49 protein-coding genes are annotated in these 48,388 nt (G+C 56.8%); 31 read left to right on the top strand and 18 right to left on the bottom strand.

Going from position 1 to position 48,388, the window contains the following annotated elements; translation table 11 throughout:
• Positions 1 to 117 precede the first annotated feature (117 nt).
• Positions 118 to 2,676, bottom strand: coding sequence for a peptidoglycan glycosyltransferase/peptidoglycan DD-transpeptidase MrcA (gene mrcA, locus AC1RKG_RS23865; protein WP_128865277.1), 2,559 nt, complete (start codon positions 2,674 to 2,676; stop codon positions 118 to 120).
• A 122-nt stretch (positions 2,677 to 2,798) separates the two neighbouring features.
• Between mrcA and pilM the strand changes: the two genes are divergently transcribed.
• The 13 genes from pilM to trpS all read left to right on the top strand — a co-directional run bounded on the left by pilM (position 2,799) and on the right by trpS (position 13,046).
• Positions 2,799 to 3,641, top strand: coding sequence for a type IV pilus biogenesis protein PilM (gene pilM / locus AC1RKG_RS23860; protein WP_493183795.1), 843 nt, complete (start codon positions 2,799 to 2,801; stop codon positions 3,639 to 3,641).
• A 3-nt stretch (positions 3,642 to 3,644) separates the two neighbouring features.
• Positions 3,645 to 4,181, top strand: coding sequence for a PilN domain-containing protein (locus tag AC1RKG_RS23855; RefSeq protein ID WP_493183794.1), 537 nt, complete (start codon positions 3,645 to 3,647; stop codon positions 4,179 to 4,181).
• Complete coding sequence (locus AC1RKG_RS23850) at positions 4,174 to 4,692, top strand: hypothetical protein (RefSeq protein ID WP_493183793.1); 519 nt, start codon at positions 4,174 to 4,176, stop codon at positions 4,690 to 4,692. Before AC1RKG_RS23855 ends, AC1RKG_RS23850 begins: the two co-directional genes overlap by 8 nt.
• A complete protein-coding gene (locus tag AC1RKG_RS23845) occupies positions 4,685 to 5,041 on the top strand; it encodes a HofP DNA utilization family protein (protein ID WP_116691646.1) in 357 nt (118 codons plus the stop codon). The genes AC1RKG_RS23850 and AC1RKG_RS23845 overlap by 8 nt, the downstream gene beginning before the upstream one ends.
• Positions 5,038 to 6,279: a DNA uptake porin HofQ gene (gene hofQ, locus AC1RKG_RS23840; protein WP_130016886.1), complete on the top strand. Its 1,242-nt coding sequence runs from the start codon at positions 5,038 to 5,040 to the stop codon at positions 6,277 to 6,279. Before AC1RKG_RS23845 ends, hofQ begins: the two co-directional genes overlap by 4 nt.
• 6 nt (positions 6,280 to 6,285) lie before the next feature.
• On the top strand, positions 6,286 to 6,516 hold the full coding sequence (locus AC1RKG_RS23835; protein ID WP_020837331.1) for a hypothetical protein: 231 nt from the start codon (positions 6,286 to 6,288) through the stop codon (positions 6,514 to 6,516).
• A gap of 113 nt (positions 6,517 to 6,629) precedes the next feature.
• The gene (gene aroK, locus AC1RKG_RS23830; protein WP_004391482.1) at positions 6,630 to 7,151 is read left to right on the top strand and encodes a shikimate kinase AroK; all 522 of its coding nucleotides are present in this window, start codon (positions 6,630 to 6,632) and stop codon (positions 7,149 to 7,151) included.
• A 93-nt stretch (positions 7,152 to 7,244) separates the two neighbouring features.
• Entirely contained in the window at positions 7,245 to 8,342 is a 1,098-nt protein-coding gene (gene aroB, locus AC1RKG_RS23825; RefSeq protein ID WP_020837329.1) for a 3-dehydroquinate synthase, read from the top strand.
• 158 nt (positions 8,343 to 8,500) lie between these two features.
• Positions 8,501 to 9,523, top strand: coding sequence for an SPOR domain-containing protein (locus AC1RKG_RS23820; protein WP_493183792.1), 1,023 nt, complete (start codon positions 8,501 to 8,503; stop codon positions 9,521 to 9,523).
• 278 nt (positions 9,524 to 9,801) lie between these two features.
• Complete coding sequence (gene dam, locus AC1RKG_RS23815; protein WP_128865271.1) at positions 9,802 to 10,614, top strand: adenine-specific DNA-methyltransferase; 813 nt, start codon at positions 9,802 to 9,804, stop codon at positions 10,612 to 10,614.
• Between the two features lie 56 nt (positions 10,615 to 10,670).
• Positions 10,671 to 11,348 carry a ribulose-phosphate 3-epimerase gene (rpe, locus tag AC1RKG_RS23810; protein WP_020837326.1) on the top strand — a complete coding sequence of 226 codons (678 nt, stop codon included), beginning with the start codon at positions 10,671 to 10,673 and terminating at the stop codon, positions 11,346 to 11,348.
• On the top strand, positions 11,341 to 12,039 hold the full coding sequence (locus AC1RKG_RS23805; RefSeq protein ID WP_046372482.1) for a phosphoglycolate phosphatase: 699 nt from the start codon (positions 11,341 to 11,343) through the stop codon (positions 12,037 to 12,039). Before rpe ends, AC1RKG_RS23805 begins: the two co-directional genes overlap by 8 nt.
• Positions 12,040 to 12,041: 2 nt before the next feature.
• On the top strand, positions 12,042 to 13,046 hold the full coding sequence (trpS, locus tag AC1RKG_RS23800; protein WP_142816260.1) for a tryptophan--tRNA ligase: 1,005 nt from the start codon (positions 12,042 to 12,044) through the stop codon (positions 13,044 to 13,046).
• A 50-nt stretch (positions 13,047 to 13,096) separates the two neighbouring features.
• Here the strand turns inward: trpS and cysG are convergent, their stop codons facing one another.
• The 4 genes from cysG to nirB are packed head-to-tail and all read right to left on the bottom strand — an operon-like array spanning position 13,097 to position 18,253.
• Positions 13,097 to 14,500, bottom strand: a complete 1,404-nt coding sequence (gene cysG / locus AC1RKG_RS23795; protein WP_493183791.1) for a siroheme synthase CysG — start codon at positions 14,498 to 14,500, stop codon at positions 13,097 to 13,099.
• A gap of 49 nt (positions 14,501 to 14,549) precedes the next feature.
• Entirely contained in the window at positions 14,550 to 15,350 is an 801-nt protein-coding gene (gene nirC / locus AC1RKG_RS23790; RefSeq protein WP_493183790.1) for a nitrite transporter NirC, read from the bottom strand.
• A gap of 30 nt (positions 15,351 to 15,380) precedes the next feature.
• Positions 15,381 to 15,707 (bottom strand): nitrite reductase small subunit NirD, encoded by a 327-nt coding sequence (gene nirD / locus AC1RKG_RS23785; protein ID WP_020837321.1) that lies wholly within the window; start codon positions 15,705 to 15,707, stop codon positions 15,381 to 15,383.
• The gene (nirB, locus tag AC1RKG_RS23780) at positions 15,704 to 18,253 is read right to left on the bottom strand and encodes a nitrite reductase large subunit NirB (RefSeq protein WP_493183789.1); all 2,550 of its coding nucleotides are present in this window, start codon (positions 18,251 to 18,253) and stop codon (positions 15,704 to 15,706) included. The genes nirD and nirB overlap by 4 nt, the downstream gene beginning before the upstream one ends.
• A 303-nt stretch (positions 18,254 to 18,556) precedes the next feature.
• Here nirB and AC1RKG_RS23775 point away from each other — a divergent pair, with 303 nt between their 5' ends.
• Positions 18,557 to 19,825 (top strand): cytosine deaminase, encoded by a 1,269-nt coding sequence (locus AC1RKG_RS23775; RefSeq protein ID WP_493183797.1) that lies wholly within the window; start codon positions 18,557 to 18,559, stop codon positions 19,823 to 19,825.
• Between the two features lie 61 nt (positions 19,826 to 19,886).
• On the opposite strand, the gene tsgA is transcribed toward AC1RKG_RS23775, so the two are convergent.
• The 4 genes from tsgA to AC1RKG_RS23755 all read right to left on the bottom strand — a co-directional run bounded on the left by tsgA (position 19,887) and on the right by AC1RKG_RS23755 (position 23,981).
• On the bottom strand, positions 19,887 to 21,071 hold the full coding sequence (gene tsgA, locus AC1RKG_RS23770) for an MFS transporter TsgA (protein WP_020837315.1): 1,185 nt from the start codon (positions 21,069 to 21,071) through the stop codon (positions 19,887 to 19,889).
• A 193-nt stretch (positions 21,072 to 21,264) separates the two neighbouring features.
• On the bottom strand, positions 21,265 to 22,242 hold the full coding sequence (locus tag AC1RKG_RS23765) for a LacI family DNA-binding transcriptional regulator (RefSeq protein WP_041415734.1): 978 nt from the start codon (positions 22,240 to 22,242) through the stop codon (positions 21,265 to 21,267).
• Between the two features lie 96 nt (positions 22,243 to 22,338).
• Positions 22,339 to 23,646: a 6-phospho-beta-glucosidase gene (locus AC1RKG_RS23760; protein ID WP_046372486.1), complete on the bottom strand. Its 1,308-nt coding sequence runs from the start codon at positions 23,644 to 23,646 to the stop codon at positions 22,339 to 22,341.
• Complete coding sequence (locus AC1RKG_RS23755; protein ID WP_041415733.1) at positions 23,643 to 23,981, bottom strand: PTS lactose/cellobiose transporter subunit IIA; 339 nt, start codon at positions 23,979 to 23,981, stop codon at positions 23,643 to 23,645. The genes AC1RKG_RS23760 and AC1RKG_RS23755 overlap by 4 nt, the downstream gene beginning before the upstream one ends.
• 357 nt (positions 23,982 to 24,338) lie before the next feature.
• On the opposite strand from AC1RKG_RS23755, the gene ppiA reads away from it, so the two are divergent.
• The 3 genes from ppiA (at position 24,339) to btsR (ending at position 27,480) form a co-directional block, all read left to right on the top strand.
• Positions 24,339 to 24,908 (top strand): peptidylprolyl isomerase A, encoded by a 570-nt coding sequence (gene ppiA / locus AC1RKG_RS23750; RefSeq protein ID WP_020837308.1) that lies wholly within the window; start codon positions 24,339 to 24,341, stop codon positions 24,906 to 24,908.
• 161 nt (positions 24,909 to 25,069) lie between these two features.
• Positions 25,070 to 26,755 (top strand): sensor histidine kinase, encoded by a 1,686-nt coding sequence (locus AC1RKG_RS23745; RefSeq protein ID WP_046372487.1) that lies wholly within the window; start codon positions 25,070 to 25,072, stop codon positions 26,753 to 26,755.
• Positions 26,755 to 27,480: a two-component system response regulator BtsR gene (gene btsR / locus AC1RKG_RS23740; RefSeq protein WP_020837306.1), complete on the top strand. Its 726-nt coding sequence runs from the start codon at positions 26,755 to 26,757 to the stop codon at positions 27,478 to 27,480. Before AC1RKG_RS23745 ends, btsR begins: the two co-directional genes overlap by 1 nt.
• Here btsR and AC1RKG_RS23735 read toward each other — a convergent pair whose 3' ends face one another.
• Genes AC1RKG_RS23735 through AC1RKG_RS23725 form a run of 3 tightly spaced genes read right to left on the bottom strand, consistent with a single transcriptional unit; the run spans position 27,481 to position 28,054 of the window.
• Complete coding sequence (locus AC1RKG_RS23735; RefSeq protein WP_493183788.1) at positions 27,481 to 27,609, bottom strand: type II toxin-antitoxin system RelE/ParE family toxin; 129 nt, start codon at positions 27,607 to 27,609, stop codon at positions 27,481 to 27,483.
• Positions 27,555 to 27,728 carry a type II toxin-antitoxin system RelE/ParE family toxin gene (locus AC1RKG_RS23730; RefSeq protein ID WP_493183796.1) on the bottom strand — a complete coding sequence of 58 codons (174 nt, stop codon included), beginning with the start codon at positions 27,726 to 27,728 and terminating at the stop codon, positions 27,555 to 27,557. Before AC1RKG_RS23730 ends, AC1RKG_RS23735 begins: the two co-directional genes overlap by 55 nt.
• A gap of 56 nt (positions 27,729 to 27,784) precedes the next feature.
• Positions 27,785 to 28,054, bottom strand: coding sequence for a hypothetical protein (locus AC1RKG_RS23725; protein WP_020837302.1), 270 nt, complete (start codon positions 28,052 to 28,054; stop codon positions 27,785 to 27,787).
• Positions 28,055 to 28,279: 225 nt separating this feature from the next.
• On the opposite strand from AC1RKG_RS23725, the gene AC1RKG_RS23720 reads away from it, so the two are divergent.
• The 3 genes from AC1RKG_RS23720 to argD all read left to right on the top strand — a co-directional run bounded on the left by AC1RKG_RS23720 (position 28,280) and on the right by argD (position 31,841).
• Positions 28,280 to 29,806 carry a helicase HerA-like domain-containing protein gene (locus AC1RKG_RS23720; protein WP_493183787.1) on the top strand — a complete coding sequence of 509 codons (1,527 nt, stop codon included), beginning with the start codon at positions 28,280 to 28,282 and terminating at the stop codon, positions 29,804 to 29,806.
• 110 nt (positions 29,807 to 29,916) lie between these two features.
• Positions 29,917 to 30,492, top strand: a complete 576-nt coding sequence (locus tag AC1RKG_RS23715) for an aminodeoxychorismate synthase component II (protein WP_187962006.1) — start codon at positions 29,917 to 29,919, stop codon at positions 30,490 to 30,492.
• A gap of 131 nt (positions 30,493 to 30,623) precedes the next feature.
• Positions 30,624 to 31,841, top strand: a complete 1,218-nt coding sequence (argD, locus tag AC1RKG_RS23710; protein WP_187962005.1) for a bifunctional acetylornithine/succinyldiaminopimelate transaminase — start codon at positions 30,624 to 30,626, stop codon at positions 31,839 to 31,841.
• Positions 31,842 to 31,865: 24 nt separating this feature from the next.
• Here argD and AC1RKG_RS23705 read toward each other — a convergent pair whose 3' ends face one another.
• Together AC1RKG_RS23705 and crp are read right to left on the bottom strand one after the other, a co-directional pair.
• On the bottom strand, positions 31,866 to 33,941 hold the full coding sequence (locus AC1RKG_RS23705) for a YccS/YhfK family putative transporter (protein WP_041415732.1): 2,076 nt from the start codon (positions 33,939 to 33,941) through the stop codon (positions 31,866 to 31,868).
• Positions 33,942 to 33,995: 54 nt separating this feature from the next.
• Positions 33,996 to 34,628: a cAMP-activated global transcriptional regulator CRP gene (gene crp, locus AC1RKG_RS23700; protein ID WP_004718520.1), complete on the bottom strand. Its 633-nt coding sequence runs from the start codon at positions 34,626 to 34,628 to the stop codon at positions 33,996 to 33,998.
• A 379-nt stretch (positions 34,629 to 35,007) separates the two neighbouring features.
• Between crp and AC1RKG_RS23695 the strand changes: the two genes are divergently transcribed.
• Complete coding sequence (locus AC1RKG_RS23695; protein WP_020837287.1) at positions 35,008 to 35,415, top strand: OsmC family protein; 408 nt, start codon at positions 35,008 to 35,010, stop codon at positions 35,413 to 35,415.
• Positions 35,416 to 35,451: 36 nt separating this feature from the next.
• On the opposite strand, the gene AC1RKG_RS23690 is transcribed toward AC1RKG_RS23695, so the two are convergent.
• The 3 genes from AC1RKG_RS23690 to AC1RKG_RS23680 form a co-directional block, all read right to left on the bottom strand.
• Complete coding sequence (locus tag AC1RKG_RS23690; protein WP_020837286.1) at positions 35,452 to 36,321, bottom strand: phosphoribulokinase; 870 nt, start codon at positions 36,319 to 36,321, stop codon at positions 35,452 to 35,454.
• Between the two features lie 151 nt (positions 36,322 to 36,472).
• On the bottom strand, positions 36,473 to 36,706 hold the full coding sequence (locus tag AC1RKG_RS23685; RefSeq protein ID WP_020837285.1) for a YheU family protein: 234 nt from the start codon (positions 36,704 to 36,706) through the stop codon (positions 36,473 to 36,475).
• Entirely contained in the window at positions 36,703 to 37,683 is a 981-nt protein-coding gene (locus AC1RKG_RS23680; RefSeq protein WP_130016880.1) for a hydrolase, read from the bottom strand. The genes AC1RKG_RS23685 and AC1RKG_RS23680 overlap by 4 nt, the downstream gene beginning before the upstream one ends.
• A gap of 119 nt (positions 37,684 to 37,802) precedes the next feature.
• On the opposite strand from AC1RKG_RS23680, the gene AC1RKG_RS23675 reads away from it, so the two are divergent.
• From AC1RKG_RS23675 to tauD, 6 genes are all read left to right on the top strand, one after another.
• Positions 37,803 to 38,405, top strand: coding sequence for a LysE family translocator (locus AC1RKG_RS23675; RefSeq protein ID WP_020837282.1), 603 nt, complete (start codon positions 37,803 to 37,805; stop codon positions 38,403 to 38,405).
• Between the two features lie 10 nt (positions 38,406 to 38,415).
• Entirely contained in the window at positions 38,416 to 39,198 is a 783-nt protein-coding gene (locus AC1RKG_RS23670; RefSeq protein ID WP_413510873.1) for a PhzF family phenazine biosynthesis protein, read from the top strand.
• 226 nt (positions 39,199 to 39,424) lie between these two features.
• Complete coding sequence (gene tauA / locus AC1RKG_RS23665) at positions 39,425 to 40,420, top strand: taurine ABC transporter substrate-binding protein (protein ID WP_400827719.1); 996 nt, start codon at positions 39,425 to 39,427, stop codon at positions 40,418 to 40,420.
• 9 nt (positions 40,421 to 40,429) lie between these two features.
• Complete coding sequence (gene tauB, locus AC1RKG_RS23660; RefSeq protein WP_020837273.1) at positions 40,430 to 41,197, top strand: taurine ABC transporter ATP-binding subunit; 768 nt, start codon at positions 40,430 to 40,432, stop codon at positions 41,195 to 41,197.
• Positions 41,194 to 42,030 (top strand): taurine ABC transporter permease TauC, encoded by an 837-nt coding sequence (gene tauC / locus AC1RKG_RS23655; RefSeq protein ID WP_020837272.1) that lies wholly within the window; start codon positions 41,194 to 41,196, stop codon positions 42,028 to 42,030. Before tauB ends, tauC begins: the two co-directional genes overlap by 4 nt.
• Complete coding sequence (gene tauD / locus AC1RKG_RS23650; RefSeq protein ID WP_020837270.1) at positions 42,027 to 42,875, top strand: taurine dioxygenase; 849 nt, start codon at positions 42,027 to 42,029, stop codon at positions 42,873 to 42,875. The genes tauC and tauD overlap by 4 nt, the downstream gene beginning before the upstream one ends.
• Positions 42,876 to 42,906: 31 nt before the next feature.
• On the opposite strand, the gene AC1RKG_RS23645 is transcribed toward tauD, so the two are convergent.
• The gene (locus AC1RKG_RS23645; RefSeq protein ID WP_493183786.1) at positions 42,907 to 44,820 is read right to left on the bottom strand and encodes an ABC transporter ATP-binding protein; all 1,914 of its coding nucleotides are present in this window, start codon (positions 44,818 to 44,820) and stop codon (positions 42,907 to 42,909) included.
• A gap of 133 nt (positions 44,821 to 44,953) precedes the next feature.
• Here AC1RKG_RS23645 and kefG point away from each other — a divergent pair, with 133 nt between their 5' ends.
• The 4 genes from kefG (at position 44,954) to slyD (ending at position 48,252) form a co-directional block, all read left to right on the top strand.
• Positions 44,954 to 45,505 carry a glutathione-regulated potassium-efflux system ancillary protein KefG gene (gene kefG, locus AC1RKG_RS23640; protein ID WP_041415731.1) on the top strand — a complete coding sequence of 184 codons (552 nt, stop codon included), beginning with the start codon at positions 44,954 to 44,956 and terminating at the stop codon, positions 45,503 to 45,505.
• A 2-nt stretch (positions 45,506 to 45,507) separates the two neighbouring features.
• Complete coding sequence (gene kefB, locus AC1RKG_RS23635; RefSeq protein WP_493183785.1) at positions 45,508 to 47,316, top strand: glutathione-regulated potassium-efflux system protein KefB; 1,809 nt, start codon at positions 45,508 to 45,510, stop codon at positions 47,314 to 47,316.
• A 14-nt stretch (positions 47,317 to 47,330) separates the two neighbouring features.
• Entirely contained in the window at positions 47,331 to 47,534 is a 204-nt protein-coding gene (locus AC1RKG_RS23630) for a YheV family putative zinc ribbon protein (RefSeq protein WP_004951224.1), read from the top strand.
• A gap of 121 nt (positions 47,535 to 47,655) precedes the next feature.
• Positions 47,656 to 48,252 carry a peptidylprolyl isomerase gene (gene slyD, locus AC1RKG_RS23625; RefSeq protein WP_020837261.1) on the top strand — a complete coding sequence of 199 codons (597 nt, stop codon included), beginning with the start codon at positions 47,656 to 47,658 and terminating at the stop codon, positions 48,250 to 48,252.
• Positions 48,253 to 48,388: the final 136 nt, after the last annotated feature.

Below are 48,388 nucleotides of genomic sequence, written 5' to 3'. Positions count from 1 at the left end.
GTGCGTTTAACATACTGGTTCATCACATTTTCCTCTGTGCGTGAGTAAAATGTGTCAACGCTATTCAGGACGGGTCATAGATAAAAAAAGGGCCAGATTTCTCTGGCCTTTTTTTTGTTAGAACAGCTCGTGGCTCTCGCCGCCAGGATCCGTCAACGTCGTGCCGGTATCTCGCGATGGGTAGTCCGTTGGCTGAGTCCCTTCGATGAAGTACTCGGAGCGACTGCCGCCGCCGCCGCCAGAAAGCTTGCCGCTGCTCTTGTCGATGGTGACGCTGATGATGCCCGGTGGTGGAGTGACCTTCTGCTCCGGAATGCCTTCCAGCGCGGTTTTCATAAAGTCGTCCCATGCCGGCTGTGCACTCTTCGCACCGCCCTCGCCGCCGGAAATCTGATCCGGTATCGCGCCTGAAGCCGTAGCACGGCCAAGATCACGGCGATGGTCATCAAAGCCAATCCATACCGAGGTCACGGTATCCGGGCCATAACCGGAGAACCAGGCATCTTTCGAGCTGTTGGTGGTACCGGTTTTGCCGCCGATATCACGACGCTTCAGGTCACGGCCCGCACGCCATGCGGTGCCCATCCAGCCCGGTTCGCCGAAAATGTTACTGTTCAGCGCGTCGTGCATCAGGAACGCCAGCGGGGTGCTGATCACGTGTGGCGCATACTGCTGATCGCCATCCTGGAGCACCTGAGCCGGAGTCACCTGCTCCAGTTGCGGCATCGGCACGCTGCCATTCTTGCCTTCCTGCGACGTAGCGACATTTTCAATATTGTCTTCAGAAAGTACGGCGGAACGGTGGGTATCACCGTAGATCACCGGCAGATTACAGCTGCTGCAGACAATCTTCGGCTTGGTTTCGAACACCGTGTTGCCGCTATCGTCTTCAATCTTGGTGATAAAGTACGGATCCACCAGGTAACCGCCGTTAGCCAGAACCGCATAGCCGCGCACCAGTTGCATAGGGGTGAACGACGCGGAGCCTAACGCCAGTGATTCGGTGTGCACGATGTTCTGCGCCGGGAAGCCGAAACGCTGCAGGTATTCTGCCGCATAGTCGACGCCCATCGCACGCATCGCACGTACCATTACCACGTTTTTAGACTGCCCCAGCCCCTGACGCAGGCGAATCGGCCCATCGTAGGTTGGCGGTGAGTTCTTCGGTCGCCAGTCAGTACCGGCGCCCGGATCCCAACGGGTGATCGGCAGGTCATTCAGAATGGTTGCCAGGGTGAGGCCCTTGTCCATCGCGGCGGTGTACAGGAAAGGTTTGATATTGGAACCGACCTGACGCAGCGCCTGGGTAACGCGGTTGAACTTGCTCTGGTTGAAGTCGAACCCGCCGACCAGCGCCTTCACGGCCCCGTCATTCGGATTGATCGACACCAGGGCCGAGTTGACGTCCGGCACCTGTGACAGCCACCAATTTTCGCCCACCTTACGTACCCAGACTTGCTGACCGGCCTGCACTACGTCGGTGACGCGTTTCGGCGTTGGGCCCTGCTGAGTATCTGATTTGTAAGGACGCGCCCAACGCATGGTCGCCATCGGTAGCGCAATGTGGCTGCCGTCAGCCATCATGGCCGTCGCTTCTTCGGCGTTGGCCGAGACAATCACCGCCGGAGACAGCGGGCCGTAGTTCGGTAGATTCTTCAACGAATCGACGATCTGTTTTTGATCCCACGCCGCTTCACCGACTTTCCACAGCACGTTGGACGGGCCGCGGTAACCGTGGCGCATATCGTAGGCCAGCACGTTGTTGCGTACCGACTCCTGCGCCGCCAGCTGCAGCTTTTTGGTGATGGTGGTGTAGACCTTGTAACCGTCGGTATAGGCGTTGTCGCCATAACGCTTGATCATCTCCTGACGCACCATCTCGGAGAGATACGGGGCGGAGAAGCTGATTTCCGGTGCATGGTAGTTGGCCACCAGTTCTTCGCTACGGGCCTGATCGTACTGCGCCTGAGTGATGTAATGCTCATCCATCATGCGCGACAGCACCACGTTGCGGCGCGCGACGGCGCGATCGTGGGAGTAAAGCGGGTTGAAGGTAGACGGTGCTTTCGGCAAGCCGGCGATGGTCGCCATTTCGCTTAAGGTGAGCTGGCTAACGTCTTTACCGAAATAAACCTGAGCCGCGGCACCCACGCCATAGGCGCGATACCCCAGATAGATTTTGTTCAGATACAGCTCGAGAATTTCGTCTTTGCTCAGCATCTGTTCGATGCGAATCGCCAGGAAAGCTTCCTTGATTTTTCGCATCAGGGTGCGTTCCGGGCTTAAGAAGAAGTTTCTCGCCAACTGCTGGGTAATGGTACTCGCCCCCTGGGACGCATGGCCGGAGACCAGCGCAATAGAGGCGGCACGGAAGATACCGACCGGGTCGACGCCATGATGCTCATAGAAGCGGCTGTCTTCGGTGGCGATAAACGCATGCACCATAACCGGTGGAATTTGGTTCAGCTTCAGCGGAATACGGCGTTTCTCACCGTATTGGGCGATCAGTTCGCCGTCGGCGCTGTAAACCTGCATCGGTATTTGCAGCCGCACATCTTTCAGCGTCGCAACGTCAGGCAACTGTGGCTCGACATATTTGTACAAGCCAAAGATCGAGGCTGCCCCCAACACGATGCAACACACTGCAAGGATTAGTAAATACTTTACGAACTTCACCTGAGATTTCCCATTTTCATGTCATTTGGGCAGTTTATAAACAACCGCGCGGTAGTATAAAGGCAAGCCTGCAACATGGATATGTTCTTTTATCATCTGACGATATGGAGGTCGGGCGAAATATGTTCACTCAAGCATGGCAGGTGGGGCTGGATATACAAAGTCACTGCATTCGCGCCCTGGCGGTACAGCGCCGCCGCAACGGTTGGCAACTGCGTCACTGGTGGCAACAAAGGCTACCGCAACCGGTGTTGCGAGAAGGCTGCCTCGAACACCCCGAGCTGCTGATTCAGGCGCTGCGACAATGGCGAATTCAGTTACCAAGACATATTTCCTTACGCATTGCTTTGCCCGCGCAGCGGGTTTTACAGCAGCAGATGCCGCTGCCGGACGCCAGGCTGAAAGAGCCGGCTCGCGGTGAATACATCACCAGTCAGGGATTAAAACAGTTCCCGCTGGACAGCCAGTCGCTGGCTCTGGATTACCGTCCATCACCGGCAGACGCTGCCACTTTGCTGCTTACCGCTGCGCGACAGCAGGAGCTGGAACAGTGGCTGCATTGCTTGCACCAAGCCAATTTACAGCCGCAGGCGGTGGATATTACCCCTTGCGCGCTTCGCACGATGGCGACAGCGGCAGGCGTGTCGACCGAAACCGGTTTGCTGCATCGCCTCGAGCTGGAGTGGTTATGGGTTGCATCACCTTCTAGGTCCTTTGCCTATGGGGTTGTCCCAATGGTGGAGGCCACAGAGGCGGGTCAGGCGCTGGCGGCAATGCATGCTGTCTGCCAGCCACTTGCTACGCAGCAAATTTACTATAGCAGCGTGCTGGATGAGCTGCCTCCACCAGGATGTTTGTCCTGGTCTCCATTTAGCGCTTTTAGTCAGCTGCGTCCACCGCAGCCCCTTATACCGGCGGCATTTGTATTAGCCGGGGGTTTGGCGCTGCGCACAGAGGACAACTAGCTGATGTATCAGGTTAATCTTTTGCCCTGGCGCACTCGAGCTCAGCGTCGGCGCGCCACTTTCTGGTTGCGCCTGTTGGTGTTGCAACTGGCGCTGGCTGCGGCGGTGCTGACGGGGGTTTTGGGGTTGTTAAACCGTCAGCAGGATCAAGAGTATCTGGCACTTTTGACGCTGGTCCGGCAGCAGACGGAATTGACGGAACGTTTTCAGCAACGGCAACGGGCAATGGCTCGCCTGGCAAGCTTAACCGCGCAGGTGGAGCAACAGGGCATAAATGGGGTGCGCAACCGACGTTACCTTCAATTGCTGCAACAGCTGTCGCCCCTGTTGCCCGCAGCGTTGTGGCTTATCGCATTGGATACTAATGCACAAAATATCCGTCTGCGGGGCCTGAGCCGCCGTTATGAGGCGGTGACTCAGTTTGAACAACGGCTAGTTGCGTTGCCGTTGTTGCAGCACGGCCGCCTGACTGAGGTGGTGCAGCGTCAGGATGGTTTGTTTTCATTTACCCTGACGGCACAGTGGGGGCGGGATGAATAAGCCTCTACCGCGCTGGCTAACGAGATGCTTGCACCTGCCGGGGTGGAAGCTGTTGCTGATGCAGTGGCTGGCGTTGAGCGGCCCGATCCTGCTGTTCGGCCTTCTGCTGCTACAGGACAAATGGCAGCAACTGGGGCAGACCCAGGTGGAGCGGCAACGCCTAACGCAACAAATGTCTCCGCTGTGGGCACAATTGGCCCGGATGCCGACAATGGAGGCTCTCAATCAACAACTGCAACAGATTAAGCCCTCACCGGTGGCTAATGCAGCGTTGCTGGACGTATTGCAGCAAGTGGGGGCCGGGCTGCAACGCTGGCAGCAGCAGGAAAATGCCTCGCGGCAAGCCCTACGGCTGCATCTTGAGTACGGCAGCTTATTAAGGCTGCTGGAAAAATTGCCTACCAGGCTACGCATCGATCAGATGACTGTTGAAACGCAGACGGAGGGGATGTCGGTGCATTTCACTTTCCAGGATGTGGCTGAGGCTGTGCGGGTTGCCCCCTATGAATAAAAACCTTGGATTCTGGCTGTTGTTGCTACCGATGGCGCTGCTGGCGCAGCCACGGGATCCTTTTCGACCGCTGCCTTCCCCCGACTGTCCTGCTGCGGCAGAGTCGCCGGTGAATTGGCGCTTAAAAGGTACCCTCGGACACGAGAGGCTGCGTTTTGCCTGGATAGTTACGCCGGGCGGAAAGTGGTTGCGAGTCAAACCCAGCCAAACGCTACTGGCTGGGCGTTGGCAGGTTGAGCAGATACTGGAGCGGCAAGTGACGTTAAGCGCGGTTCAGAGTAATCCGGCCTGTTCGGTTGCCGAGGATAGGGTGGTGTTGGCGTTGGGAAAGCATAAGGAAGAAAAATGAAAGGATGTCGTTGGCTTGCAGCTTTGCTGTGGGGGAGTGCGTTCGCAAGCATAGCACAGGAGCCTGACCCCATTTCTCTGGAGTTTCAGGATGCGCCTGTGGCTGTGGTATTGCAGGCGCTGGCGGATCATCAGCAGCTTAATGTTGTCACCGCCGCAGGCGTGGGGGGAAACCTGACGCTGCGGTTGGATAAGGTACCCTGGCGGCAGGCGCTGGCCGTGATTTTACGCATGGGGAAACTGACTATGACGCTGGAGGGCAACGTGATGATGGTGTTTCCCGAACCAAGCGAACAGGAAAAGCAACGACAACAGCTGGCTTTAGCGCAAAAACAGCCATTACACAGCGTGACCCTGCCGCTGAATCATGCCGATGCGACGGAGATTGCTGAAAATCTGAATGCTCAGGACGGTACCTTGTTGAGTGAGCGGGGCAGCCTGGTGGCGGACAAACGCACCAATGCCGTGCTGCTCCGCGATACCGCACCGATAGTGGCGTTATTGACGCAGCGGATCGCGGAGATGGATGTGCCATTGGCGCAGGTGCAGTTAGCGGCGCATATCGTCACTATTAACAGCGAAAGCTTGCGGGAGCTTGGTGTGCGTTGGGGGCTGGCGCCGGACGAGCGGCCAGCAAAGTCATGGCAATTGGATGGCTTCAACGTGGCGTTGCCGTTGGAGCGTAGCGCCGTCAGCGCCGGTTTTCATCTGGCACGAATCGGTGGCCGTTTGCTCGATCTGGAACTGATGGCGCTGGAACAGGAGAACCGGGTGGAAATTATCGCCAGCCCACGCCTGCTGACCGCCAATCTGCAGACCGCCAGTATCAAGCAAGGGACGGAAATTCCCTATGAGGTGAACAGCGGTGCCAGCGGGGCGACATCGATAGAATTTAAAGAGGCGGTGCTGGGCATGGAGGTGACGCCAAAAATTTTGCCAAATGGCCGTATTACCCTGACGTTGCAAATCAGTCAGAACATGCCGGGGCGCTCCATCAGCCGCGCGGCAGGCGAGACGCTGGCGATAGATAAGCAGGAGATCAAAACCCAGGTGACGGTGAAAGATGGCGAAACCATTGTTTTGGGCGGCGTATTTCAGCGCCATAGCGCCCAGGGGGCAGATAAGGTGCCAGGTATTGGCGATGTGCCACTGCTGGGATCTTTGTTCAAACAGAGCAGCAAGCAGCATAAACGGCGTGAGCTGGTGATATTCATTACTCCGACATTGATTAAGGCCTGAGCGGCAATGTGTCAGGTTCGTGGGAAATCACCTAAAGTTGATGAGCAGATGCACTTTTTTATCGCCTTGGGGGCATCTGCGTTTGACGCTGCGACCGATTTAGCTTACAAGGGTTACCGAATTGAGCACCGAGGTTTTTTTGTTAGCGCCAAGACGCCGTTAAAAACGTATGGTTTCCCTCCTGCGGCGTGGATTGCGATTTATTCGGTTGCCAAACTACCAAGAGTGTTGAGATAATTTTCCGTCTGATCTCGCACTATCGTTCATGAGGTTTCAGTTTAGGTCCCGCCGCTGATTTGATTGGCGGGGCGGGTTAACATTAACGAATTGTCTTAGTAATACCGAAAAACATGGCAGAGAAACGCAATATCTTTCTGGTTGGGCCTATGGGTGCCGGCAAAAGCACTATTGGCCGTCAGTTAGCTCAGCAACTCAATATGGAGTTTTTCGACTCCGATCAAGAAATTGAGCGACGTACCGGAGCTGACGTGGGCTGGGTATTCGACGTGGAAGGTGAAGAAGGTTTCCGCGATCGTGAAGAAAAAGTCATTAATGAACTGACGGAAAAGCAAGGCATCGTGCTGGCTACCGGCGGCGGTTCGGTTAAATCGCGTGAAACGCGTAACCGTCTGTCGGCGCGTGGCGTAGTGGTGTACCTGGAAACCACTATCGAGAAGCAATTGGCCCGAACCCAGCGCGACAAAAAGCGTCCGCTGCTGCAGGTTGATTCTCCTCCGCGTGAAGTGCTTGAAGCGCTGGCGAAAGAGCGCAATCCGTTATACGAAGAAATTGCAGATGTCACCATCCGCACCGACGATCAAAGCGCCAAAGTGGTTGCCAACCAGATTATCAACATGCTGGAAAGCAACTGATTGCGGTTTCCGTGTTCGCCACGGCAAATGCGGAAAGACTGATTGTGTTCCCCGCAGTAGCGGGGATAAACCACACTGAGAACTGAGCGCGACATGGAGAGAATTACCGTAACGCTTGGGGAGCGCAGCTACCCGATTACCATAGCCGCCGGATTGTTCAACGATCCGGCTTCTTTTATGCCGCTGAAGGCGGGTGAGCAGGTTATGCTGGTCACCAACCAAACCCTGGCGCCACTCTATCTGGACCACGTCCGGAAGGTGCTGGAACAGGCTGGCGTCATGGTGGATCAGGTGATTTTACCTGATGGCGAACAGTACAAATCTCTTGCCGTGCTCGAGCAGGTGTTCTCGGCGCTGTTGGAAAAACCGCACGGTCGCGATACCACGCTGATTGCCCTTGGCGGCGGCGTGGTAGGCGATCTAACCGGTTTTGCCGCCGCGTGTTATCAGCGCGGAGTCCGCTTTATTCAGGTCCCTACCACTCTGCTGTCGCAGGTGGACTCTTCCGTTGGCGGTAAAACCGCCGTCAATCATCCGCTCGGTAAAAACATGATCGGTGCCTTCTATCAACCCGCTTCAGTCGTGGTTGATCTGGATTGCCTGAAAACCTTGCCGGCGCGTGAGCTCTCCTCTGGTTTGGCTGAAGTGATCAAGTACGGGATTATTCTCGATCGCGATTTCTTTGTCTGGCTGGAAAACAATATTGATGCTCTGGTGGCGTTGGACATGCAGGCTTTGGCCTATTGCATCCGCCGTTGCTGTGAACTTAAGGCTGAGGTCGTTGCCGCTGACGAACGCGAAAGCGGTCTGCGTGCGCTGCTGAATTTGGGCCATACTTACGGCCATGCTATCGAAGCCGAAATGGGCTATGGTGTATGGTTGCACGGTGAGGCCGTCGCTGCCGGCATGGTGATGGCGGCAGAAACCGCGCACCGTCTCGGTCAGTTCTCCGCCGAAGATATTGAACGTATCAAAGCACTGTTATTACGCGCTGGCTTGCCGGTGTGTGGTCCGCAGGAAATGGCACCGGAATCTTATTTGCCACATATGATGCGCGATAAGAAAGTACTGGCCGGTGAACTGCGTCTGGTACTGCCGACGGCCATTGGCCAGGCGGAAGTCCGCGGCGGAGTTGGGCATGAAATGGTGCTTGCTTCCATCGCAGCTTGCCTTCCTGCAGGGAATGCCTAAGTAAATCGGACGAAGTAACAGTGGCTTAGCCGCCGTTTACATCTATATTAATTATGTGCAAAGCAGGCATGGCGTCGCTTTGACATCATCGGGTTAATCTGCCCGTGCCACGGTAGATCTACAGTGGTGGGCTTTTGCCTCTAGTTGGAGGGTTTCAGATGGATGAGTTTAAACCGGAAGACGATCTCAGACCTGATAGCAGCGATCGTCGTCCTGCACGTTCGCGCAAACCGGCTCCGGGACCGCGTTTTGCCGTTTCGCGTCAGCATTTAATGATTGGTATCGGTATTTTGGTGCTGTTATTGCTGATTGTCGGCATTGGCTCGGCGCTGAAAGCGCCAACCAAGCATGAAGCGGCCCAGGAAGGCGCGCAAAATGGCGCGGCCAAAGACATTAACCTGTCCGGTTCTTCGTCGCTGACGGCCGGTAATTCCGGCGTTCCGGGTGGTACTACCGACACCAATGACAATAACGGTGTGAGCAGCAGTTCGCAGCCGCAAACCGTCAGCGTTCCACCGATCGCCAGCACCCCGACGGAAGCGCAACCGCAGCAGCCGCAGGGCGGCGCGCAGCAACGGGTCGATTTGCCGGGCAATATGTCGGACGCGCTGTCGGCCCAGCAGGGGCAGATTGATACCGCGACGCAGGGCATGACGGGGCCGGCTTCGACCCTGCCGACGGCTCCTGCGACTCTGATGAACGGCGCAACGGCGAAAGAAACCGTACGTCCGGTTCAGGGAACGGCGCCACAGCAACACAAAATGCCGGCAAAAACCGTCAGCAAGCCGACGGCTACGACCTCGCAGCACAAAGCGCCAACCACGGTGTATACACCGGCGCCTACCTCTTCCGCCAAAGCGGGAGCGGCAAGTGCCAAGGCGGGAGCCGTAAGCGGTAACGCGGGTTCGCTGCAATCTGCACCGGCAGGCCATTACACTCTGCAACTGAGCAGTGCCTCGCGTTCCGATACGCTCAATGCCTACGCCAAGCAGCAGAAACTGCAGCATTATTTGGTGTACGCAACCCAGCGTGACGGTAAACCTTGGTATGTGCTGGTGAGTGGCAACTATGCCTCTTCGGCAGAAGCGAAGCGCGCAATCGCGACGCTGCCGGCGGATGTTCAGGCGAAAAAACCATGGGTTCGACCTGTACGCCAGGTACAGCAAGAACTGAAAAAGTAACCCGGTAGATTTCAAGCTGCAGTCAGACGGCAAGAGCAGGGGTTTCAGACATTAAGGGGCGCAGCATGCTGCGCCCATGTTAATCGGGGTGCGCCAGTTAACCCGCGACAGATGACTGAAGTTGCCTGGAAACAGGCACAAATAACCGTGCGTGGCCAACGATGCTGCGGCTTGAAGTATGAAGGGTATCAATCACTTAAATTTGTGCGCTGATGTGCTGTCTGAAACAGAGTACAATCCGCCGCTCTGAATTGTATAATAAGTAGCTAATTGACGGCATGAAGAAAAACCGCGCTTTTTTAAAATGGGCTGGTGGAAAATACCCGCTGGTGGACGAGATTCGTCGTCATCTGCCAGCAGGCGACTGCTTAATCGAGCCCTTCGTGGGTGCGGGTTCAGTCTTTCTGAACACGGAATACGATGCCTATATTCTCGCCGACATCAACAGCGATCTTATTAACCTGTATAACATCGTTAAGCTGCGTACGGATGACTTCGTGCGTGATGCCCGCCTTCTTTTCACCGATGAATTCAATAAGTCGGATCAGTTTTACCTGCTGCGCGAACAGTTCAATACTAGTGCCGATCCTTATCGCCGCGCGCTGCTGTTTCTTTATCTGAACCGCCACTGCTATAACGGCCTGTGCCGATATAACCTGCGTGGCGAGTTCAACGTTCCCTTTGGACGTTACAAGAAACCGTACTTCCCGGAAGAAGAGCTGTACTGGTTCGCCGAAAAATCCCGCAACGCCACTTTTGTCTGCGAGCATTACCGGGATACCATGGCAAAAGCCGAGCGTGGTACCGTGGTGTATTGCGATCCGCCGTATGCGCCATTATCGGCGACGGCGAATTTTACCGCCTACCACACCAACAGCTTCAGCATGGCCGATCAACAAAGCCTGGCGTTGATGGCGCATCAGCTTTCGGTTGAAAGCCAGGTGCCGGTATTGATTTCCAACCACGATACCGAACTGACGCGTGACTGGTATCAGCACGCCTCGCTGTTTGTTGTGAAAGCGCGTCGCACCATCAGCCGCAATATTCTCGGCCGCAGCAAAGTGAATGAACTTTTGGCGCTTTATCGTTAAACCGGGGTTACGCCCCGGCGTATAACAAATTCGAACCCTACGTTTGGAGATAGCGGATGAAAAAATTTTTGATTGCCCCGTCCATTTTGTCGGCAGATTTTGCTCGCCTGGGTGAAGACACGGCCAACGTGCTGGCCGCAGGTGCCGACGTAGTGCACTTCGACGTGATGGATAACCACTACGTTCCCAATCTGACCATCGGGCCGATGGTTTGTCAGGCGCTGCGTAACTACGGCATCACCGCACCGATTGACGTGCATCTGATGGTGAAGCCGGTAGACCGCATAGTGCCGGACTTCGCCGCAGCGGGTGCCAGTTACATCTCTTTCCATCCGGAAGCCTCCGAACACGTCGATCGCACCATTCAATTGATTAAAGAGCACGGCTGTAAAGCCGGCTTGGTATTCAACCCGGCGACGCCGCTGAGCTATCTCGATTACGTGATGGACAAAATCGACGTGATCCTGCTGATGTCGGTCAACCCTGGCTTTGGCGGCCAGTCGTTTATCCACGGCACTTTGGATAAGCTGCGCCAGGTGCGCAAGCTGATCGATGAAAGCGGTCGCGATATCCGTTTGGAAGTGGATGGCGGCGTGAAAGTCGACAACATCGCCGAAATCGCCGCAGCCGGTGCAGACATGTTTGTCGCCGGTTCAGCCATCTTCGGCAAGCCGGACTATCGCCGGGTGATTGATGATATGCGTAGCGAACTGGCGAAGGTGACGCATGGCTGATTTTAGTGCCATCCGCGCTCTGGCCTTTGATCTCGATGGCACGCTGGTAGACAGCGCGCCGGGATTGGCGGCCGCTATTGATATGGCGCTGGCGGAAATGGGTTTGCCACAGGCCGGCGAAGACCGGGTCAGCACCTGGATTGGCAATGGCGCAGACGTGCTGGTACAACGCGCGCTGCGCTGGGCTGAGGTGGAAGCCACCCCGGAACACTGCCAACAACTGCGCGAACGTTTTGATCACTTCTATGCGCAAACCGTGGACAGCGGCAGCCGTCTGTTTCCGCAGGTGAAGGAAACGCTGGCCCAATTAGCTGCGCAAGGGTATCCCATGGCGCTGGTGACCAACAAACCGACGCCGTTTGTCGCACCACTGTTGGCCGCATTGGGCATTCTCGATGACTTTTCGCTGATTATCGGCGGCGATGACGTGGTGGAAAAGAAACCGCACCCGGCACCGCTGTATCTGGTCCTCGGCAAGTTGGGTCTGCGCACCAACGAGTTGCTGTTTGTGGGCGATTCCCGCAACGATATTCAGGCGGCGCAGGCGGCTGGCTGCCCTAGCGCCGCGCTGACCTACGGTTATAACTACGGCGAGGCAATTGCCCTGAGCCATCCCGACCGCGTGTTGGAGCGCTTTGCCGATTTGTTGCCCGCTCTTGGGCTGTCATCTTTAGAGAATCAGGAAATTTAAACATGAGTAAGCCCATCGTATTTAGCGGCGCACAGCCGTCCGGTGAACTGACCATTGGCAACTACATGGGTGCCCTGCGTCAGTGGGAGAAAATGCAGGACGATTATGACTGCATCTACTGCATCGTTGATTTGCATGCGATCACCGTACGTCAGGACGCAGAAAAACTGCGCAAAGCTACGCTGGACACGCTGGCGCTGTATCTGGCCTGCGGCATCGACCCGCAAAAGAGCACCATCTTCGTACAGTCTCACGTGCCGGAGCATACGCAACTGAGCTGGGTGTTGAACTGCTATACCTATTTCGGCGAACTGAGCCGCATGACCCAGTTCAAAGACAAATCCGCACGCTATGCGGAAAACATCAACGCCGGCCTGTTCAGCTACCCGGTGCTGATGGCGGCGGATATCCTGCTGTACCAGACCAACCAGGTTCCGGTCGGTGAAGACCAGAAGCAACATCTGGAACTGAGCCGTGACATTGGTCAGCGTTTCAATGCGCTGTACGGTGAGGTGTTCAAAGTCCCTGAGCCGTTTATTCCCAAGTCCGGCGCTCGCGTGATGTCGCTGCAAGAGCCGACCAAGAAAATGTCCAAGTCGGACGATAACCGCAACAACGTGATTGGCCTGCTGGAAGATCCGAAAGCGGTGAGCAAGAAAATCAAACGTGCGATGACTGACTCCGAAGAGCCGCCGGTAGTGCGTTACGACGTGGCGAACAAGGCAGGGGTATCAAACCTGCTGGATATTCTCGCCGGTGTGACCGGCAAGAGCATCGCTCAGTTGGAAGCCGAGTTTGAAGGCCAGATGTACGGCCATCTGAAAGGTGCGGTAGCCGAAGCGGTATCAGGCATGCTGGGTGAGCTGCAGGAGCGTTACCACCGTTTCCGCAATGACGAGGCCTTGCTGCAGCAGGTGATGCGTGACGGTGCGGCCAAGGCTCGTGCGCGTGCACAGGAAACGTTGGCCAAGGTTTACCAGGCGGTTGGCTTCGTGTCGCCACAGTGATCCTCGCCATAAAAGAAAAGCGGCCATTGGCCGCTTTTTTTACGTCTGAATCAAGCCATTTGCGCCAGTGGCTGTGGTGATTCCTGGCTGGAGAACCAGTTCAGCTTGCTGCGCAGGCTCACCACGCTGCCGACGATGATCAAACTTGGGCTGGCAGCTCGCATGGCCAGGGTTCCCAGCTGGTTCAGTTCCCCTTCGATCACCCTTTGACGACAAGAGGTGCCGTTTTCTACCAGCGCCACCGGGGTGGAGGCCGGCATACCGTGCGCGATCAGTTGGCGTTGGATCTCTGCCGCCTGCGTCAGGCCCATGTAAAACACCAACGTTTGCTGCCCGGCGGCCAGCGTTGACCAGTTTAACCCGCCATCGCGCTTGGCGTGCCCCGTCACCAGGCGTACGCTTTGCGCATGGTCGCGATGGGTGAGGGGAATACCGCTGTAGGCTGAGCAACCGGAAGCCGCGGTAATGCCCGGCACCACCGAGAACGGAATATTGGCGTCGGCCAACGTTTCCAGCTCTTCACCGCCGCGGCCAAAGATGAATGGGTCACCGCCTTTCAGTCGTACCACGCGCTTACCTTGTTGCGCCTGCTCGAGCAGGATTTGGTTAATCTGATCTTGCGGCACGCAATGGTTGCCGGCACGTTTGCCGACGAAAATGCGCTCGGCATCGCGACGCACCAGCGTCATGACCTCATCGGAGACCAGGCGGTCATAAACCACCACGTCAGCCTGCTGGATCTGCTGCAGGCCTTTCAGGGTCAACAGGCCAGCGTCACCCGGTCCGGCACCCACCAGTACCACTTCACCGAATTGTTGCTGTTGATGGCTAAACAGCTCCTCGATCTGCCGATCCGCCAGCGGTTGGTCATCATTGGCCAAAGACTGCGCCAGGCGGTCGTGGGCAAACAGTTTTTCCCAAAAACGACGGCGTGCGCCGATGTCAGAGAAGTGCTTTTTCACCCGTTGACGCAATGAGCCGCCCAGTTGCGCCAGCTTGCCAAGGTGCTGAGGCAGCATGGCCTCCAGTTTTTCTCGCAGCAGCCGCGCCAGCACCGGCGCTTTACCGCCGGAAGACACCGCGACCATAATCGGCGAGCGATCGATAATCGATGGCATGATAAAGCTGGCGCGCTTGGGATCATCCACGACGTTGCAGAACACCCGTTGCTGGTTGGCGCATTGATACACCAACGCGTTGACTTCCACTCGATCGGTGGCGGCGATCACCAGCCACTTTTCCGCCAGCAACGCCGCGCTGAACTCGCCTTCTGCCAGCGTGATGCGGCCAAGCGCGGCCCATTCGTGAAATTGCGGGCTGAAGCTGCAGGCGTTGACGGTCAACGCCGCGCCGGCATCCAGCAGCAAACGGGCTTTGCGTTCGGCAATCTCGCCGCCACCGACCAGCAGGCAGGCTTTGTGTTGCAGTTGGCAGAAAATCGGCAGGTAATCCATCGGCAATCCTCGGGGCAATCAGCAGTGGGGCGCAAAGCGCCCCGGAATATTATGCGGCTTGACGCGTTACGGCTTTTTCAGCCTGCGGCCGTTCGGCACGTGGTGTGGCGTACCAGTAGCCCAGGCCCATCAGCACCGAGCCGGACAGGATATTACCCAGCGTCACCCACAGCAGGTTATGGCCGATGCCACTCAGGGTATAGGCTTCGCTGTGATGGCCGAACCAGGACAGGGCGAACAGCGTCATATTGGCAACCGAGTGTTCATAGCCGGAAGCGATAAAGGCCAGCAGACACCACCAGATGGCGATGAACTTGGCGGCACCTTCCACGCGGATCGCCATCCAAATCGCCAGGCAGACCAGCCAGTTACACAGCACGCCCTTGAAGAACAGCACTTCCGCCGGTGCGGTGGTTTTTGCCAACGCCGCGGTGTGTACCAGACTGGTGTCCACCGGCAACAGGCTGCCGCCGCCGTAATAGTACATCAGCGCCACCAGCACCGAGCCCAACAGGTTGCCTAACCAGGTCTGCGGCAAGACCGCCCACATTTGGCCCTGCGTGATGGTGCCGGCCTTGACGCCGAGCGTCAGGAACATGGTGTGGCCGGTGAACAGTTCGGAACCGGCGATGATCACCAGCGTCAGCGCGATGCCGAAGGTGGCCCCCATCACCAGCGGACGCAGGGAGGGATCGACCAGATTGCCGAGGGTGAAGATCAAAATGATGCCGAGGCCGACGTAGGCCCCGGCCATTGCCGAGCTGATCCAAAAGCCCTGCGGGCTGTGTTTTGCCAGCCGGACGATGCGCGCCGCATTGGCGGCGCATTTGTTGATGGTATCGGTGAACATGCTGCTTCCCCTGAGGTTAAAGTAGAAATATCAGGCCGCGACCTGCACCATGCCGTCCAAAACCCGGCTGGCGAAATGCGCGACGGAGCGGCTGTCATCTTCCAGACAGTAACCGTCGTGCAGGCGGAAATGTTGTTTTTTTAACGGGCTGGCGACCCACAGCTCACCCTGATGTTCGGCGATCAGCCCGCGTGATAACACGCTGGCCTGGGCGAAGGGATCAATATTGCTGATGGCAAAGACCTGATCGTCGGCGTAGGGGCGGAAGATGGCCACCTGTTGGTCGCCAATCAGGGCACACACGCCGGTACCTGGCAGGATATCGCTGATAGGGCAAAGGGTTGTCCACTGGCTCATGCGTTGTTCTCCTCGGTTTCCAACAGGGTGACGGGAATGCGTTCATCCGGACGGGCCGGGCGGTGCTGCTCGCGTTCGGCGACCACCTGGACGTTCGGATCGCGCTGGCTACTGTTGATAAAGTGGGCGAAGCGGACCTGAGATTCGGGGTGCTCAACGGTTTCTTTCCACTCGCAGATCACCGCATCGCGCAGGCGGGCGATTTCGGCTTCCAGTTGAGCGTTGATGCCCAGTTTGTCGTCAATGATCACTTTGCGCAGGTAATCGATGCCGCCTTCCAGGCTTTCCAGCCATACCGAGGTACGCTGCAGCTTATCGGCGGTGCGGATATAGAACATCATAAAGCGATCGAGGTAGTGCTCCAGCGTTTCGCTGTCGAGGTCAGCCGCCAGCAGATCGGCATGGCGCGGTTTCATGCCGCCGTTGCCGCAGACGTACAGGTTCCAGCCGTTTTCGGTGGCGATAATACCGACGTCCTTGCCCTGCGCCTCGGCGCATTCACGGGTGCAACCGGAAACGCCAAACTTCATTTTGTGCGGGGTGCGAATGCCTTTGTAGCGGTGTTCCAGCTTGACGCCAAACCCGACGCTGTCGCCGACGCCATAGCGGCACCAGGTGCTGCCAACGCAGGTTTTCGACATGCGCAGCGCCTTGGCGTAGGCGTGGCCGGTTTCAAAACCGGCGGCAATCAGTTTGCTCCAAATAGCCGGCAGGTCGTCTTTTTGCGCGCCGAACATGCCGATGCGCTGAGAGCCGGTCATCTTGGTGTACAGATTGTATTCCTTGGCGATCTGGCCGACCGCCATCAAACCGTCCGGCGTGATTTCACCGCCGGCGGAGCGTGGGATCACCGAATAAGTGCCGTCTTTCTGGATATTGCCGAGGAAGTTGTCGTTGGTGTCCTGCAGCGGCGTATGTTGCGGTTTGAGCACGTACTCATTCCAGCAGGAGGCCAGCAGTGAGCCAACGGTAGGTTTACACACTTCGCAGCCGTAACCCTTGCCGTATTTGGCCAGCAGTTCGTCGAAGGATTTGATGCCTTCGACGCGGATCAGGTGGTAGAGCTCCTGGCGTGAATAAGCAAAGTGCTCGCACAGGTGATGGTTGACTTCGATGCCCTGTTTGGTCAGTTCGGCATTCAGCACCTGGGTGATCAGAGGAATACAGCCACCGCAGCCGGTACCGGCCTTGGTTTCAGACTTGATGGCGGCGACTGTGTGGCAGCCCATGCTGACCGCCTTGATGATATCGCCTTTGCTGACGTCGAAACAGGAGCAGATTTGCGCGGTTTCCGGCAGCGACTCGACGCCAATCGCCGGCTTGCTGCCTGCGTGCGACGGCAGGATCAGACCGTCCGGGTTTTCCGGCAGTTCGATGGCGTTTAACGCCAGCTGCAGCAGGTTGCCGTAGTCACTGGTGTCGCCCACCAGCACTGCGCCGAGCAGGGTCTTGTTGTCTGCGCTGACGACGATACGTTTATAAATTTCTTTGCTTTCATCCAGATAAACGTAGCTGCGCGCCCCTTCGGTGCGGCCATGGGCATCACCGATGCCGCCGACGTCTACACCCAGCAATTTCAGCTTGGCGCTCATGTCTGCGCCCAGGAAGGTGTTTTCGCGCCCCAGCAGATGGTCAGCCGTTACCTGTGCCATTTTATAGCCCGGTGCAACCAGGCCGAAGGTGCGATCGCGCCATGAGGCGCATTCGCCGATGGCGTAAACGTCCGGATCTGAGGTTTGGCAACTGTCGTTAATCACGATACCGCCCCGGCGTGCGGTGGCTAGCCCACACTGATGGGCCAGTTTGTCCTGGGCACGGATACCGGTGGAGAAGACGATAAAGTCGACTTCCAGTGCGGTGCCGTCGGCGAACTGCATGGTTTTGCGCGCCTGCTCCCCGCCGTTGATGATTTCCTGGGTATTTTTGCCGGTATGAACTTTGACGCCCATGCGTTCGATTTTACGACGTAGCTGATCGCCGCCCATCGGATCTAGCTGTTCTGCCATCAGCACCGGCGCAAACTCAATGACGTGGGTTTCTACGCCCAGGCTTTTCAGCGCGCCTGCGGCCTCCAGACCGAGCAGGCCGCCGCCGACTACGGCACCGCGTTTGCTGCGGCGTGCGCAGGCTTCGATGGCGTTGAGATCTTCAATGGTGCGGTAGACGAAACAGTCCTGGCTGTCTGAACCCTTGATCGGTGGGATCCACGGGTAAGAGCCGGTGGCCATGATCAGCTTGTCGTAGTACACCGTGCGGCCGGTGTTGGAGTGAATAACTTTTTCACTGCGGTTGATGGTGATGGCCCGCTCGCCGACCAGCACTTTTACGCCCTGTTTTTCGTAAAAGCCTTCGCGAACCAGCGAGAGCTCTTCGGCGGTGTGGTGGGAGAAATAAGAAGACAGGTGCACGCGGTCGTAGGCGATGCGCGGTTCTTCACAAAATACGGTGATGTCGAACTGGTCTTTGTCTGCTTTTTCCAACAGATCTTCGATAAACCGGTGGCCGACCATGCCGTTACCGATGACAGCAAGTTTGACTCTGCTCATTATTGCCTCAAAATTCTGATTTCCTAGCGTTACCTTATTCCTCCCTACGGGCAATTTATTGATGCAAATCAATCGCCCCTCCATATACCTCTTATGTGGTATATGGATGATTTTTATCGATATTTGATAAGTTGCGGTTTTTATTCACCTTTAGCTGAAACGAGCCAGTTAATGCGAATTCTACTTATTTGGGAGTAAGGGGTGGGGTAATAACCGCAAGGGCGCTTTGTCAGTCTGATCCGCTGCCAGTATGATGAATAAAACAGGCTGGAACAGCAGAGGTGAAGCGTGGCCAAGAGTCCATTGAAGTTTATCGATAACCTGCGTTTAAGCGGGCATGAAGGGCTGTGGCAACTGGCCATTGAACAGGGGCGCATCGCTCATATCGTGCCGCAGCCGGAAGGGCAGGAGTGGCGCAACGACGTGCTGGATGCGCAGGGCGGGCTGGCGCAGCCGGCATTTGTCGAGCCGCATATCCATCTGGATACCACCCAAACCGCCGGGCAACCGGCCTGGAACCAGTCAGGTACCCTGTTTGAAGGCATTGAACGCTGGGCGGAACGCAAGGCACTGCTGACCCATGAGGACGTCAAGCAACGCGCCTGGCAGACGCTGAAATGGCAGATCGCCAACGGCGTGCAGTACGTGCGTACCCATGTTGACGTCTCGGACCCGACCCTGACGGCGCTACGTGCGATGCTGGAAGTGAAGCAGGAAGTGGCCCCCTGGGTTACGCTGCAAATCGTCGCCTTCCCGCAGGAGGGCATCATGTCTTATCCCAACGGCGAAGCCCTGTTGGAAGAGGCGCTGCGGTTGGGTGCCGACGTGGTAGGGGCCATCCCGCACTTTGAATTCACCCGGGAATACGGCGTGGAGTCGCTGCATAAGGCGTTTGCTCTGGCGCAGAAATACGATCGGCTGGTGGATGTCCACTGCGATGAGATTGACGACGAACAGTCGCGATTTGTCGAGACCGTGGCGGCGCTGGCGCTGAAGCTGGACATGGATGCCAAAGTGACCGCCAGCCATACCACGGCGATGCACTCTTACAATGGCGCTTATGCTTCACGGCTGTTCCGCCTGCTGAAAATGTCAGGCATCAACTTTGTTGCTAACCCGCTGGTGAATATCCACCTGCAGGGGCGCTTCGACAGCTACCCGAAGCGGCGCGGCATCACCCGGGTGAAAGAGATGCTGGAGGCGAATATCAACGTCTGCTTTGGTCATGACGATGTGTTCGACCCCTGGTACCCGCTGGGGACCGCCAACATGCTGCAGGTGCTGCATATGGGGCTGCATGTGTGCCAACTGATGGGATACGGCCAGATCGACGACGGGCTGAAACTGATCACCAGCCACAGTGCCCGGACGTTGAACCTGACCGATTACGGCCTGGCGGCAGGGAACAGTGCCAACCTGGTGATTCTGCCGGCGGAAAGCGGTTTTGACGCGGTGCGTCGACAGACGCCGGTGCGCTATTCGATACGGCAGGGGGCGGTGATTGCCGAGACTCAGCCAGCCGAAACCACGCTGTATCTGGCACAGGATGAGAAGGTGGATTTCCGGCGTTAAGGCACCGGTTTCAGCATAAAAAAAGGGCGCCAAGGCGCCCTTTTTACATCACGTCGGCAGGTTAGTGCGTCACGTGACCGTGGCTGCGGTGCTTGGTCACGAAACCGAGCAGCAGACACATGACGAATACCGCCAGGTACAGGCCGTTAGCGGTAGTCAGCGCTGCATGCGCGCCGCCTTTCGCTACGATCGGGCCGGTGACCACGAAGGTCAGCATGGTGCCGATGGTGCCGCAGGTCAGGATGAAGTTAACCAGTTTCGGTGAAGAAACCTTGGTCTGCAGTGAGCCCAGAGTGATCAACGTGGTGTAGATCGCACTGGAGACGAAGCCCAGAGCCATAATGTAGTAGCCCAGGTGTTCCGGATTGTCGGTGCTGACGAACATGTACATCGCACCGGTCGCCAAAGCGGCCAGAATGGTGACGATGCGCTGCAAATCGAAGAAGCGCAGAATAAAGCTGAACACCCACATGCCCACCATGTATGAGGTCCAGAAATCGCTCACCAGTTTACCGGCCTGGCTGATATCCATACCGAATGACTTGGTGGCGTATTCCGGCACCCACTGGATGAAACCAAGCTGGCCGAGGATGTAGCACAGTGCGGCGATCGACAGGAACAGCACGCCGATACCCCATTTTTCTTTTGCTACCGGCTGGCCGGCGTCGGCGCCTTTGTTGCCCAGCACCGGGAACTCGGAGAACAGGGTCAGCACAAAGATACCTACATACAGCAAGCCGATGCAGGCGTACACCCAGTACCAGCCGATCTGACGAGCCAGCAGCATTGCGGCAACAATCGGGAAGATCATCCCGGCCATGCTGAAGAAGGAGTCAGTGAACAGCAGGCGCGAACCGCGTTGGCGGCCGGCGTACATATGGGTGATCAAGAAGGTGCCTATCGACATGGTGATACCGCTGACCACGCCAAGGACGAACATGCACAACGAGAACATGGTCAGGCTTTTGCCGACCATCAACCCGGCGACAGCCAGCACCATCAGCACAAAGCCGAACATCAATTGACGTTTCAGCGGGATGATTTCCATCAGCCAGGCATTGAGGAAGATCGAAATCAAAATACCGGCGTTAAGAAAGGTAAAGGTATTGCTCATGCTGGAAACCGGCAGATTAAAGTACTCTGCAATGTTCCCCATCACCATCCCTGTGACGATAACTAAAGCACCGGTCAGCGCGTAAGAAAAATAGCTGATCCAGGTAAGCCGTAGACGGTTGCTGTCATTCATTATATAGGCCTGATTATGTCTGTTAGGAGTTTAAAACTGGCATAAGGCCGCTGGCTTTTCCTGGCAAAAGCAGAAAAAAGTCCCGATCAGGCCACCAGGGAGCGGATCCTAGCACAGACAACGGGAGTTTTTGTGATGGCTGTCGATTTTTTGATGCAATGAATGAGCGGTGGTGAAATATTTTTGTGATCTGTTAGCTCACCGTCACGATGGAATCTCGACTGATGACGATCGGTGAGAAGCTGACCTCAGGCGTGGTCGGATCAATCAGCCGCCTTGCCGCGTATTGCGCCATTTCGGTAATCGGGAAATGTACGCTGGTCAGCGCCGGTCGAACGAAAGGTGCACGTTCGCCGCTGTCGTAACAGATCAGCGAGATATCTTGCGGAACCCGTAGGCGGTGTTCGTTGATTGCCAGCAATGCGCCGATGGCCATTTCTTCGTTGCAGCAATAGATAGCGGTAGGCGTGGTTTTCATTTGCAACAGCAGATCGGCGCAGCGATAGCCGCTTTCCAAATCGTAAAGCCCTTCGACGCAGGCAACCGGTTTGATGTGCGCTGCCTGCATTGCCTGTTCAAATCCCTGCAGTCGCAAGTGGCTGGAGGGGCGATCGCGGGGGCCGCTGATGCAGGCGATGCGTCGGTGGCCGGCATCAATCAACTGTTGGGTCGCCATGCGGCTGGCGCGCGGATGATCGAAAGTGACGCAGCGGTCTTCCAGACCGGGCACCAGACGATCGAGCAGGATAAAAGGGCGTTGCTCTGTTGCCAACTGACGCAGTTGGTCGTCGCTGAGGAAGCGGACATGGAGGATCACACCGTCGCAACGCAGACTGAACAGCCGTTGAATCGCCTGCCATTCGTTTTCGGCGCTGTTGCGGCCCTGGGTCACCAGTAACTGTTTGCCATGGGATTCTGCTTCGGTTTGCACGAAGTCCATCAGCGCGCCGAAGAAACCGCCGCGATATGAGGTCGTGACTAGCCCGAGGGTATTGCTGTGGCTGGAGGCCAGTGCGCGTGCTGCAGGGTTGGGGGTGTAACCGAGCTGGGCCACCGCGCGTTCCACTTTCTCGCGGGTCTGCCCTTTAACGTTGGTGTCGCCATTCACTACGCGGGACACGGTGGCGCGGGACACGCCCGCCAAGGCTGCGACATCTTCCAGTGTCACCATCATCCGACTCCTGATTACGACAAAAATGGGGTCGACGTATCGACCCCCTACAGATTAGTTATAGCAATGTATCAGCAACCGCGGCTGGCCCGGTGGTTATTTAAACTGTGGCAGATAAGGCGCATTCACCGCCAACACTTCATCCAGCAGCGGCTGGGCCACATTGGCATTACCGACCAGCGGATTGGTCACTAACGCCAGCAGACCGCTACGGCGATCGCCATGCACTGCGGCTTCGATAGTCAGACGCTCGTAGGCTTTCACCTGTTGAGTCAGCGCATGCATGGAATCCGGCAGCGTGCCGAAGGTCAGCGGATGGGCGCCCTGAGCATCGACAATACAGTTGGTTTCTATCACAGCATCGTCCGGTAAACCGCGAATGGCACCACGGTTTGCAGTATTGACGACTAATTGCGTGCCGAGATTATTATGGATCGCACGAATTAGCTCCAGCGCGACTTCCGAATAATATGATCCGCCGCGGAAACTTAATTGTTCCGGTTTGCTGTCGAGGTGTGGATCGGCATACAGCTCAAACAGCTCTTTCTCTACTTTCATCACCTGCTCGGCACGGGTGCCGCGCTCGGCCGCCGCGGCAATTTCTTCGGCCAGCATCTCTTTGGTTTGGTAGAAATAGCGGTGGTACGGGCAAGGGATTGCCCCCACGGCGCGCAGGAAGTCCGGCTGCCAAGGCTCTTCCTTGATGTTGTTCATGGTCAACGCGGCACCATCGCACAGCATGTCGATCACCTTACCGGTGACGTCTTGCCCCTTTTGCAGCACCTGATGAACCCAGACCATATGGTTCAGCCCGGCAAATTGCAGCTGTATTTCTTGAGAAGGGCTTTTCAGCATGTTGGCAATCATATGGTGCATGCTGATCGGTACGTTACACAGCCCGATGATTTTCGCTTTGGTGTAACGTGAGACCGCTTCGGTAACGATGCCGGCCGGGTTGGTGAAGTTGATGATCCAGGCATCCGGCGCCAGTTTTTCCACTCTGCGGGCGATATCCAGCATCACCGGTATGGTGCGCAGCGCCTTGGCAAAGCCGCCGACGCCGGTGGTTTCCTGGCCTATCAGATCGTATTTCAGCCCCAAGCGCTCGTCGGCGGCGCGTGCCGGCAGCTGGCCGACGCGGAACTGGGTCAGGACGAAGTTCGCGTCCCGAATAGCCTCATCCAGTTCGAAATGCACGCTGACTTTGACCTGCTCCAGGCCATGGCGTGCCAGCATGCGTTCGGTCAGCGCAGCAATGATCTCTACCTTTTCGCGGCCGGGTTCAACATCTACCAGCGCCAGTTCGGTCACCGGCAGTTCTTCGATACGTTGGATCAACCCATCAACCAATTCTGGCGTGTAACTGCTGCCGCCGCCGATCACGGCGATTTTCAAGGCGCTCATGCGCGAACCTCCATCTGAGCCTGGCGGCGGTAGAGTTCAATCATGTCATCCGCCAGATCCTGGATCACCATGGCGTTCATCAGATGATCCTGGGCATGAACGGTAATCAGGTTGATGGCCAGTTTGCCGCAGCCTTCATCCATGCCGATCAGTTGGGTCTGGATAAGATGCGCCTTTTTCACCGACTGTTTGGACTCGGCCATGTGCTTGGCTGAGGCGGTAAAGTCACCGGCACGTGCCTGCTGCAAGGCCATCAACGCACTGCTGCGGGCACCACCGGAGAACACCAGCAGCTCCATGATGGTGCTTTCAAAATCGGGGCTGATTTCAGTCATCAATTCACTCACATTATTTCTCCTGTTATTGCGCGGCGGCAATGCCGGCGGATATTCGTTACTTTCGCTGTCATTCTTAAAATGAGAGCGCTCTCATTTCTTTAGATTAACCGGAACAGGAAATGAAACCGGGAGTTGTGTCGCAAAAAGCGAGCAAGGCGTAAAAAGGGCAAAAAATGCGTGATGCAGTTGGCAAAAAGGTCTAAGGCGATCATACTTTTGGCAGTAAAATTCGGGGCTGGCTGAGATAAGTCCCACAATTGCGTAAATATAGGTAAATGGCTGGCACTCGCAGGGTCAGCTCTTTAGAATCAAAGCGCTTTTCCGTTGTTTGTCTCTTAGAGAAAGGACCCGTTAATGTTCAAACGTACTTTAGTGACCCTCGTTGCGCTGTGTTCCCTGACAGCAATGGCACCCGCTGCGCTCGCTGCCGGTGAAACTCATGTCATGCTGACCACCTCAGCAGGGAATATCGAATTGGCGCTCGACAGTCAGAAGGCTCCGGTTTCCACCAAGAACTTCATCGACTACGTGAACAGCGGCTACTACAACAACACTATTTTCCACCGCGTGATCCCGGGCTTTATGGTTCAGGGCGGCGGCTTTACTGCCGATATGCAGCAAAAATCCACTCAGGCACCGATCAAGAACGAAGCGGATAATGGCCTGCGTAACCTGCGTGGCACTATTTCGATGGCGCGTACCGCCGATAAAGACAGTGCTACCAGCCAGTTCTTCCTGAACGTGGCGGATAACGCCTTCCTGGATCACGGCCAGCGCGATTTCGGTTACGCGGTGTTTGGCAAGGTGGTTAAAGGCATGGACGTGGTAGATAAAATTTCCCAGGCGCCGACCGGCAACGTGGGGCCATACCAAAACGTTCCAAGTAAACCTATCGTCATTCTGTCAGCGAAAGTGCTGCCATAATGATTTTGCGCCGGCCCCCGGTGGGCCGGCTGCATTGCTTTCCCCGGAAGCCTTGCCTGCATCACTGTTTTTTTCCCCGTCGCATGCTTTAATCGCCAGCTTATAATCAGACCGGAAACCCGGCGTTCTGCATCTGTTTTGTTAAGGGATGAGCTGCTGCCATGTTTGAGTTTAGCCAGGTTCTGCTGCTGCTACAGCAGATGTGCGTCTATCTTGTCATTGCTTATTTACTGAGTAAAACCCCGTTATTCATTCCGCTGACACAGGTGACTATCCGCCTGCCGCACAAGCTATTGTGCTACGTCATTTTCTCGGTGTTTTGCATCATGGGCACCTATTTCGGGCTGCATGTCGAAGGATCGATTGCCAACACTCGCGCGATCGGCGCCGTGCTGGGCGGTCTGTTGGGGGGGCCTTCGGTAGGGTTCCTGGTGGGTTTGACCGGGGGCTTGCATCGCTACACGCTGGGCGGCATGACCGACATCGCCTGTGCGGTCTCTACCGTGGCGGAAGGGTTGGTGGGCGGGCTGGTGCACAGCATCGCCATGCGCCGGCGGCGTATCGACCTGCTGTTTAACCCCTTGTTTGTCGCCGGGGTGGCATTGGTGACCGAAGTGCTGCAAATGGCGATTATCCTGGCGATTGCACGGCCGTTTGACGAGGCGCTGCGGCTGGTGGAACACATTGCTTTGCCAATGCTGATTGCTAACACGCTGGGGGCGGCGATGTTTATGCAGATCCTGTTGGACAGGCGGGCGATGTTCGAGAAATACACCGGCGCGTTCTCCGCCAAGGCACTGAAAATTGCCGAACGTACCGAAGGCATCTTGCGCCAGGGGTTCGATCAGGAAAACAGCATGCGGGTGGCGCGGGTGCTCTATCAGGAGTTGGGGATTGGTGCGGTCGCGATAACCGACCGTGAGAAGCTGCTGGCGTTTATCGGCATCGGCGACGATCACCACCTGCCGGGCACGCCGATCTCATCAAAGCATTCGCACCGCGCGATCGACAACAACGAAGTGGTTTACGCCGACGGCAATGAGCTTTCCTACAGCTGCTCGATCAACGCCAACTGCAAACTGGGTTCGACGCTGGTGATCCCGTTGCGTGGTGAGAACCAGCGGGTGATTGGCACCATCAAGCTCTACGAGCCGAAGAGCCGTTTGTTCAGCACCATCAACCGCACGCTGGGTGAAGGTATCGCCAACCTGTTATCCGCACAGATCATGGCCGGCCAGTATGAGCGCCACACGCAGCTGCTGGCGCAGTCGGAAATCAAATTGCTGCATGCGCAGGTCAATCCGCATTTCCTGTTCAACGCCCTGAATACGCTGGTGGCGGTTATCCGTCGTGACGGGGACCGGGCCTGTGAGCTGGTGCAGTACCTTTCGACCTTTTTCCGCAAAAACCTCAAGCGTTCGGACGACGAAGTCAGCCTGGCAGACGAACTTGAGCACGTTAACGCCTACCTGCAGATCGAACAGGCGCGTTTTGCCGATCGGCTGGAGATTGCGGTATCGCTGCCGGAAGAGCTGTTGGCGGTACGTTTGCCGGCCTTTTCACTGCAACCAATCGTTGAGAATGCCATCAAGCACGGCACTTCGCAGTTGCTGGGCATCGGGCGTATAGATATTGGCGCTCGGCTCGAAGACGGCTGTCTGTTATTGCAGGTGACCGACAATGCGGGTCTATACCAACCTTTGCCGAACAACAGTGGGTTGGGGATGAACCTGGTAGATAAACGTATTCGCGTACGCTATGGCGACGGCTATGGCGTACGGGTGGCCTGTGAGCCACAAACCTTCACCCGCATTACGCTCAATGTACCCTTGGCGAGGGCTGCCTGATGTTAAACGTACTGATTGTCGATGATGAACCGTCTGCACGCGATAACCTGCGACATTTGCTGGAAGCGGAAGAGGGCATCAGCATTGTCGGCGAATGCGCCAATGCGATAGAAGCCATCAGCGGGATCCATCGCCTGCAGCCGGACGTGGTGTTTCTGGATATTCAGATGCCGCGTATTACCGGGTTGGAGATGGTAGGCATGCTCGACCCTAATCGCATGCCGCATATCGTGTTCCTGACCGCCTATGACGAATACGCGGTGCAGGCCTTTGAAGAGCATGCGTTTGATTACCTGTTGAAACCGGCGGAGCCGAAGCGGCTGAGCAAAACGCTGCAGCGCCTGCAGCAACAGCGCGGGCAGCAAAACATCGCCGCGCTGGACGAAAGCGCCGGCTACCTGAAATACATCCCCTGTACCGGCCACAGTCGCATCTATTTGCTGCGCTTTGACGAGGTAGTAGCGATACGTTCGCGACTGAGTGGCGTATTTGTGGTGCGTAATGACGGCATGGAATGTTTTACCGAGCTGACGCTGCGAACGCTGGAGCTGCGGACACCGCTGGTACGCTGCCACCGTCAGTATTTGGTCAATCTGGAGCAGGTGCGTGAAATTCGCTTCGATGAGGGCGGCGCTGCGGAAATGATCATGCCGGTTGGGGAGCCAGTCCCGGTCAGCCGCCGCTATCTGAAAGCCTTGAAAGAGGAGCTGGGGCTGCGGGGGTGATTAATCCTTTGGCCATTGCCGGCGGGAATGTACAACTGCCAAAATAATAAGAAGGTCATTTTTTACTTCATAAATCAGTAGGTAAAAATGATGAATGACCCATTCACGTGTACCTGAAACCCGGCCCACTTTGCCACTTTGCCACTTGATGGGTTTCGGGATAGTTGGCTTGCCGCCGCAGAAATCAAAGCATCAATCTCTGCGGCAGCTATCGGGTTCTTTGACGCAAGATAGTCATAAATTGCCATACGGTCAGCAATTGCGGGATCCGTCCACTTTAGCTTCACGATATTTCCTTATCGTTTTACCGCATTGATTTTGCCCTGCGCTCGGCGAAATAAGCCTCAACGTCCTCATTATCAACCACTCTTCCTTCCTGGAGCGCTTTTCGGCTTAAATCGACCTTCTCCTGCAACCACTGTTCATACTCTTTTTGCTGCGATTGTCGACTGACAAAATCTCGCATGAAATCGCGTAAAAGCTGAGATGCCGTTCGATCCGCTGCTTTGGCCGCACTGGCAAAAGCTATTTTTAACTCGTCATCCACGCGGATAACCACGGTAGATTCAGACATGGTAAATACCTTGTATATACAGCGTACTGCTTACTATATCACCGGTGTTTTATTGTTCAAGTGGGTTATGGCATGGCTGCAATGGGCTAAGCGGAATCCTAAATTTACCTGTCCAGTTGGCGGGTTAAGGGGCCGATTTTTGTTTGTCCTTGACGGGGTTAAGTCCCCCTTATAGCTTTATTGACATCAACAGGCGCTTTTTGCGTCGCGTCCAAGGAAAAGAAAATGAGTGAAGCACGGATTATCGCCAAAGCGATGAAAGACGGGAAACCGGTACAGGATCTGGTTATCCTGCCGGCATTGGCGAACCGCCATGGTCTGATCACCGGAGCGACCGGGACAGGTAAAACCGTGACGTTGCAAAAAATGGCCGAGCAGTTTTCGCGCATTGGTGTGCCGGTCTTTTTGTCTGACGTAAAGGGAGACCTGTCGGGTATTGGTACCGAAGCCGTGTCTTCCGAGAAGCTGCAGGCGCGTTTGGCGGCAATTGGCGTCACTGACTGGCAGCCGCAGGCCTGCACAATTATTCCGTGGGACATTTATGGCGAGAAGGGCCACCCGATCCGCGCCACCGTGTCCGATCTGGGGCCGTTACTGCTGGCCCGCTTGCTGGATTTGAACGAAGTTCAAAGCGGCGTGCTGCAACTGGTGTTCAAAATAGCCGACGACAATGCGCTGCTGCTGTTGGATATGAAAGATCTGCGCGCCATGGTGCAGTACGTTGGGGACAACGCCAAACAGTTCCAAACCCAATATGGCAATATCTCTTCGGCTTCGGTCGGCGCTATCCAGCGCGGATTGCTGACGCTGGAAGAGCAGGGGGCAAACCAGTTCTTCGGCGAGCCGATGCTGGACATCAATGACCTGATGAAAACCGACGCCAACGGCTACGGCATCATCAACCTGCTGGCAGCGGACAAGCTGATTAATCAGCCGAAACTCTATTCGGTGTTCCTGCTGTGGCTGCTGGCCGAGCTGTTCGAACACCTGCCGGAAGTGGGCGATCCGGAGCAGCCGAAGCTGGTGTTCTTCTTCGACGAAGCTCACCTGCTGTTCAACGACGCACCGGCGGCGCTGCTGACGAAAATCGAACAGGTGGTACGCCTGATCCGTTCCAAAGGTGTCGGTATCTACTTTGTTACCCAAAACCCGCTCGACATTCCGGACAGCGTGCTCGGTCAGTTAGGCAACCGCGTGCAGCACGCGCTGCGCGCCTTTACCCCTCGCGATCAGAAAGCGGTGAAAGCCGCGGCGCAAACCATGCACGCCAATCCGGCCTTCGATGCGGAAACGGCGATCACCGAGCTGGGCGTCGGCGAGGCGCTGGTTTCTTTCCTCGACGAAAAAGGGCGGCCAAACGTGGTGGAACGGGCGATGGTGATCGCGCCGGAATCCAAGATGGGCATGCTGGGGGCGGAAGGGCTGAACAGTGCGATCAATAAATCGCCGCTGTACGGTCGTTATGAGGATATGGTGGACCGCGAGTCCGCCTACGAGAAGCTGTCTGCCGAAGGTTTCGCCACCGTCGGTGCACCGCAAGCGGGCCAACCGGCGCAGCAACCCCAGGCGCAGCAGCAGGCGGGTGGCGGCCTGATGGGCGGCCTGAACGAAATTCTGTTCGGCTCTACCGGCCCACGCGGCGGCAAGCGCGACGGCATAGTTCAAACCGCCGCCAAGAGCATGGCACGCGATCTCGGTCGACAGATCCTGCGCGGCGTGCTGGGCTCGATCATGGGCGGTCGCAAGAAGTAAGCTGAAATTATCGGTAGCGGCAGTATCGTGAGGGCGTTGTATACTGCGCCCGTGTAAATCGGGGCGGCATATTCGCCCCTGCGATTGCGATGATGTCTGTTGGAAACACTATGCTGCTGTTGATCGATAACTACGACTCTTTTACCTATAACCTTTACCAGTACTTCTGCGAATTGGGCACCGAGGTGCTGGTGAAGCGTAACGACGAGCTGCAACTGGCCGATATCGAAAGGCTGGCGCCGCAGCGTCTGGTGATCTCTCCTGGGCCCTGTACCCCGAATGAAGCCGGCATCTCATTAGCTGCCATCCAACATTTTGCCGGCAAGCTGCCGATCCTCGGCGTTTGTCTGGGGCACCAGGCGCTGGGGCAGGCATTCGGTGCTAAGGTGGTGCGCGCCCGCGAGGTGATGCACGGCAAGACCTCGGCGATCCGCCATCTCGACAGCGGTGTTTTTCGCGGGTTGAACAACCCGCTGACCGTTACCCGTTACCATTCGTTGGTGCTTGAAGCTGCTACTTTGCCGGATTGTTTTGAAGTTACCGCCTGGAGTGAGCGCGACGGCGTACGCGATGAGATCATGGGCATCCGCCACCGGCAGTTGGCGCTGGAAGGGGTACAGTTCCACCCAGAAAGCATCCTCAGCGAACAGGGGCATCAGCTGTTGGATAATTTCCTTAAAAGTTAATTGCTTAGATTTTTTTTAGTCGCCAAGGTGATTTGCGTTTGCCCTTTAATGGTTTTTTATGCATATTTTGTGATTATATTTTCATTCAATTGCCATTAAAAAACTGAGTTACTTTCAGGGTGGACCCCATAATGACCGAAAAATCTGCAGTAACCCGCAGCACCTTTGATCAGGTTATCCTGCCTGTTTATGCACCTGCTCAGTTTGTCCCGGTCAGGGGCAAAGGCAGCCGCGTATGGGACCAGCAAGGGAAAGAGTACATCGATTTCTCCGGCGGCATTGCGGTGACGGCGTTGGGGCACTGCCACCCGGCGTTGGTTGAGGCGCTGAAACAGCAGGGCGAAACCCTGTGGCATACCAGCAACGTGTTCACCAACGAACCGGCGCTGCGCCTGGCGACCAAGCTAATTAACGCCACCTTTGCCGATCGGGTGTTTTTCGCCAATTCCGGCGCAGAGGCTAACGAAGCTGCCTTCAAACTGGCGCGTCATTATGCGATTACCCGCCACAGTCCGTACAAAACCAAAATCATCGCGTTCTATAACGCGTTTCACGGCCGCACGCTGTTTACCGTCTCCGTCGGCGGACAGGCCAAATATTCCGACGGCTTTGGGCCGAAACCGGCCGATATCGTACACGTACCGTTCAACGATTTGGCCGCGGTGAAAGCGGTGATGGACGACCATACCTGCGCGGTGGTAATGGAGCCGATCCAGGGTGAAGGGGGGATTACCCCGGTAGACGCCGACTTCCTCAAGGGTGTACGCGAACTGTGCGACCAGCATCAGGCGCTGCTGGTATTCGACGAAGTGCAAAGTGGCATGGGGCGCAGTGGCAAACTGTTCGCCTATATGCACTATGGCGTGACGCCAGACATCCTGACCACCGCCAAGGCGCTTGGCGGTGGTTTCCCGGTTAGCGCGATGCTGACCACCGAAGAGATTGCCTCGGTGATGCAGGTGGGCACCCATGGCACCACCTACGGCGGCAACCCGTTGGCCTGCGCGGTGGCGGAGGCGGCGCTGGACGTGATCAATACGCCGGAAGTGCTCAGTGGCATTGAACTGCGTCATGGACTGTACGTGCAGGCGTTAAAGCAGATTGGCGAGAAATATGGTGTTTTCAGCGACATTCGCGGCATGGGGCTGCTGATCGGTGCCGAATTGACGAAAAATCACCACGGTAAGGCGCGTGATTTCCTGACTGCCGCCGCTGCACGCGGGTTGATGATCCTCAATGCCGGGCCAAACGTGATCCGTTTTGCGCCTTCGCTGGTGGTAGCAACCGAGGATATTGACGAAGGGATGGCGCTGTTTGAGCTGGCCGTGCAGGACGTGATTGGCGCTTAATGCATAAGGGCACCGAGGGTGCCCTTATTGATCGCGCAGTTTGCGCTTCAGCCAGATGCCATGGTGCGGACGCTGGCGCCAGGCCAGTGACGAGATGGTGTGCATGACGCTCAGGTGGGACAAAATCCGCCGCAGATGGCGTTCCATTTCAGTCACCGGCATATCCGGCTGCAAATCCGGTGGCTGCATAATGCCGTTGCCACTGCTCGGCCCGTCGTATTCAAGCCGCTGCTGACAGCTTTGCAGCGCGATTTCACAAGACTGCAGATACTCCTCCGCCAGCTTTGGCGTCAGCATATAGTGCTCGCGCGCCAGAATGGTCATCGCATTCAGGTGTTCGACAATAAACTGGCTGTGCGTAACCCACAGGCGCATATCTGCCAGGTAGCTCGATTCAAAACCCGGCTCCTGCATCGCCTGATTGAGTGAGGTGAACAGCGCGTTGTGCGCCTGATTGACCTGCATGCGGGCATAAGCCAGCGCGCTGGGATCGGGTTCTTGCTCTTCCAGCAACAGGCGCAGCGCCTGTTGATCGTTTTCCAACGCCTGATGGGCGTTCTTGCGTAGCAGACCGCTTTGCCACTGTGGCCACAGCCAGATGGTGCTGCCGAACACCAGTACGCAGCCGATCAGCGTGTCGATCAGGCGCGGCACCAGGAAGTGGGTGCCGTTCAGTGCCAACAGTTGCAGGGTGTAAACCGCCGTCACCGTAAAGCCAATTACCGCCAGCCCGTAATTTTTACGTGAAACCAGATAGGCCAGCAGCGTGATCACCAGCATCACGCCCAGCGTCTCAGCCTCGGGCAGTTGCAGCTGCAGTAATCCGGCGGCAATCACCAACCCAACCAAGGTGCCGAGCGCACGGTGCTGGATGCGTACCCGGGTGGCGTTGTAGCCGTTTTGGCTCACCAGCATGATGGTCAGCAAGATCCAGTAAGGTTTTGGCAGATTGAAAATCATGCCCAGGCTGCTGCCCGCCGCCAGGGTGACTCCCAGCCGAGCCGCATTGCGCAGGGCGTTGGATTTGAACGACAGGTAACTGACCAGCGCGGGCCAGAATGGCAGACGGTTTTGATTGGCCATCAGATCGCGTCGGTAGAGTGGGTGCTGGGTGCGCAGCAGGCGGGCGATGCGGCTGAAGTGGTAATAACAGAATTGGCCGACCGGGTTGTCCGGGTGCTGCGCCGCCACTTTTTCCAGGGCTGCCAACTCATGGTCCATGTTGAAACGCTGAGAATGCTGATGATAGAGGATATCGTGCGCTACCGTGCGCAGCCGATTGGCAATCACCTGTGCATTGCGGCGGATAATGGCTTCGGCCTGGCTCTGCTCTACCAGTTTTTGGACCTCTTCCGGCAGGTGCAGGCTGACGGTGATGTGTTCCTGCAAATCCAGCGCGACCTGAAAGGTGCGTTGCAGGCGCTTTTGTTCGAGATTGCTGGCATGGGGCAGAAAATTAAGCTGCTGATACAGCAAGGTGATCAGATCCATGACCTTTTGCTGGCGCACCAGCAGCGGTGGTAAGGCGGTCTGCGGATCGGTGTGCTGGGTCAACAGCGAATATTTGGCTTCGAAGTAGTCCGCCAGCTCCAGATAGAGCTGATTGAGCGACTCGCGCATCGGTTGCTCTTTCCACAGCTTGAACCAGAACCAGGTAAACAGGCCGTACCAGGCGGTACCCACGATATATAACACCGGCGCGTGCCAAAGCGGCACCGTACCGGCCATGCTGAGAGAGAATATGGCGGCAACCAGCGCGGCGGGCAGCAGGCGGGCGTGCAGTGGGCTGATTTCGCCGCTGACGCCAAGCAACAGTGCCAGGCCGAGCATCAATGCGGGTAGCGGCACTTGCCACAGCAGTGCCTGTTGCAGCAGCAGGCTGCTAAGCGCAAAGAGCGAACCCCCGACGATCAGGCGTTTAAAGAAGCGTTTGTGGGGCGTGTCCAGCCCGGCGATGTTACAGCAGGCGGGAACCAGGGAAAATAGCAGGCCGTATTGCAGTTGGCCGATCAACAGCCCGAGCAGAACCGGCAGGCACAGCACCAGCGTTTGTCGCAGTGCATAGTTGACTTCCGGATGATAAATCAGTCGGCGCCACATGATAAATCGGGGCATAAAAAAACGGCGCGAATTATCGCGCCGTTTTTTCAGTGATTAACGGGTGCCGTAAACGACAATAGTTTTGCCGTGAGCGGAGATCAGGTTTTGATCTTCCAGCATTTTCAGAATACGACCCACGGTTTCACGAGAGCAACCGACGATCTGGCCAATTTCCTGACGGGTGATTTTAATCTGCATGCCATCCGGATGGGTCATGGCATCAGGCTGTTTCGCCAGGTTCAGCAGGGTTTGCGCGATGCGGCCCGTAACGTCCAGGAAGGCGAGGTTACCCACTTTCTCAGAGGTTATCTGCAGGCGGTTTGCCATCTGGGCAGACAGGCGCATCAGGATGTCCGGGTTTACCTGGATCAGCTGGCGGAATTTCTTGTAGGAAATTTCAGCCACTTCACAGGCGGTCTTCGCCCTAACCCAGGCGCTACGCTCCTGACCTTCTTCAAACAATCCAAGCTCGCCGATGAAATCCCCCTGGTTAAGGTAGGACAGGATCATCTCTTTACCTTCTTCATCCTTAATCAGCACCGCGACGGAGCCTTTGACGATGTAGTAAAGCGTTTCGGCTTTTTCACCTTGGTGAATCAGCGTACTTTTGGATGGATATTTGTGGATATGGCAATGAGACAGGAACCATTCGAGAGTAGGGTCTGTTTGCGGTTTGCCGAGAACCATTCGCTGTTATCCTCTGTTGTTATCGCTGCCTTGTGTCACAGGGGTCAGAGTTCCCTGTAAAACGTGCTGTCGCCGTTGTTTTAATGGTGGCTATCAGCAGGTTTTGAGGCGTGTCATAAATATACGCTGTCGCTCTAGCATATTAACTTGCCGGGAGAGCTGCAAGCTACATTCTGTTAACATACCGGTAAAGGAGCCTTTCCCTGGGAGTTTCCCTGAAATCAGTGTCCCGGAAAGATTTATTGCGGCTCTGTTTGTAGCACAGAGTGAGGCGGGTGTCTCGTGTTGTCTCGCTTCAGCATGATTAGCATCAGGTTCCGTTGCCAGTTTCTATGCGAAAGCGTACTCTGATTTTAAGAAATTAACCGGAGTGACCAGCATGCAGGCAAGAGTTAAGTGGGTGGAAGGGTTGACGTTTCTGGGTGAATCCGCGTCTGGCCATCAGGTATTGATGGACGGCAACGCCGGCGATAAAGCACCCAGTCCGATGGAAATGGTGCTGATGTCAGTAGGGGGCTGCAGTGCTATCGACGTGGTGTCGATCCTGCAAAAAGGACGCAACGACGTGCGTGATTGCGAGGTGAAACTGACCTCTGAACGCCGCGAAGAAGCGCCACGGTTGTTTACCCACATCAACCTGCATTTTATCGTGACCGGCAAAGATTTGAGCGACAAGATCGTGGAACGTGCGGTCAACCTGTCAGCCGAGAAGTACTGTTCGGTTTCACTGATGCTGAGCAAAGCCGCCAGCGTGACCCACAGTTTTGAAATCCGCGACCTGGCGTAACGGATAAAGGGGCGCGGTTGTACCGCGCCCCGTAGATTACTCGATTTTTTTTCCTTCCAGCAGTCGCTGCACCAGCGGCGCCATGATCAGTTCCATCGCCAGCCCCATTTTGCCACCCGGCACCACCAGCGTATTGATATGCGAGATAAAAGATCCCTGCAGCATTGCCAGCAGATAAGGGAAGTCGATCTGGTCCAGCCCGCGGAAGTGGATCACCACAAAGCTCTCGTCCAGCGAAGGGATAGCCTTGGCGGCGAACGGGTTGGAGGTGTCTACCGTCGGCACCCGTTGGAAGTTGATATGGGTACGTGAAAACTGCGGCGTGATGTAGTTGATGTAGTCTTCCATTGAACGAACCACCGAATCCATTACCGCTTCGCGGGAGTGGCCGCGTTCACCGGTATCGCGGATCAACTTCTGGATCCATTCCAGGTTCACGATGGGTACTACGCCGACCAGCAGATCGACGTGTTTGGCCACGTCGATGTGTTCGGTCACGACGCCACCGTGGAGCCCTTCGTAGAACAACACATCGGTCGGTGCCGGCAAGGCTTCCCATGGGGTGAAAGTGCCGGGAACCTGATTATAGGGTACCGCTTCATCGTAGGTATGAAGATACTTGCGTGAGCGACCGGTGCCGTTTTTGCCGTAGTCGAGAAAGCTTTGTTGCAGCAGGCCGAAGTCATTGGCTTCGGGGCCGAAATAGCTGATATGGCGGCCGAGATCGCGCGCTTTGCGGATCGCCGCGTCCATTTCCGGCCGGGTGTAGCGGTGGAAACTGTCGCCTTCCAGCTCGGCGGCGCGGATGTTCAACTGCTGAAAGATTTTACGGAACGCCACGCTGGTGGTGGTGGTGCCGGCCCCGCTGGAGCCGGTCACTGCGATAACGGGATGTTTGGCGGACATGGTGGTAGGTCACTCCGTGTTAAATGCGCAGGCGTCAGATATGATTATTGGTCTGTTTGACGCCCTTTCGCCAAGGGCAAAATTCCGCGCGTTGGTTTGCAATAATCCATTGTTACCTGATTTTTTCCGTCAGTCATAGAACCGATCGCCACTAAATTTCTTCCTGCCCGGCGCGGAACTGGCCGCGCGGCATAATGTTGACGGTCTCATGCAGTTCTGACCAAACCAGCAGCACCTCGCCGTTTTTCAACTGGCGGCGCACGTCTTCCACTTTCTGTTCCAGCGAGCGTTCGTGCTCGCCGTAGTCGGTGCCTTCGCGTAACACAAAGGACTCGATCAGGCTGTTTAGGGTCTCAGTTTCCAGTTCTTTCCAGGGGATAATCACGTGGTTGTGTCCAGATAAGGGGAAAGCCAGGATGGAATACGGTATTCCAGCCACATTTGGGGGTGTTTCAAGGTGCCGCCGACAAAACCGACGTGGCCGCCAAACTCGGTCAACTGATACTCAATGTTGTGCGGCAGCGAGGTGACCTCGGGGATCACTTCGTCGGTCATAAAGGGATCGTCTTTGGCATGGATGATCAATAACGGCGTCTGGATCGCCGGCAACAGCGGCAGGGCGCTGCAACGGCGATAATAATCACTGGCGTCGCTGAAGCCGTGAATGCGCGAGGTAATGGCGTCATCAAAGTCGCGGATCCGGCGCAACGCTTTGAGCTGCGGCAGCTTGAGTGGCAACGTGTCAGGGTAGTGCAGCAGCTTGCGGGTGGCATTTTGTTTGAGTTGCCCAAGCAGATAGCGCTGATAAACGCGCGAAAAGCCTTGTTCCATACGCCACGAACAGGGCTCCAGCATCAGCGGTGCCGAAACCACGACAGCCGCCTGCAGCAGACTGTCCGCCCCCTGCTGTGCCAGGTAGCAGGCCAGCATGTTGCCGCCGAGCGAGACCCCGACCGCGGCGGTGGGGGCTTCACCGTAGGTTGCGCGCAGCCACTGCAGAAAGAAACGCGCATCTTCCGTTTCTCCGGAGTGATAGATGCGCTGCTTGCGGTTCGGCACGCCGCTGCAGCCGCGAAAATGCATCACCACGCCAAGCCAGCCTTTTTCACGCCAGGCGTTGAGTTGACCGTGAGCGTAGGGGCTGTAGAAATTGCCTTCCAGTCCGTGGAACAGCACCACGCGCGGCTTGCCGGCAGCCTGAGCCGGATCTTCGCTCCAGGCGAGATCGACAAAGTCGCCGTCGGGCAATTCCAGCCGTTGCCAATGTGGTTTTAGCTGCACGCGGCGGCGCACCAGCCTTGGCAGCAGCGTCTGCAGATGCGGATTACTGGCCCCGGTCAAAGGGCGAAAGGATTCATGCATAACCTGAGTAAAAATCTTATTGGCGGCTATTGTGGGATTAATAGTGCGCTGTTAGCTTCACTATCCTGAACTGACAATAATACTGCAAAAAATCACCCTGGGTGAGGAGCACCCACCTCATGGAACCGAGTTTATTTCTTTCGATGTTAGGCTTCCTGTGGGTCGCCGCAATCACGCCAGGCCCTAATAATATGTTGCTGACCACCTCCGGCGCCAATTTTGGTTTTATGCGCTCGCTGCTGTTGATGATAGGCATCATGCTGGGGATGCAAAGTATATTGCTGCTGGTGGCGTTCGGGGTCGGCAGCCTGATCCTGGTTTATCCTGCGCTGCACCTGGTGCTGAAAATCCTCGGCAGCCTGTACCTGTTGTGGCTGGCGTGGAAAGTGGCCACTGCCGCCTATGAAAAGCTGGAGACCGACGTGGCGCCGCCCAAACCGATACGCTTGTATCAGGGCTGGCTGTTGCAGTTCCTTAATCCCAAGGCCTGGCTGATGGCGCTGGGGGCGGTGGCCAGTTTTAGCCTGGCAGGCGACAGGTACAACACGTCGATTGTGGCGATCTCGCTGGGCATTTTGGTGGTGAATATCGTTGCCGGGGTGATTTGGCTCGGCTTCGGCACGGTGATTGGCCGCTTGTTACGCAGCAAAAAGGCCTGGATCATCTTTAATCTGTCTATGGGGCTGCTGACGGCGGCCTGTGTGTTACTCATCTGGCATTAAGGAGTTGCGGATGGCAGAAAATTACTTCCACGTAGTGGCCTTCACCGGCGAAGGGCTTCGCGGCAATCCGGCCGGCGTATGCCTGCTGAAACAGGCGTTGTCGACCGCCGAGATGCAAGCGATCGCCAATGAGCTGAGCCTGCCTGAAACCAGCTTCGTCTGGGACGATGGCGATATGTCGGCCATTCGCTGGTTTACTCCCCATCGTGAGGTGGATCTGTGCGGCCACGGCACGCTGGCGGCGGCGCACGTGATGTTCAGCGCGGTCAATCCGGCGTTGCAGGATATCCGTTTCCGTTCGGCAAGCGGTGATTTGTACGTTAAGCGCGACGCCGAAGATGGCGAACGCTTGATCCTGGATTTTCCGTCCCGACCGCCGCAAAAAATCGCGACGCCTGCCGGGCTGAGTGCGCTGTTGGGTGTTGAACCGCAGGAAGTGTGGCAAGCCAATGCGCTGCTGGTGGTGCTGGAAAACGAAACGCAGGTGCGAGCGTTGCAGCCGGATATCCCGGCGTTGATTGCTTTGGCCGGGCGCGCGGTGATCGCCAGCGCACCGGGCGAAACGGTGGATTTCGTTTCGCGCTATTTCACGCTGGACGGCGGTGAGGATCCGGTTACCGGCTCTGCACACTGCACGTTGATGCCTTACTGGAGCGCCCGTCTCGGCCGCCATCAATTACACGCGCGGCAGATTTCGGCGCGCGGCGGTGAGCTGTTCTGCGAACTGAAAGGCGACCGTACCCTGATAGGCGGCTATGCGCAGATTTTTTTGCGTGGCGAACTGAGCCTGTAAGCAGATGGGGTTCGTTTCAACCAGCCACCGCCCGTGACTTTTTATCTTAATGTGAGAACACTGACGCGGGCCCCTAAAAGATTCCCTGGAGGGATTCCGCCACATCGGGATGATTTGATTAAATATTCCCATAAGTAATAACGCAGAGTTTTTTATTCTTTTATAGCTCGCCAACGCTCGGATAAAACTGTCAGCAACTGAACAGACTTTTATCAACGGAGCGATCATGGCGAGCAAACTCTTTGCATTACGCAGCGCGGCGCTGCTGGCGTTGTCACTCGGCACAGCCAGCGCCTATGCGGTGGACGTGACCGTGGCCTACCAGACATCGGCGGAACCCGCCAAGGTGGCGCAGGCGGAAAACAGCTTCGCCAAACAGTCCGGCGCTACCGTTGACTGGCGCAAATTCGACAGTGGCTCCAGCGTGCTGCGCGCATTGGCTTCCGGGGATGTCCAGATTGGCAACATCGGTTCCAGCCCATTGGCGGTGGCCGCCAGCCAAAAACTGCCTATCGAAGTGTTTTTGATCGCCTCCCAGCTCGGCAGTTCCGAAGCGCTGGTGGTGAAAAAAGAGATTAAAAGCCCGCAGGATCTGATCGGTAAGCGCATCGCCGTACCCTTTATCTCAACCACGCACTACAGCCTGTTGGCTTCTCTGAAGCACTGGGGTATCAAGCCAGAGCAGGTCAAAATCCTCAATCTGCAACCGCCGGCCATCGCCGCGGCCTGGCAGCGCGGTGATATCGATGGCGCCTATGTTTGGGCTCCGGTGGTCAATGAGTTGGCCAAACAGGGCAAGGTGCTGACGGATTCCGCCCAGGTCGGACAATGGGGCGCCCCGACGCTCGACGTTTGGGTAGTGCGCAAGGACTTTGCCGAGAAGCATCCTGAAGTGGTGACGGCCTTTGCCGCCAGCGCACTGAACGCCCAAAAAGCCTATTTGGCGCAGCCGGAACAGTGGCTGAAGGACAAGGGCAACCTCAGCACGCTGTCCCGGTTGAGCGGCGTGCCGGAAGAGCAGATACCGGTGCTGGTGCAGGGCAATACTTACCTGCCGGTCGCCGAACAGATCACCCAGCTTGGTCAGCCGGTGGACAAAGCCATTCATGACACCGCCGAGTTCCTCAAACAGCAGGGCAAAATTCCCCAGGTCGACAGCGATTACAGTGCCTATGTCACCGATCGCTTTGTGAAACAGGTGCAGGCTGCGCCGCAGTCGTAAGGGAGCAGAATGCTAAACGTTAACCATCTTTCAGCAGAGTACCAGGGGCGTCCTGCGCTGCGCGACGTCTCGTTCCAGATTGACGCTGGACAACTGGTGGTGGTGCTTGGCCCTTCGGGCTGTGGCAAAACCACGCTGCTGAATTTGATCGCCGGGTTTATCGAGCCTTCAGCTGGCAGCATCACGCTTGACGAAGTTCCCGTAAAAGGCCCCGGAGCCGAGCGGGGCGTGGTGTTCCAGCATGAAGGTTTACTGCCGTGGCGTAACGTGGTGGATAACGTCGAATTTGGCTTGCAGCTGGCTGGAGTCGGCAAGCCGCAGCGTCGTGAAGTGGCGCTGCAGATGTTACAGCGCGTCGGTTTGGCCGGTTATGATCAGCACTTCATCTGGCAGCTTTCCGGTGGCATGCGCCAGCGCGTGGGCATAGCTCGCGCACTGGCGGCCAATCCGCGTTTGCTGTTGCTGGATGAGCCGTTCGGTGCATTGGATGCTTTCACCCGTGAACAAATGCAGGAACTGCTGCTGACCATCTGGCGGGATACCGGCAAGCAGGTGTTGTTGATTACCCACGATATTGAAGAGGCGGTGTTCCTTGCCAGTGAGCTGCTGCTGCTGTCGCCGGGACCGGGGCAGGTGGTGGAGCGTCTGGCGCTGAATTTCGGCCAACGCTATGCCGACGGTGAGCCTTGCCGTTCGATCAAGTCTGATCCTGAATTTATCGCCCAGCGCGAATACGTGCTGGGTAAAGTCTTCCAACAGCGTGAGGCCTTGTTATGAGCCTGCATTCTGCCCTTAAAGAGGTTGCCCAGCCGAAGGCTGCGGCACCGCGACGCTTTAGCGTGCCACGCAACGTCTGGTTGAGCAGCACCACCCTGTTGGTGGTGCTGGCTATTTGGTGGGGCGTGACCGCGTTGAACCTGATCAGCCCGTTGTTCTTGCCGGCGCCGCAGCAGGTGCTGCATCAGTTGATCACCATAGCCAGCCCGCAGGGTTTTATGGATGCCACGCTATGGCAGCATCTGGCCGCCAGCCTGGGGCGCATCCTGGTTGCGTTGCTGGCCGCGGTGATTATCGGGGTGCCGGTGGGTATTGCCATGGGGCTGAACGATACGGTACGCGGCATTCTCGATCCGCTGATTGAAATTTATCGCCCGGTGCCGCCGCTGGCCTATTTACCGCTGATGGTGATTTGGTTCGGCATCGGTGAAACTTCGAAAATCCTGCTGATTTATCTGGCGATTTTCGCCCCGGTGACGCTGTCTGCCGTGGCGGGAGTGCGTAGCGTGGCTCAGGTTCGGGTGCGCGCGGCGCGCGCGCTGGGCGCCAACCGCTGGCAGGTGCTGCGTTTTGTGGTGCTGCCGAGCGCCTTGCCGGAGATTTTAACCGGTATCCGTATTGGGCTGGGGGTCGGCTGGTCGACGCTGGTCGCAGCAGAACTGATAGCCGCCACGCGCGGTCTGGGATTTATGGTGCAATCCGCCGGAGAGTTTTTGGCCACCGATGTGGTGCTGGCCGGTATCGGTGTGATTGCGATTATTGCATTTGGGCTGGAACTGGGGCTGCGTGCCTTGCAGCGCCGATTGACCCCGTGGCATGGAGTACAGCAATGAACGAACGTTTGAGTATCACCCCGTTGGGGCCTTATATCGGTGCGCTGGTGGAGAATGTTGATTTGGCGCGCCCGCTGGGCGACGGTCAATTCGAGCAGCTCTACCACGCGTTGCTCAAACATCAGGTGCTGTTCTTGCGCAATCAGCCGATCACGCCGTTGCAACAGCGTAATTTGGCCGGCCGCTTTGGCGATCTGCACATCCATCCGGTTTACCCGCAAGCCGCCGATGTGAAAGAGATTATCGTGCTGGATACCCATGACAATAATCCGCCGGACAACGATAACTGGCATACCGACGTGACCTTTATCGAAAACCCACCGCTGGGGGCGATTTTGGCCGCGAAAACACTGCCAACCACCGGCGGTGATACGCTGTGGGCCAGCGGTATCGCAGCTTATGAAGCCTTGTCTGCCCCTTTTAAGCAGTTGTTGGCGGGCCTGCAGGCGGAGCATGACTTCACCAAATCATTCCCGGAATACAAGCACCGCGGCAGCGAAGAGGAACATCAGCGCTGGCAGTTGGCGGTACAGAAAAACCCACCGCTGTTGCACCCGGTGGTACGTACCCACCCGGTCAGCGGCCGGCAGGCGCTGTTCGTCAACGAAGGTTTCACGACCAGAATTGTTGATTTGGCACCGAAGGAAAGTGACGCGCTGCTGAACTTCCTGTTTGCTCACATTACCAAGCCGGAGTTCCAGGTGCGCTGGCGCTGGCAGGAAAATGACATCGCCATTTGGGATAACCGCGTGACGCAACATTACGCCAACGCGGATTATCTGCCACAGCGGCGCATTATGCACCGTGCGACCATCTTGGGGGATAAACCCTTTTACAAGGGGTGACATGCAGGGGCGGCAGGCCGCCCCGTAGCCCTTAGGATTCGAACTCTTGCGTAAAGCGTTCCAACTGCTCCTGCGCATCCAGCCAGGTCATTTCCGTTTCTTCCAAGGCGGACTTGGCCTGACTTTGTTGCTGTAGGCAGAGAGTCAGATCGGCCTTGCGGCTGATGTCGTACAGCGCGGAGTCCGCCAGCTTCTCTTCTACCGCCGCCAGTTCGGCGCCCAGTTTTTCCATCTGTTGTTCCAGCTTGGCAATTTGCTTGCGCAGTGGCTGAGTCTGGCTGCGGAACTCGGCTTCGCGACGCTTCTGGTCTTTACGTGCCTGCGCACTGTTGCCGTTGTTCTCTTTCTCCGGGGCGTCCTGCTGGTTTTCCTGACGTTGCAGGTCGCTCAGCCATTGCTGATAGTCGTCCAGATCGCCTTCGAACACTTCCACCTGGCCATCATGCACCAGATAGAGATCGTCCGTGGTAGAGCGCAACAGGTGACGGTCGTGCGAGACCACCACCAACGCACCCTCGAAATCGATCAGCGCTTCGGTCAGCGCCTGACGCATGTCCAGATCCAGGTGGTTGGTCGGTTCATCGAGCAGCAGCAGATTAGGGCGCTGCCAGACGATCAGCGCCAGTACCAGCCGCGCTTTCTCGCCGCCAGAGAACCGCTCGGTGGCTTCAGTGACCTTATCGCCCTGGAAACCAAAGCCGCCAAGGTAATCGCGCAGCTGTTGTTCCAGCACACGTGGGGCGATGCGGCTCAGGTGCTGCAGAGGCGATTCATCGGCCCGCAGGAATTCCAACTGATGCTGGGCGAAGTAACCCAGTTTAATGCCCTTTGCCAGGCCAATTTCACCGCTCAACGGTTCAAGCGAACCGGCCAGCATTTTGATCAGGGTCGATTTGCCGGCGCCGTTACGGCCCAGTAAGCCAATGCGTGAGCCGGGCACCAGATTCAGCTTGATCGAGTTCAGGATCACCTTGTCGCCGTAGCCGGCACTGACCTTCTCCATACGCAGCAGCGGGTTTGGCAAGCTTTCCGGCTGGCGGAAGCTGAAGCTGAACGGGTTATCCACGTGGGCCGGGGCGATCAGTTCCATGCGTTCGAGCATCTTGATACGGCTCTGCGCCTGCTTGGCCTTGGTGGCCTGCGCGCGGAAGCGGTCAATATAGCTTTGCAGATGCGCCACTTTCTCTTGCTGGTTCAGGTACAGCGACTGCTGCTGGGCCAGCTTGGTCGAACGCTGACTTTCGAACGAGGAGTAGTTGCCGGTGTATTCGTTGATGGTCTCTTGTTCGATATGCAGAATTTTATCGACGATCGGATCCAGGAAGTCGCGGTCATGCGAAATCAGCACCAGCGTGCCAGGGTAGCCTTTCAACCAGCGCTCCAGCCAGATCACCGCGTCCAAATCCAGGTGGTTGGTCGGTTCGTCGAGCAGCAGCAGATCAGAACGGCACACCAGCGCCTGCGCCAGGTTCAGGCGCATACGCCAGCCGCCCGAGAAGGCTCTGACTGGGTTTAGCAGCTGTTCGTTGGAGAACCCCAGGCCGTGCAGCAGGCTGGCGGCGCGGGAGCGTATGGTCCAGGCGTCGATGGCATCCAGCTTGCCGTGCAGCGTGGCGATGGCGTGGCCGTCGTTTTTGTCGTTTGCCAGCTGCAGGTCGGCTTCAAGCTGGCGGAATTCGCGGTCGCCGTCGATAACATACTCAAGTGCCGGCACGTCGAGCGCCGGCGTTTCCTGGTTTACCCAGGCCAGGGCCCAGTTGCTTGGAAAGGTGTAGCTGCCGCCGTCTGCGGCCATCTCACCCTTCAGCAAGGCCAGCAGCGTAGATTTGCCACAGCCGTTTTTACCCACCAGGCCGACCTTCTGACCTGGATTAACCGTCGCCGTGGCGTTGTCCAGCAGGACGCGGGTGCCGCGTCGGATTTGTAGCGAGGAGAATACAATCATAAAGCGCCGTATGTTCAGAGTATGTTAAATTGAATGGATTCTAAGTTAACAGGACACAGACTGTCCTATTATTAGTCTTTGCGGAGCATGGTAACGGAAAACCGCTACCCTGACGACGCTTTGGAGGGGAATGATGTCGCAGCCGCCCAAGGTCTTGCTGCTGTATGCCCATCCGGAATCCCAGGACTCGGTCGCGAATCGGGTTTTGCTTCGACCGGCACAGCAGTTGGAACATGTCACCGTGCACGATTTATACGCGCACTATCCTGATTTTTTTATCGATATTCACCACGAACAACAACTGCTGCGTGAACATCAGGTCATTGTTTTTCAACATCCTCTCTATACCTACAGTTGTCCGGCCCTGTTGAAAGAGTGGCTGGACCGCGTGCTGTCGCGTGGTTTTGCCAGCGGCATGGGCGGCAATGCGCTGGCGGGAAAGTATTGGCGTTCGGTGATCACCACCGGGGAACCGGAGGGGGCCTATCGTACCGGCGGTTATAACCGCTACCCGATGGAAGATATTCTGCGGCCGTTTGAGTTGACCGCCGCCATGTGTCATATGCACTGGCTGACGCCGATGCTGGTGTATTGGGCGCGCCGTCAAAAGCCGGAAGTGCTGGAAAACCATGCCACGGCGTATGGCGACTGGCTGCGTAACCCGTTGCCGCACGGAGGAAGGTAAACATGGAAGGCTCAACGTTACTGACCGCAATTTTACTGTTTCTGTTCGCCGCCGTGGTCACGGTGCCGATTGCCCGACGCCTGGGGATTGGCGCGGTGCTGGGTTACCTGATTGCCGGTATTGCCATTGGCCCCTGGGGATTGGGTTTCATTCGCGACGTCGACGAGATCCTGCACTTTTCCGAATTGGGCGTGGTATTCCTGATGTTTATCATCGGGCTGGAACTGAACCCGAGCAAGCTGTGGGAACTCAGGCGCTCAATCTTTGGCGTCGGTGCCGGGCAAGTGCTGATCACCGCCGCCGTGCTGGGCGCGCTGCTTTATCTGACGCATTTTGCCTGGCAGGCCGCCGTGATTGGTGGTATCGGGCTGGCGATGTCCTCAACCGCGATGGCGCTGCAACTGATGCGCGAGAAGGGCATGAACCGCAACGAAGGCGGCCAGTTGGGGTTCTCGGTGCTGCTGTTCCAGGATATGGCGGTGATCCCGGCGTTGGCGCTGATCCCGATCCTGGCCGGAGCCGGCGGCAGCAGCGATGATTGGGCACAAATTGCACTCAAGGTGGCAGCATTCGGCGGCATGCTGATCGGCGGACGGTTCTTGCTGCGTCCGCTGTTTCGCTATATCGCCTCTTCCGGAGTTCGCGAAATCTTCACCGCTGCCGCCCTGCTGGTGGTGCTGGGGGCGGCGATGTTTATGGATGCCCTTGGTCTTTCTATGGCGCTAGGGACCTTTATCGCCGGCGTGCTGCTGGCCGAAAGCGAATATCGCCACGAGCTGGAAATCTCCATCGAGCCTTTCAAAGGGCTGCTGCTGGGGCTGTTTTTTATCTCGGTGGGCATGGCGCTGAATATCGGCGTACTCTATACCCATCTGGCCGAAGTGCTGCTGGGCGTGGTGTTATTGGTGGCGATTAAGTCAGGGGTGCTGTACTCGCTGTCGCGCATTTTCGGCCTGCGCAGCTCAGTGCGCTTGCAGTTTGCCGGCGTGCTCAGTCAGGGCGGAGAGTTTGCCTTCGTGCTGTTTTCGGCGGCGGGGGCGCAGAAGGTGTTGCAGTCCGATCAGCTTGCGCTGTTGCTGGTGGTGGTGACCCTGTCGATGATGACTACGCCGCTGCTGATGCAGATTATCGATCGCATCCTGGTGCGCCGTTATAACGCCCGGGATGAAGACGAAGAGACCCCGTATGTGGAAGACGACGATCCGCAGGTGATCATCGTGGGCTTCGGACGTTTTGGTCAGGTGATCGGCCGCCTGCTGATGGCCAACAAGATGCGTATTACCGTCCTGGAGCGCGATGTCAGCGCCGTCGGCGTACTGCGGCGCTATGGTTATAAGGTGTATTACGGTGACGCCACCGAGCTGGAGCTGCTGCGTGCGGCCGGCGCGGCGAAGGCCAAGTCGATTGTGATCACCTGTAATGAGCCGGAAGACACCATGGAAATTGTTCGCCTGTGCCAGCAGCATTTTCCCGAGCTGAGTATTTTGGCGCGGGCGCGCGGCCGTGTGGAAGCGCATGAGTTGTTGCAGGCAGGGGTCAGGCAGTTCAGTCGCGAAACTTTTTCCAGTGCGCTGGAACTGGGGCGCAAAGCACTGATGGAACTGGGCATGCATCCTCATCAGGCCTATCGCGCGCAGCAGCACTTCCGTCGATTGGATATGCGGATGTTGCGTGAGCTGATGCCGCCGCATCACGGTGATGTGGCGCAAATTTCCCGCGTGAAGGAAGCGCGGCGCGAGCTGGAAGAACTTTTCCACCGGGAAATGCAAAAAGAGAGTCGCCAGTTCGACGGCTGGGATGAATACGAATAATTTGGAGCACTGAGATGTCTGCAACACGGAAAAGATTTATCGCCGGGGCGGTCTGCCCAAGCTGTAAGGCTATGGATACGCTGGCCGTTTGGCGTGAAGACCAGGTCGAAGTGGTGGAGTGCGTCAAGTGCGGCCATCATCAGCGGCAGACCGAACAGCAGGTGGAAAAGCACGTCCGGCCGCAGGAGCAGGTGATCGGTATTTTCCATCCGGAATAGCGTTATCGAGCGCGTTTTTTTATGCTGGAGGGTACAGCGGGGCAGATTTCCGATACAATCTGTCCGGTAAAGGCGCGGCCTCATGACGGCTGCGTCCAAGTATCCAACGGTAGGAGATATCATGAAAGTAGCAAAAGACTTGGTGGTCAGCCTGGCTTATCAAGTACGTACAGAAGACGGTGTGTTGGTTGATGAGTCTCCGGTGAGTGCGCCGCTGGACTATCTGCACGGGCATGGTTCTCTGATCGCAGGTCTGGAAAAAGCACTCGAAGGCCACGAAGCGGGCGATCGTTTTGACGTTAACGTTGGCGCTAACGATGCGTACGGCAACTACGACGAAAACCTGGTGCAGCGCGTGCCGAAAGACGTCTTTATGGGCGTTGACGAGTTGGAAGTTGGCATGCGTTTCCTGGCTGACACCGATCAGGGCCCAGTGCCGGTCGAAATCACCGAAGTGGACGGCGATCACGTAGTGGTTGACGGTAACCACATGCTGGCTGGTCAGAACCTGAACTTCAACGTAGAAGTTGTCGCGATCCGCGAAGCTACCGCTGAAGAATTGGCGCACGGCCACGTACACGGCGAGCACGATCATCACCACGAACACGGTGAAGGTTGCTGCGGCGGCCATGGCCACGATCACGACCATGACCACGCGCATGATCACGGTCAGGCCAAGAAAGGCGGTTGTGGTAACGGCGGTTGCGGCTGCCACTAATCGCGGCGCAGTAACGGCAAAAAAAAGGGCGGCCCTCAGGCTGCCCTTTTTTATGGCTTTGACCCGTCCTGAATAGCGTTGACACATTTTACTCACGCACAGAGGAAAATGTGATGAACCAGTATGTTAAACGCAC

The sequence above is a fragment of the Serratia sp. GW822-FHT06D09 genome (genome assembly GCF_058799515.1).
Note: the sequence above shows the minus strand (reverse complement) of the source record. Positions and strands in the feature narration are given on the sequence as shown.

Coding starts and splice junctions, on each gene's coding strand:
- pilM (WP_493183795.1), top strand. CDS start 2,799: ATGTTCACTCAAGCATGGCAGGTGGGGCTGGATATACAAAGTCACTGC.
- AC1RKG_RS23855 (WP_493183794.1), top strand. CDS start 3,645: ATGTATCAGGTTAATCTTTTGCCCTGGCGCACTCGAGCTCAGCGTCGG.
- AC1RKG_RS23850 (WP_493183793.1), top strand. CDS start 4,174: ATGAATAAGCCTCTACCGCGCTGGCTAACGAGATGCTTGCACCTGCCG.
- AC1RKG_RS23845 (WP_116691646.1), top strand. CDS start 4,685: ATGAATAAAAACCTTGGATTCTGGCTGTTGTTGCTACCGATGGCGCTG.
- hofQ (WP_130016886.1), top strand. CDS start 5,038: ATGAAAGGATGTCGTTGGCTTGCAGCTTTGCTGTGGGGGAGTGCGTTC.
- AC1RKG_RS23835 (WP_020837331.1), top strand. CDS start 6,286: ATGTGTCAGGTTCGTGGGAAATCACCTAAAGTTGATGAGCAGATGCAC.
- aroK (WP_004391482.1), top strand. CDS start 6,630: ATGGCAGAGAAACGCAATATCTTTCTGGTTGGGCCTATGGGTGCCGGC.
- aroB (WP_020837329.1), top strand. CDS start 7,245: ATGGAGAGAATTACCGTAACGCTTGGGGAGCGCAGCTACCCGATTACC.
- AC1RKG_RS23820 (WP_493183792.1), top strand. CDS start 8,501: ATGGATGAGTTTAAACCGGAAGACGATCTCAGACCTGATAGCAGCGAT.
- dam (WP_128865271.1), top strand. CDS start 9,802: ATGAAGAAAAACCGCGCTTTTTTAAAATGGGCTGGTGGAAAATACCCG.
- rpe (WP_020837326.1), top strand. CDS start 10,671: ATGAAAAAATTTTTGATTGCCCCGTCCATTTTGTCGGCAGATTTTGCT.
- AC1RKG_RS23805 (WP_046372482.1), top strand. CDS start 11,341: ATGGCTGATTTTAGTGCCATCCGCGCTCTGGCCTTTGATCTCGATGGC.
- trpS (WP_142816260.1), top strand. CDS start 12,042: ATGAGTAAGCCCATCGTATTTAGCGGCGCACAGCCGTCCGGTGAACTG.
- cysG (WP_493183791.1), bottom strand. CDS start 14,500: ATGGATTACCTGCCGATTTTCTGCCAACTGCAACACAAAGCCTGCCTG.
- nirC (WP_493183790.1), bottom strand. CDS start 15,350: ATGTTCACCGATACCATCAACAAATGCGCCGCCAATGCGGCGCGCATC.
- nirD (WP_020837321.1), bottom strand. CDS start 15,707: ATGAGCCAGTGGACAACCCTTTGCCCTATCAGCGATATCCTGCCAGGT.
- nirB (WP_493183789.1), bottom strand. CDS start 18,253: ATGAGCAGAGTCAAACTTGCTGTCATCGGTAACGGCATGGTCGGCCAC.
- tsgA (WP_020837315.1), bottom strand. CDS start 21,071: ATGAATGACAGCAACCGTCTACGGCTTACCTGGATCAGCTATTTTTCT.
- AC1RKG_RS23765 (WP_041415734.1), bottom strand. CDS start 22,242: ATGGTGACACTGGAAGATGTCGCAGCCTTGGCGGGCGTGTCCCGCGCC.
- AC1RKG_RS23760 (WP_046372486.1), bottom strand. CDS start 23,646: ATGAGCGCCTTGAAAATCGCCGTGATCGGCGGCGGCAGCAGTTACACG.
- AC1RKG_RS23755 (WP_041415733.1), bottom strand. CDS start 23,981: ATGACTGAAATCAGCCCCGATTTTGAAAGCACCATCATGGAGCTGCTG.
- ppiA (WP_020837308.1), top strand. CDS start 24,339: ATGTTCAAACGTACTTTAGTGACCCTCGTTGCGCTGTGTTCCCTGACA.
- AC1RKG_RS23745 (WP_046372487.1), top strand. CDS start 25,070: ATGTTTGAGTTTAGCCAGGTTCTGCTGCTGCTACAGCAGATGTGCGTC.
- btsR (WP_020837306.1), top strand. CDS start 26,755: ATGTTAAACGTACTGATTGTCGATGATGAACCGTCTGCACGCGATAAC.
- AC1RKG_RS23730 (WP_493183796.1), bottom strand. CDS start 27,728: ATGGCAATTTATGACTATCTTGCGTCAAAGAACCCGATAGCTGCCGCA.
- AC1RKG_RS23725 (WP_020837302.1), bottom strand. CDS start 28,054: ATGTCTGAATCTACCGTGGTTATCCGCGTGGATGACGAGTTAAAAATA.
- AC1RKG_RS23720 (WP_493183787.1), top strand. CDS start 28,280: ATGAGTGAAGCACGGATTATCGCCAAAGCGATGAAAGACGGGAAACCG.
- AC1RKG_RS23715 (WP_187962006.1), top strand. CDS start 29,917: ATGCTGCTGTTGATCGATAACTACGACTCTTTTACCTATAACCTTTAC.
- argD (WP_187962005.1), top strand. CDS start 30,624: ATGACCGAAAAATCTGCAGTAACCCGCAGCACCTTTGATCAGGTTATC.
- AC1RKG_RS23705 (WP_041415732.1), bottom strand. CDS start 33,941: ATGTGGCGCCGACTGATTTATCATCCGGAAGTCAACTATGCACTGCGA.
- crp (WP_004718520.1), bottom strand. CDS start 34,628: ATGGTTCTCGGCAAACCGCAAACAGACCCTACTCTCGAATGGTTCCTG.
- AC1RKG_RS23695 (WP_020837287.1), top strand. CDS start 35,008: ATGCAGGCAAGAGTTAAGTGGGTGGAAGGGTTGACGTTTCTGGGTGAA.
- AC1RKG_RS23690 (WP_020837286.1), bottom strand. CDS start 36,321: ATGTCCGCCAAACATCCCGTTATCGCAGTGACCGGCTCCAGCGGGGCC.
- AC1RKG_RS23680 (WP_130016880.1), bottom strand. CDS start 37,683: ATGCATGAATCCTTTCGCCCTTTGACCGGGGCCAGTAATCCGCATCTG.
- AC1RKG_RS23675 (WP_020837282.1), top strand. CDS start 37,803: ATGGAACCGAGTTTATTTCTTTCGATGTTAGGCTTCCTGTGGGTCGCC.
- AC1RKG_RS23670 (WP_413510873.1), top strand. CDS start 38,416: ATGGCAGAAAATTACTTCCACGTAGTGGCCTTCACCGGCGAAGGGCTT.
- tauA (WP_400827719.1), top strand. CDS start 39,425: ATGGCGAGCAAACTCTTTGCATTACGCAGCGCGGCGCTGCTGGCGTTG.
- tauB (WP_020837273.1), top strand. CDS start 40,430: ATGCTAAACGTTAACCATCTTTCAGCAGAGTACCAGGGGCGTCCTGCG.
- tauC (WP_020837272.1), top strand. CDS start 41,194: ATGAGCCTGCATTCTGCCCTTAAAGAGGTTGCCCAGCCGAAGGCTGCG.
- tauD (WP_020837270.1), top strand. CDS start 42,027: ATGAACGAACGTTTGAGTATCACCCCGTTGGGGCCTTATATCGGTGCG.
- AC1RKG_RS23645 (WP_493183786.1), bottom strand. CDS start 44,820: ATGATTGTATTCTCCTCGCTACAAATCCGACGCGGCACCCGCGTCCTG.
- kefG (WP_041415731.1), top strand. CDS start 44,954: ATGTCGCAGCCGCCCAAGGTCTTGCTGCTGTATGCCCATCCGGAATCC.
- kefB (WP_493183785.1), top strand. CDS start 45,508: ATGGAAGGCTCAACGTTACTGACCGCAATTTTACTGTTTCTGTTCGCC.
- AC1RKG_RS23630 (WP_004951224.1), top strand. CDS start 47,331: ATGTCTGCAACACGGAAAAGATTTATCGCCGGGGCGGTCTGCCCAAGC.
- slyD (WP_020837261.1), top strand. CDS start 47,656: ATGAAAGTAGCAAAAGACTTGGTGGTCAGCCTGGCTTATCAAGTACGT.